General features: G+C 41.8%; 67 protein-coding genes and 1 pseudogene (1 of these 68 only partly in view). 7 read left to right on the forward strand and 61 right to left on the reverse strand.

The genetic code is table 11. The features are described 5' to 3' along the window. The 8 genes from MHI01_RS10620 to MHI01_RS10655 all read right to left on the reverse strand — a co-directional run. Positions 1-631, reverse strand: the 5' portion of a protein-coding gene (locus MHI01_RS10620; protein WP_340983076.1) for a bifunctional glycosyltransferase family 2/GtrA family protein. 383 nt of this gene lie to the left of the window's left edge; the window shows 631 of its 1,014 coding nt (coding positions 1-631); it begins with the start codon at positions 629-631; its stop codon lies off the left edge, out of view. Next, positions 628-1,641: a phosphodiester glycosidase family protein gene (locus tag MHI01_RS10625; RefSeq protein ID WP_340983077.1), complete on the reverse strand. Its 1,014-nt coding sequence runs from the start codon at positions 1,639-1,641 to the stop codon at positions 628-630. The genes MHI01_RS10620 and MHI01_RS10625 overlap by 4 nt, the downstream gene beginning before the upstream one ends. 208 nt (positions 1,642-1,849) lie before the next feature. Continuing rightward, positions 1,850-2,806, reverse strand: coding sequence for a radical SAM protein (locus MHI01_RS10630; RefSeq protein WP_340983078.1), 957 nt, complete (start codon positions 2,804-2,806; stop codon positions 1,850-1,852). A 339-nt stretch (positions 2,807-3,145) separates the two neighbouring features. Beyond that, positions 3,146-3,715, reverse strand: coding sequence for a GNAT family N-acetyltransferase (locus MHI01_RS10635; RefSeq protein ID WP_315371939.1), 570 nt, complete (start codon positions 3,713-3,715; stop codon positions 3,146-3,148). An 81-nt stretch (positions 3,716-3,796) separates the two neighbouring features. After that, positions 3,797-4,453: a pyridoxine/pyridoxamine 5'-phosphate oxidase gene (locus tag MHI01_RS10640; RefSeq protein WP_340983079.1), complete on the reverse strand. Its 657-nt coding sequence runs from the start codon at positions 4,451-4,453 to the stop codon at positions 3,797-3,799. Positions 4,454-4,582: 129 nt separating this feature from the next. Beyond that, entirely contained in the window at positions 4,583-5,104 is a 522-nt protein-coding gene (locus MHI01_RS10645) for a hypothetical protein (RefSeq protein ID WP_127544748.1), read from the reverse strand. A gap of 80 nt (positions 5,105-5,184) precedes the next feature. Next, the gene (locus tag MHI01_RS10650) at positions 5,185-5,691 is read right to left on the reverse strand and encodes a DUF2569 domain-containing protein (RefSeq protein ID WP_036610454.1); all 507 of its coding nucleotides are present in this window, start codon (positions 5,689-5,691) and stop codon (positions 5,185-5,187) included. Between the two features lie 282 nt (positions 5,692-5,973). Next, positions 5,974-6,267: an RNA polymerase alpha subunit C-terminal domain-containing protein gene (locus MHI01_RS10655; protein ID WP_340983080.1), complete on the reverse strand. Its 294-nt coding sequence runs from the start codon at positions 6,265-6,267 to the stop codon at positions 5,974-5,976. Positions 6,268-6,344: 77 nt separating this feature from the next. On the opposite strand from MHI01_RS10655, the gene MHI01_RS10660 reads away from it, so the two are divergent. Continuing rightward, the gene (locus MHI01_RS10660) at positions 6,345-7,166 is read left to right on the forward strand and encodes a DUF2785 domain-containing protein (protein ID WP_340983081.1); all 822 of its coding nucleotides are present in this window, start codon (positions 6,345-6,347) and stop codon (positions 7,164-7,166) included. A 152-nt stretch (positions 7,167-7,318) separates the two neighbouring features. On the opposite strand, the pseudogene MHI01_RS10665 reads toward MHI01_RS10660, so the two are convergent. The 8 genes and pseudogenes from MHI01_RS10665 to MHI01_RS10700 all read right to left on the reverse strand — a co-directional run. Continuing rightward, positions 7,319-7,550 (reverse strand): annotated as a pseudogene (locus MHI01_RS10665) (hypothetical protein); the annotation flags it as partial. A gap of 7 nt (positions 7,551-7,557) precedes the next feature. After that, positions 7,558-8,565 carry a phosphotransferase gene (locus MHI01_RS10670; protein WP_340983082.1) on the reverse strand — a complete coding sequence of 336 codons (1,008 nt, stop codon included), beginning with the start codon at positions 8,563-8,565 and terminating at the stop codon, positions 7,558-7,560. Positions 8,566-8,607: 42 nt separating this feature from the next. Further along, positions 8,608-9,201, reverse strand: a complete 594-nt coding sequence (locus MHI01_RS10675) for a DUF4304 domain-containing protein (RefSeq protein WP_340983083.1) — start codon at positions 9,199-9,201, stop codon at positions 8,608-8,610. Between the two features lie 86 nt (positions 9,202-9,287). Next, positions 9,288-9,824, reverse strand: a complete 537-nt coding sequence (locus tag MHI01_RS10680) for an NUDIX hydrolase (protein ID WP_282318886.1) — start codon at positions 9,822-9,824, stop codon at positions 9,288-9,290. 164 nt (positions 9,825-9,988) lie between these two features. Next, entirely contained in the window at positions 9,989-10,666 is a 678-nt protein-coding gene (locus MHI01_RS10685; protein ID WP_282318887.1) for an ABC transporter ATP-binding protein, read from the reverse strand. After that, positions 10,663-11,793 carry an ABC transporter permease gene (locus tag MHI01_RS10690; protein ID WP_340983084.1) on the reverse strand — a complete coding sequence of 377 codons (1,131 nt, stop codon included), beginning with the start codon at positions 11,791-11,793 and terminating at the stop codon, positions 10,663-10,665. The genes MHI01_RS10685 and MHI01_RS10690 overlap by 4 nt, the downstream gene beginning before the upstream one ends. Before the next feature lie 67 nt (positions 11,794-11,860). Beyond that, the gene (locus MHI01_RS10695; RefSeq protein ID WP_315372199.1) at positions 11,861-13,237 is read right to left on the reverse strand and encodes a sensor histidine kinase; all 1,377 of its coding nucleotides are present in this window, start codon (positions 13,235-13,237) and stop codon (positions 11,861-11,863) included. Next, positions 13,234-13,911 carry a response regulator transcription factor gene (locus tag MHI01_RS10700; RefSeq protein WP_076252748.1) on the reverse strand — a complete coding sequence of 226 codons (678 nt, stop codon included), beginning with the start codon at positions 13,909-13,911 and terminating at the stop codon, positions 13,234-13,236. Before MHI01_RS10700 ends, MHI01_RS10695 begins: the two co-directional genes overlap by 4 nt. Before the next feature lie 290 nt (positions 13,912-14,201). Here MHI01_RS10700 and MHI01_RS10705 point away from each other — a divergent pair, with 290 nt between their 5' ends. After that, the gene (locus tag MHI01_RS10705; RefSeq protein WP_340983085.1) at positions 14,202-15,185 is read left to right on the forward strand and encodes a cation diffusion facilitator family transporter; all 984 of its coding nucleotides are present in this window, start codon (positions 14,202-14,204) and stop codon (positions 15,183-15,185) included. Between the two features lie 134 nt (positions 15,186-15,319). On the opposite strand, the gene MHI01_RS10710 is transcribed toward MHI01_RS10705, so the two are convergent. The 12 genes from MHI01_RS10710 to MHI01_RS10765 form a co-directional block, all read right to left on the reverse strand. After that, positions 15,320-16,177, reverse strand: a complete 858-nt coding sequence (locus tag MHI01_RS10710; protein ID WP_127544787.1) for a hypothetical protein — start codon at positions 16,175-16,177, stop codon at positions 15,320-15,322. A 158-nt stretch (positions 16,178-16,335) separates the two neighbouring features. Beyond that, positions 16,336-17,190, reverse strand: a complete 855-nt coding sequence (locus tag MHI01_RS10715) for an MBL fold metallo-hydrolase (RefSeq protein ID WP_340983086.1) — start codon at positions 17,188-17,190, stop codon at positions 16,336-16,338. A gap of 334 nt (positions 17,191-17,524) precedes the next feature. Beyond that, complete coding sequence (locus MHI01_RS10720; protein ID WP_340983087.1) at positions 17,525-17,665, reverse strand: hypothetical protein; 141 nt, start codon at positions 17,663-17,665, stop codon at positions 17,525-17,527. A 60-nt stretch (positions 17,666-17,725) separates the two neighbouring features. Beyond that, entirely contained in the window at positions 17,726-18,430 is a 705-nt protein-coding gene (locus tag MHI01_RS10725; protein ID WP_340983088.1) for a phosphotransferase, read from the reverse strand. Beyond that, positions 18,420-18,953 carry an HAD-IIIA family hydrolase gene (locus tag MHI01_RS10730; RefSeq protein WP_340984843.1) on the reverse strand — a complete coding sequence of 178 codons (534 nt, stop codon included), beginning with the start codon at positions 18,951-18,953 and terminating at the stop codon, positions 18,420-18,422. Before MHI01_RS10730 ends, MHI01_RS10725 begins: the two co-directional genes overlap by 11 nt. 46 nt (positions 18,954-18,999) lie before the next feature. Beyond that, complete coding sequence (locus tag MHI01_RS10735) at positions 19,000-19,215, reverse strand: hypothetical protein (protein WP_340983089.1); 216 nt, start codon at positions 19,213-19,215, stop codon at positions 19,000-19,002. A 22-nt stretch (positions 19,216-19,237) separates the two neighbouring features. Further along, a complete protein-coding gene (locus MHI01_RS10740) occupies positions 19,238-19,525 on the reverse strand; it encodes a hypothetical protein (RefSeq protein WP_340983090.1) in 288 nt (95 codons plus the stop codon). 12 nt (positions 19,526-19,537) lie between these two features. Next, positions 19,538-19,978 carry an oxidoreductase gene (locus tag MHI01_RS10745; protein WP_340984844.1) on the reverse strand — a complete coding sequence of 147 codons (441 nt, stop codon included), beginning with the start codon at positions 19,976-19,978 and terminating at the stop codon, positions 19,538-19,540. A 31-nt stretch (positions 19,979-20,009) separates the two neighbouring features. After that, positions 20,010-20,873: a DUF4085 family protein gene (locus tag MHI01_RS10750; protein WP_340983091.1), complete on the reverse strand. Its 864-nt coding sequence runs from the start codon at positions 20,871-20,873 to the stop codon at positions 20,010-20,012. A gap of 142 nt (positions 20,874-21,015) precedes the next feature. Next, positions 21,016-21,405 (reverse strand): hypothetical protein, encoded by a 390-nt coding sequence (locus MHI01_RS10755; protein WP_340983092.1) that lies wholly within the window; start codon positions 21,403-21,405, stop codon positions 21,016-21,018. Positions 21,406-21,474: 69 nt separating this feature from the next. Then, positions 21,475-21,942, reverse strand: a complete 468-nt coding sequence (locus tag MHI01_RS10760) for an NUDIX hydrolase (RefSeq protein ID WP_340983093.1) — start codon at positions 21,940-21,942, stop codon at positions 21,475-21,477. Between the two features lie 36 nt (positions 21,943-21,978). Beyond that, positions 21,979-22,365 carry a winged helix-turn-helix transcriptional regulator gene (locus MHI01_RS10765; protein WP_340983094.1) on the reverse strand — a complete coding sequence of 129 codons (387 nt, stop codon included), beginning with the start codon at positions 22,363-22,365 and terminating at the stop codon, positions 21,979-21,981. 246 nt (positions 22,366-22,611) lie between these two features. Between MHI01_RS10765 and MHI01_RS10770 the strand changes: the two genes are divergently transcribed. Continuing rightward, positions 22,612-23,199, forward strand: coding sequence for an NAD(P)H oxidoreductase (locus tag MHI01_RS10770; RefSeq protein WP_340984845.1), 588 nt, complete (start codon positions 22,612-22,614; stop codon positions 23,197-23,199). A gap of 129 nt (positions 23,200-23,328) precedes the next feature. Here MHI01_RS10770 and MHI01_RS10775 read toward each other — a convergent pair whose 3' ends face one another. The 5 genes from MHI01_RS10775 to MHI01_RS10795 form a co-directional block, all read right to left on the reverse strand. Further along, a complete protein-coding gene (locus tag MHI01_RS10775; protein WP_127544812.1) occupies positions 23,329-23,970 on the reverse strand; it encodes a FusB/FusC family EF-G-binding protein in 642 nt (213 codons plus the stop codon). A 296-nt stretch (positions 23,971-24,266) separates the two neighbouring features. Continuing rightward, positions 24,267-25,883: a xylulokinase gene (locus MHI01_RS10780; protein WP_340984846.1), complete on the reverse strand. Its 1,617-nt coding sequence runs from the start codon at positions 25,881-25,883 to the stop codon at positions 24,267-24,269. A 120-nt stretch (positions 25,884-26,003) separates the two neighbouring features. Beyond that, positions 26,004-26,471, reverse strand: a complete 468-nt coding sequence (locus MHI01_RS10785) for a GNAT family N-acetyltransferase (protein WP_100529638.1) — start codon at positions 26,469-26,471, stop codon at positions 26,004-26,006. A gap of 235 nt (positions 26,472-26,706) precedes the next feature. Beyond that, complete coding sequence (locus MHI01_RS10790) at positions 26,707-27,579, reverse strand: carbohydrate ABC transporter permease (RefSeq protein ID WP_127544821.1); 873 nt, start codon at positions 27,577-27,579, stop codon at positions 26,707-26,709. A gap of 16 nt (positions 27,580-27,595) precedes the next feature. Further along, positions 27,596-28,453 carry an ABC transporter permease gene (locus MHI01_RS10795; protein ID WP_174806429.1) on the reverse strand — a complete coding sequence of 286 codons (858 nt, stop codon included), beginning with the start codon at positions 28,451-28,453 and terminating at the stop codon, positions 27,596-27,598. Positions 28,454-28,727: 274 nt separating this feature from the next. On the opposite strand from MHI01_RS10795, the gene MHI01_RS10800 reads away from it, so the two are divergent. The 3 genes from MHI01_RS10800 (at position 28,728) to MHI01_RS10810 (ending at position 34,354) form a co-directional block, all read left to right on the forward strand. Further along, positions 28,728-30,542, forward strand: coding sequence for a sensor histidine kinase (locus MHI01_RS10800; RefSeq protein ID WP_340983095.1), 1,815 nt, complete (start codon positions 28,728-28,730; stop codon positions 30,540-30,542). Between the two features lie 209 nt (positions 30,543-30,751). Beyond that, positions 30,752-32,362 (forward strand): response regulator transcription factor, encoded by a 1,611-nt coding sequence (locus MHI01_RS10805; protein WP_340983096.1) that lies wholly within the window; start codon positions 30,752-30,754, stop codon positions 32,360-32,362. Between the two features lie 309 nt (positions 32,363-32,671). Next, positions 32,672-34,354, forward strand: coding sequence for an ABC transporter substrate-binding protein (locus MHI01_RS10810; protein WP_340983097.1), 1,683 nt, complete (start codon positions 32,672-32,674; stop codon positions 34,352-34,354). A gap of 105 nt (positions 34,355-34,459) precedes the next feature. Here the strand turns inward: MHI01_RS10810 and MHI01_RS10815 are convergent, their stop codons facing one another. The 7 genes from MHI01_RS10815 to MHI01_RS10845 all read right to left on the reverse strand — a co-directional run bounded on the left by MHI01_RS10815 (position 34,460) and on the right by MHI01_RS10845 (position 39,681). Continuing rightward, positions 34,460-35,059: a hypothetical protein gene (locus MHI01_RS10815; protein ID WP_340983098.1), complete on the reverse strand. Its 600-nt coding sequence runs from the start codon at positions 35,057-35,059 to the stop codon at positions 34,460-34,462. A gap of 152 nt (positions 35,060-35,211) precedes the next feature. Further along, positions 35,212-35,739 (reverse strand): hypothetical protein, encoded by a 528-nt coding sequence (locus tag MHI01_RS10820; RefSeq protein ID WP_340983099.1) that lies wholly within the window; start codon positions 35,737-35,739, stop codon positions 35,212-35,214. Positions 35,740-36,171: 432 nt separating this feature from the next. Next, complete coding sequence (locus tag MHI01_RS10825) at positions 36,172-36,501, reverse strand: hypothetical protein (protein WP_340983100.1); 330 nt, start codon at positions 36,499-36,501, stop codon at positions 36,172-36,174. 234 nt (positions 36,502-36,735) lie between these two features. Beyond that, a complete protein-coding gene (locus tag MHI01_RS10830) occupies positions 36,736-37,527 on the reverse strand; it encodes a GNAT family N-acetyltransferase (protein ID WP_340983101.1) in 792 nt (263 codons plus the stop codon). A 321-nt stretch (positions 37,528-37,848) separates the two neighbouring features. Next, positions 37,849-38,316, reverse strand: a complete 468-nt coding sequence (locus tag MHI01_RS10835; RefSeq protein WP_340983102.1) for a hypothetical protein — start codon at positions 38,314-38,316, stop codon at positions 37,849-37,851. A 254-nt stretch (positions 38,317-38,570) separates the two neighbouring features. Then, a complete protein-coding gene (locus MHI01_RS10840) occupies positions 38,571-39,260 on the reverse strand; it encodes a hypothetical protein (protein WP_340983103.1) in 690 nt (229 codons plus the stop codon). 241 nt (positions 39,261-39,501) lie between these two features. Then, complete coding sequence (locus MHI01_RS10845) at positions 39,502-39,681, reverse strand: tyrosine-type recombinase/integrase (protein WP_340983104.1); 180 nt, start codon at positions 39,679-39,681, stop codon at positions 39,502-39,504. A gap of 154 nt (positions 39,682-39,835) precedes the next feature. On the opposite strand from MHI01_RS10845, the gene MHI01_RS10850 reads away from it, so the two are divergent. Further along, positions 39,836-40,231, forward strand: coding sequence for a hypothetical protein (locus tag MHI01_RS10850; RefSeq protein ID WP_340983105.1), 396 nt, complete (start codon positions 39,836-39,838; stop codon positions 40,229-40,231). A 44-nt stretch (positions 40,232-40,275) separates the two neighbouring features. Here MHI01_RS10850 and MHI01_RS10855 read toward each other — a convergent pair whose 3' ends face one another. From MHI01_RS10855 to MHI01_RS10955, 21 genes are all read right to left on the reverse strand, one after another. Further along, positions 40,276-41,901: a serine hydrolase domain-containing protein gene (locus MHI01_RS10855; protein ID WP_340983106.1), complete on the reverse strand. Its 1,626-nt coding sequence runs from the start codon at positions 41,899-41,901 to the stop codon at positions 40,276-40,278. 293 nt (positions 41,902-42,194) lie between these two features. Then, a complete protein-coding gene (locus tag MHI01_RS10860; protein WP_340983107.1) occupies positions 42,195-42,749 on the reverse strand; it encodes a hypothetical protein in 555 nt (184 codons plus the stop codon). Between the two features lie 124 nt (positions 42,750-42,873). Next, on the reverse strand, positions 42,874-43,437 hold the full coding sequence (locus tag MHI01_RS10865; RefSeq protein WP_127544041.1) for a hypothetical protein: 564 nt from the start codon (positions 43,435-43,437) through the stop codon (positions 42,874-42,876). Positions 43,438-43,585: 148 nt separating this feature from the next. Further along, positions 43,586-43,930, reverse strand: a complete 345-nt coding sequence (locus MHI01_RS10870) for a hypothetical protein (protein WP_340983108.1) — start codon at positions 43,928-43,930, stop codon at positions 43,586-43,588. Between the two features lie 225 nt (positions 43,931-44,155). Beyond that, positions 44,156-44,371 carry a hypothetical protein gene (locus MHI01_RS10875; protein WP_340983109.1) on the reverse strand — a complete coding sequence of 72 codons (216 nt, stop codon included), beginning with the start codon at positions 44,369-44,371 and terminating at the stop codon, positions 44,156-44,158. 486 nt (positions 44,372-44,857) lie between these two features. Further along, the gene (locus tag MHI01_RS10880) at positions 44,858-45,247 is read right to left on the reverse strand and encodes a hypothetical protein (protein ID WP_218034845.1); all 390 of its coding nucleotides are present in this window, start codon (positions 45,245-45,247) and stop codon (positions 44,858-44,860) included. A gap of 29 nt (positions 45,248-45,276) precedes the next feature. Further along, positions 45,277-45,420, reverse strand: coding sequence for a hypothetical protein (locus MHI01_RS10885; protein WP_340983110.1), 144 nt, complete (start codon positions 45,418-45,420; stop codon positions 45,277-45,279). A 31-nt stretch (positions 45,421-45,451) separates the two neighbouring features. Next, a complete protein-coding gene (locus MHI01_RS10890) occupies positions 45,452-45,760 on the reverse strand; it encodes a hypothetical protein (RefSeq protein WP_174806422.1) in 309 nt (102 codons plus the stop codon). Positions 45,761-46,390: 630 nt separating this feature from the next. Next, positions 46,391-47,077, reverse strand: a complete 687-nt coding sequence (locus MHI01_RS10895; RefSeq protein WP_282318929.1) for a hypothetical protein — start codon at positions 47,075-47,077, stop codon at positions 46,391-46,393. Positions 47,078-47,803: 726 nt separating this feature from the next. Then, the gene (locus MHI01_RS10900; protein ID WP_340983111.1) at positions 47,804-48,115 is read right to left on the reverse strand and encodes a hypothetical protein; all 312 of its coding nucleotides are present in this window, start codon (positions 48,113-48,115) and stop codon (positions 47,804-47,806) included. 130 nt (positions 48,116-48,245) lie between these two features. Continuing rightward, entirely contained in the window at positions 48,246-50,051 is a 1,806-nt protein-coding gene (locus MHI01_RS10905; protein ID WP_340983112.1) for a serine hydrolase domain-containing protein, read from the reverse strand. 111 nt (positions 50,052-50,162) lie between these two features. After that, entirely contained in the window at positions 50,163-50,537 is a 375-nt protein-coding gene (locus tag MHI01_RS10910; protein WP_282318932.1) for a hypothetical protein, read from the reverse strand. A gap of 104 nt (positions 50,538-50,641) precedes the next feature. Continuing rightward, a complete protein-coding gene (locus MHI01_RS10915; RefSeq protein ID WP_340983113.1) occupies positions 50,642-51,277 on the reverse strand; it encodes an AAA family ATPase in 636 nt (211 codons plus the stop codon). 81 nt (positions 51,278-51,358) lie between these two features. After that, entirely contained in the window at positions 51,359-51,589 is a 231-nt protein-coding gene (locus tag MHI01_RS10920) for a hypothetical protein (RefSeq protein WP_340983114.1), read from the reverse strand. Positions 51,590-51,686: 97 nt separating this feature from the next. After that, a complete protein-coding gene (locus MHI01_RS10925; RefSeq protein WP_340983115.1) occupies positions 51,687-52,136 on the reverse strand; it encodes a hypothetical protein in 450 nt (149 codons plus the stop codon). After that, positions 52,133-52,372 (reverse strand): hypothetical protein, encoded by a 240-nt coding sequence (locus MHI01_RS10930; RefSeq protein ID WP_127544057.1) that lies wholly within the window; start codon positions 52,370-52,372, stop codon positions 52,133-52,135. The genes MHI01_RS10925 and MHI01_RS10930 overlap by 4 nt, the downstream gene beginning before the upstream one ends. Before the next feature lie 110 nt (positions 52,373-52,482). Next, complete coding sequence (locus MHI01_RS10935) at positions 52,483-52,974, reverse strand: GNAT family N-acetyltransferase (RefSeq protein ID WP_340983116.1); 492 nt, start codon at positions 52,972-52,974, stop codon at positions 52,483-52,485. A 144-nt stretch (positions 52,975-53,118) separates the two neighbouring features. After that, complete coding sequence (locus tag MHI01_RS10940) at positions 53,119-53,724, reverse strand: oxidoreductase (RefSeq protein WP_340983117.1); 606 nt, start codon at positions 53,722-53,724, stop codon at positions 53,119-53,121. Positions 53,725-54,055: 331 nt separating this feature from the next. Then, positions 54,056-55,777, reverse strand: a complete 1,722-nt coding sequence (locus MHI01_RS10945) for a helix-turn-helix domain-containing protein (protein ID WP_340983118.1) — start codon at positions 55,775-55,777, stop codon at positions 54,056-54,058. Positions 55,778-55,822: 45 nt separating this feature from the next. Continuing rightward, the gene (locus MHI01_RS10950) at positions 55,823-56,599 is read right to left on the reverse strand and encodes an IucA/IucC family C-terminal-domain containing protein (protein ID WP_127544071.1); all 777 of its coding nucleotides are present in this window, start codon (positions 56,597-56,599) and stop codon (positions 55,823-55,825) included. A 1-nt stretch (position 56,600) separates the two neighbouring features. Next, the gene (locus tag MHI01_RS10955) at positions 56,601-57,641 is read right to left on the reverse strand and encodes an ABC transporter substrate-binding protein (RefSeq protein ID WP_340983119.1); all 1,041 of its coding nucleotides are present in this window, start codon (positions 57,639-57,641) and stop codon (positions 56,601-56,603) included. Between the last annotated feature and the right edge of the window lie 30 nt (positions 57,642-57,671).

A 57,671-nucleotide genomic window follows, 5' to 3' on the forward strand; every position in this document is an offset into this window, starting at 1 on the left:
CCAACGGGCGGAAATGGGAGGACTCATTGTGATCCAGATACACCGTATCAATAAACTCCTCCGTAATCTCATACCCTTCCTTGTGTGCCGTTAATAACATGTTCATCTCATATTCAAACCGATCCCCAGGAATCTGGTTCAGCCAATCCAGCATGGAGTAAGGAAAACCACGTAGACCCGTCTGTGTATCATATACCTGGGTACCTGTTGTGAGGGAAAAGACCGCCCTTGTGACTGTATTGCCAAACCGGCTACGTGCTGGAATTTTACCACTGAAGCGACGGCTGCCGAGTACAATTCCTGGTGTCGTCTGTGCGAGTAGCACTTCGAAGATACGCTTAATATCATGCGGTAGATGCTGTCCGTCACTATCTGCACACACCACACCGCCCTGTGGTCCAAACTCCTTAATATACTGAAAGCCCGTCTTCAACGCCCTGCCCTTACCTAGATTGACGGGATGTGTCAGGACCGTACAGCCATAGGCTTCTGCCGTTTCAAAAATCCCACGGTAACCGGGGCCGCTGCCATCATCCACAATCACAATAGGGCCAAGTTTAAATGTTTGCAGTTGCAGAACGAGATTCAGTAAACGAACATCGGGTTCATATGATGGAATTAATATCGTCATGATCCTTGTCCCTCCGTCAGATAAAGAATGTCACTTACGCCACGTTCCTGGTTACGCCCCAGCGGGTTATTGACAACTCTGCCCATAAAATACATCGTGGATGAACCGCCGCCGTCTAGATTGTAAGCCCCGGTTGCTCCGAGGCCTTTCATGACATCCGCCAGTTCTGCCAGAGTCATGCCACGGCTGTTGTCCTGCCGTCCGTCCACCACCACAAAGACATAATGATTCGGAGCAATCATGCCGATCGCTGTTCTTGGATTTGCGTCTTGAATGGAACGATTACCGAAGTTATTATCGATTTTCACACTGCTAAAATCACTGACAATCTCGCCATCCTGAATCAGAATGGGCCCAAAGGATAGTGTATCGGTTGCACCTTCGGCCAGCAGTTCCGAGGAAGAAATCTCGTTCTCGTTATATGTTTTCATCGTACCATCGTTGAACAGGGCAAGTGCATCCCGCGTGGGGCTGTCCCGATACAACGTTCCATTTCGGATAATGACACCATCATCACGGAATCCGTAGTAGTCACCATTAATGGCAAAGATCGCATTGTTGGCTGCGGCAATCTCTGACGTATTCTCGGTGATGTTCGTTCCAAAACTGTTGTCCGCTAGCGCAGTTCGCAGGCTGCTTGCATCCGTTAGCTGAACATCGGCGACATAATACGTAATCTGATCCGAGCCAGAGCCGGTCTGTACCTTTTCAATATTGACTTTCATATCATCACTCGAATAATTCCAATCATCTGACGTTGCACTCACTTCAGTTGCGGTGGTCGAAGTACTGCTGGAATCATTGTTGGTGCCCGTTGCTACCGTTGCCGTGTTCTCATCCGCTACAACCACCTGTACATGCCGGATCAGGTAACGGTCAGCCAGACTATACAGGATTCCACCTACCGCAAGCACGATGACAAGTGTGATGATGAACCATCTGCGCTTTCTTGGAGAGATCGGTCGTTTATGTGGTTCTTTCCGGGTTGGTTTCTCATCAATCTTCATCATGTGAAGCTCACCTCTTCATCTAAGTTCTTAAGGCCATATTAGGCCGAGTAGCTTAAATGAATCTGAAACCATATCAAAAAAGGTGATCCGTTTTCCCATTGAGGAAACCAGATCACCTTGATTTCAGTCTATATAACCCTAAATGTCACTGTTATCGTGTACATATTCGTTCAACATTCATATCACATATCTTCATCAGGTCTTCCTGTTATGCGTCTGCAAAAAGAGCATCGTACGCGGGACAAGGCCGCTTTTCCAAAAACTCCGTTAACGCCGGCGGCTGCTGGGTATAGATATCCTTCAACGACGTTCCATTGTAGATGTTGCCAATCACCACAGGATGGCATAACTCACAGATGATAATATCCCCGTTGCCGTGCAGGTGCAACTGTTTCGTGCCATCCACACAATTAGAGAAATACACACCAGGTTGTTCGCGCAAATTCAACTGTTCAGCGAACCGATCCATACAGGTGAAATAGAGCGTTGTATCTGGCTTTTTATGTTTAATTAATTCCGTAACAGATCGAACAAGGGACTCTTTGGATACAATCTGGGTCCAGTCGGTATGCGGCATCTTAATACTGTTCTGGATCTCATGGATGCGCACACCCAGATCATACACCTTATCGCTAATGGCCTGCATGTTCGCTTGATTACCTTCAAATAGTAACGTTTCCAGCACCGTCTCCAGACCGGCTTCCGTGCACAGACGGATATTCTGCTCCAACCTTTCATACATGCGAGGATGCACGCGGTAGTACGTAGCATACGACTCCGCATCCGTATAATTGAACGAGATATGAATGTTGGACAAGCCTGCATCACGCAACGCGATGATTCGTTCTTCAGTCAGCAGACTGGCATTACTGTTCAATTGTGTATCGATGCCATGTGCCGTACAGTACGTCACAATCTCCAGGCAATCCTGGTATTTCAGAGTAACTTCTCCCCCTGACAATCGCACTCTCTTGAGACGAGGAAGCTCACTAATAATACGGATGACTTCCTGACTATTGATACACGCTCCATCATCCCGATTGTAGGCGCAGCAGTAGTCACATTTATAATTGCAGTTCGATGTCACTCCCACTTCAAGCCCTTCTAGCTCATATACGCCGGGGGTTTCCAGTTCGAGTGATTTATATCTGTTTTTGGTCGTCAATTCGTTGTACCTCCTGGTTCCTTCATTCAATCCATGTTTTAATAACTTGAAGATTATAGCGGAAAGCATCAGGTTCAAGATATGACATTATGTACGTTGCTTGCTGAAAACAAAAATAAAACCCATATCCTCAACGATCAGGAATGGGCCAAAGCTAGGCATATAATTATTGAATTAGACAATATAAAATACGATACCTTGACCTTTTGATGTAGCAATTCAAGCTATTTCTTACTTCTGCTTTTATTGTGTATCACTGATAAATTTAGGATTATAGGAAAATCTATGGCTCGCCAGCATGATAAATGACACACGACTTTTCAATAACACGTTCTTTATTTAACACGAGTAGAAGTCTTCTTTTACGATAGCATACATCTTCAGATCTTGAAGCTCATTTTTTACCTTCATGTATTTCCTCAGCACACCTTCGAATTGCATGCCTGCCTTCTCCATGACCTTGGCAGAACCTGTGTTTTCCACTAAACATCTGGCCTGGATTCGCTCGAGCCCCACTTCATCAAATCCAAATTGGATGATTCGTTTCACTACCTCGGTCATGTAGCCCTGATTCCAAAATTGATTAGATAACACATATCCCAGTTCAACTCTCCTGTTATCGCTGTCACACCCTAGATAGTTACAACTACCAATCAGCCTCTTAGTGTGTTTATCTTCAATCCCCCATGGGCCTATTAGATCCGTTTCATAGCGACTCATGACAAAATCTAAAAAAGCTTTAGTGTCTTCTTTGCTCTGATGCGCGTCCCAGGTCGTGAACTCCGATACAGCAGGTACAACGCAGTAACTGTACATATCCTCCAGATCATCATAGGTAAGAGGTCGGAGTAACGTCCGTTCGGTTTCCAACATGGGAAATGGTTCGAAGAAACTTTCAATCGTTTTCATAGATTTATCCTCCCTCAGATTGTTAGGAAAAAGAAACACACAGCAGCTCGCTTCATATTGCCTGACTCATCTGTTGTACAATCAAGGCCACAATCTGAGTGACTTCCACTGCCCATCTTGCATCACATATTGGACTCGTACATGCTTGCGTTCCGAATCTCCCTGCCAAAACTCCACCTCTTGTGCATTCACGGCATATAAACGCCAATGAGGTGTAACAACACTGGGGTCACGTCTTATCTTTTCCTTCTGAGCTTCAATGGAACTATCCAGCACTTCCTCGCTATCCAAAACCTCACTCTGATGTCCTGTCATAGCAACTGCTCTTGCTCCAGCTGAACGTTTGCGGAAATCATCAGCACCCGCTTCATCTCCCCGATCCTCCGCAATTCCCCTTATCCGAATCTGTCTTCCAAGGGAAGGCCAGTAGAATGTCAGAGCGACATGAGGATTCTCCTTCAACTGCTGCCCTTTTCGGCTCTCCGAACTGGAGGCAAAATAAAACGTTTCGTCGATTACGTTCTTCAAAATCAACACCCGCGCATCAGGATAACCGTCTTGATCCACGGTGGATATTGTCATAGCATGAGGTTCTTTCACTTCGTTCTCAACCGCCAATCTCAACCACTCCAAAAATAACTTCCCCGGCCGATCCGGTAACTGCCCCATATCCCACGTTGGAAATGGGCCGGATAAAGATTTTAAACGTTGCAACAGTTCGATTGGTTTATCGCTCATGTCATCGCCTCCATCTTCTCTTTAGTATATTCGTTTATTTTTATCCTTCACTCTCCGCTTCCCATGTAAGCAGATCTTTGTCTTCTTCAAAATAAATACTCAAGAGCATCCGTGGTTCACCCATTCCATCTACATATAACTGCACCAGATCACTTTATCCTCATTTTTTCCAAGCTCAGTTACTTTCTTAAAATCCATAATAAGTTCTGCTTCCTTTATTCCAACGTACTCTCCAATATCTGGATTATAATACTGAATGATTTCTACCTGATACGTTCCGTTTTGTAACTCAATTCTATATCTGGCGCAATTATCGTCTGGTACGATACAATCTTCAAATTGAGCTGCCATGGTCAGACAGGTGTAGTCCACCAGATATAACTGATTATCAGTAACCTGGATGTATCCTTTAGCTCTTCTATAGCAGCTTTCAACGTCTATATTATTTTCAAAAGTAAACTCCGTTGTCCATGAATGCTCAACACCTTCATTAGTCATTTGGAGAACTAATATGTTTCCAATCTGCATCTCCTGAACAAAATGGTTTAACAGCATATCCAGCTCCCAGTCTTCACTTACGTACGTCTTGTATTGATCCGCGTTGACTAATGCAATAAAATTGGTGTCTCCGTATTCCATCCTAAACCCCATGTGTCATCTCCTTAATATGTATCAAATAAACCCGACCTCAGATAGCTTCTATCCAAGATCGGGTATTTCCTGCTTACCATTTATCTTACAAATGTATTATGAACTCGCTCGGATTTGATAAAATAAGGAATCCAAATGGCACAAGTGATGACAGATTTAGCAATTTCTCTGATCGAGCTTCCATCTTCCAATTCTTTTGCTAACGGAATCTGGAGCAATAATAGGTAATCAATAATACCTACAATCAGACTGAGACCATAGAAGATTATCATCAGACGGGGTAATATTGCTTTCTTGCTATAAAACACAAAAATTGTATATACACTGAATAATAAAAACAGCGTATTGTACACCATCTCAAAAATAAGTACTGGACCCCATAATGGGTGATAATAGTCTGATTGTTTGGAAGTTAGCATTTCCCAAGTCTCAGTTGTGAATGTGGGTATTATCTGCTGAAATAATTGCACTGCAAGTAGAATTACCGTAACAAATAATCCAATCTGGATGAGAATCAGCCAACCACCCAATCCCGACACACCTAGTGGACGGTAGTCTGTTTTTTGCTCTTCAATATGTGGTTCCACCTCGTAACACTTCCTTATGCAGTTTTGTTTTTCTGAGATGAGTCTTCCTCGTAATAGTAATAATGCCAATCGAATCTACGGGTGCTTCTATCCCTTTACTTCACGTGCGTTGTATGTATTTTCACACTCTCCTTATAGCGATCTCTCCGTCCTCCTCTCATATAGAATTTTACACAACTTCCTTATTGTACTACGAGTGTCAAGGCACAGGTTACTAGTTTTATCAGGTAACGATGAAGGAGATTACTTCCGTTGTGGATTAAATGACAGGAGTGAAGAGGGTCATTTCTTAAATGACAATCCCTCTTCTTCCAATGCGTTTCGCAGTTTAGGCATGGCAGATGGCCCGATTCCGTGAAGTTTCAGGATCTCTTTCTCAGTGTACTCCGCAAGTTGCAGTAGTGTTGTGATGCCTTCATTCTCCAAGGCCCGTCTGGCGGGAGCTGACAATAAGGCTAGAAATCCCTCTGTCGGTTTACGTTCAGCTTCGCACGTCGGACAGGTTGGGCAATCACTTTTTTTATAATACAAATGTCCTTGTTCGCATGTTCTGAGTGTTCCTTTATCGTTTGCCATGTGGGCATCACTCCTTATAAATTGTATAATATAACCAAGGCAACCTGAATGATAGTTTACTCATAGGAGTGTGTAGAATGGAATTAAAAGACAAGTTGTTATTAATAAAAGAGAATGACTACCAAGCACCTTCAGATATATTTCCATTAGTACAAGAAATGATACATAACATCGGTTCTTTGGATGCCCAGCTACGTGATGAATTAATTTACACAACCTTATCGAATTGGATTCCTGCTCATGCTCTGACTGTGTACGAACTAGAGCAAATCTTACCCGTAGTCTTGGATGAAAACCATTTGCATTTTAGACTTGGAGACACGAATTCAGACGCTGTATTCACTCGATCTTTCTCTATGTTGGTTATATCACTCTTTTTATCCAGACATAGAGAATCACCATTTCTCTCAAAAGAACACATTCATCAGATCAAAGAGAACGTATTCTACAATGTACAAAAAGAGCGTGATTACCGTGGATATGACGAAGTAAAAGGCTGGGCTCATGCCATAGCACACGCAGCAGATGTTTTGGATGATTTAGCTCAATGTACCGAACTAGATGAGACGGATCTCTTAACTATCCTCGACCTAGTTTATCAAAAGATAACCGTTACAGACTGCGTATACTCCGATGGGGAAGATGAAAGAATGGTGAAATCCATCATTAGTGTCTTAAATAGAAAGATACTTAGTCAGACTTACATAAAGCAATGGATTGAACGTTTTGGTGATGTCGAGAAAGACCCAGAATTTCTTCCCTCGTTTAGGCAAAAAAATAATATAAAAAACTTTCTAAAAAGTCTATATTTCAGGATTAAATTTCACCAATTGGATGCTGATCTCGGTCCAACTATTGAGCACACATTATATAAAGTAGAACCCGTATATTACTCATGATTATCAGTCCTTCCAAATTAACACCTTTATCTCAGACATATTACTGGAAGGAACGGTAAACATGGGACGTTTGTGCTTAAAAAAAATGGAGAAACCCGGTAGATTGAGCAAGGGGTAGAAGATTGAATTGATAAATGAAGATGATCAGCCTTTCAAGCGGGCACGGCAGATGGCCCGATTCCATGCAACATCAGGATCTCTTTCTCCGTGTACTCCGCAAGTTGCAGTAGTGTCGTAATGCCTTCATTCTCCAAAGCACGTCTGGCGGGCTGACAGAAAGGCTAGAAATCCCTCTGTTGGCTTACGTTCAGCTTCGCACATTGGACAGGTTGGACAATCACTTTTTTTATAATATGAATGTCCTTGTTCGCATGTTTTGAGTGTTCCTTATTTAAGTATTCAACCAGATCTTAAAATCTGAAATCATATTTTCGTATTGTTTTAAAGCATCTAAAGTCCAAATGACTTGTGATGTTCCTACTAACTGTTCATCTACGTCCGTACATTCAATCCACAGTGACCGTTTTAGACTATATTCGAGCCAATCCAACTTTCCAGCAAAACCATTATCCAGAACCACTTCCCAATTGGCTGTTAGACTACCCACTCTCTTCTCATATCCAGCTATAAAAGCCAAGAACTTCCCCTTGTTTAAACTTCCAGAGCTATCTACTGACCAATACACAGCTGTTTCTACCAGATCATGCATTGGATTAATATAACCTGCCGATTCCCAATCTATAATAATAGGTATGTCTTCTCTCCACATCACATTCTTAGGCTCCAGATCTCTGTGACTAATAACATTATCGGATGCTAGAATTGAAGATGAATTCTTAGCCTTCATGCTCCACTCATACAGCTTATCCATATTGGAATCCAAAATCTCAATCCATTCCGAATTCTCATTTTTTCCTTTGTTCAGATAAAACATCCAATCTATTTTTTTAGAATTAGTCACCTGTGAACTATCCAATTCTAGTTGTCTAAAATCCGTTTTGTGGATATCTGCAAGGATCGTTCCCATCAGAAAACTGTTATTGATAGTAACTTCATCTTGTTCCAAACGTTGACCCTCAATCCAATCAAATATTAGATAGAATTGATTATCAATGTTATGCATATAAGCACCCTTTAACCTTTTTGCAGGTTGAGCATGGATATGTTCAGCTACCACGCTTGCTATTTTTTCTGAATCAATATAATTTTGCACAGCAGTAGGTCTTATCATGATCTGGGGATTCAATGCCTTAACTGCATAATTAGCTTGCGTCGTTTCAATGGCGTACATTCGATGAAGAAGACCACCTGAAATCGGCTTGGGCGAACTAATCAAATCACCAAGCTGTAATTCATTACACAGTTTCTCAAAATTTAAATTATATTGAGTATCGTTCATATGTTATCCCCTTTCATTTTGGCTATTTGTCTGGAGCAAAGTTTACAATCCATACTCGGCAAAAACGGCTGCATATTTCTTTTCTAATATCGTCCAGCGCTTTTCGGCTCCGTATTTGGCGTGCAGTTGCTGTAAATAATGCTTGGCTTCTTCCGTATCGCCGGCTTTTAGCAGGAAGCGGAAGGTTACTTCGCTTAAATGTAGCGCTGTCTTATCCATATAATAATGGACTATATCTCTGGCCCCTGTCAGCGAGTGTAGGAATGAAATGCCCTCTTCCAAATGTGACACCAGTTCTTTCGATAAAGCGTCTGGATCGATATCAGGCGTTAAGGTATAGTGGGCCGGAGCGGCAGGGGCTATTTCTCTGATTCGGCAGGTAAAATGAGATGTGAACTCCAATATGTCTCCATTCAATCCAACGGAATGCAACTCCGCAAGTTCGGTGGAATGAACACCACAATTAACATAAAACTGGACTTGACGAATGGTGTTATACTTTGCTCTTTGAATGTTGAACTTGTATGCGAGATTTCCATCCGCTTTGTAGAAATTCAGATTTTTCTTGGAATAGCCGTGTTTGGCAAATACGGGTTTGACTTCTGTATTGATGATCTTCTTAAAAAGTTCCTGCATTAGATATCACTCCCAAGGCAAAGTTTATTTAATACGTTGTTACCTTTTTTTGTTCAAAATCATGCTTGTTCTAATTTATAAAAATACTATTTAGCTTCTTCTCGTAGCATATGAGCCAGTTTGTACATTTCTGCAATGTCATGCCTGTTCTGTTCCTGGAATCTTCGGATCGCCTCATCAATCTCTACTACTTCAACTGCAACCACCTGCTCGCCATCTTCCGGATTCAGCGGATCACCGACAAGTTCAACATCTCCATATCCAATGATTCGTACAAAATGGGGATGCGGGATATGCGGTCGATACGGTTCCAAAGCACTGGATGTGCAATAGAATTGACCAAAGATCTGATAGGACCGCATTTCTGCCCCAAGTTCCTCCATCAGTTCACGTTTTAACCCATCCATATAATGCTCACCTGCTTCAAGCGTCCCCCCAGGCAGCTCCCAGGCTCCATTATCCAGTTGGAAGACAACACATTGATCCCCGACAAACGGAATGATGCTAATATTACTCACCAGCTTTTCATCCACGATGTCGTTCAATCTGAACTCCGCCTCAATAATTCCCCAATGAATCGACGTACTCAGCGCCGGAAATAGTTCCGCACTCAAGCTACTCATCCGCACCCGATCCTCTCTATCTAATTCCACTATTCTTCCAATTATAGTCGAAAACACAGAAAGAAGGCCACCTTCCCACCGGGGAGTACGTGACCCTCTTCTTACGCTCTCTGCCCTTAAGCCTTGAATCAGTGTTCTCTCCAGACTCTCAGACCATTCTCCTTCTAATGCTGTACCAACTTTCCCTTTTCCAAAAAAAGAACCCGGCTACAGAGCGGCAAAATCCGCTCATCATGCGTAACCATCACTGCACTCTTGCCCTGCTCTTTCACGAGCCGTGCAATCATGCCTACAATATCCAGCCCACGTTCCGCATCCAGACTGGCTGTTGGTTCATCTGCGAGCAGGACAGCCGGATCGTTCATCAATGCCCGTGCAATGGCGACCCGCTGACGTTCTCCGCCAGACAGCTTCTCTGCATATGCCTTCCGCCGATGGGTCAACCCCACCGTGTCTAATAGCTCATGAACGCGCTTCTCCGCCTTGTTTTTTTCCGTTCCGGCGAGCTTTGCGACCACCATGAGTTGTTCTTCTACTTTCAGATACGGAATGAGGTTAGCACTTTGAAAAATAAAGCCGAGCTGCTGAAGCCGCATATCGGATATCTCCTGTTTGCCTTTACCCATAATCGAGGCCCCATCCAGTAGAACCTGCCCCTCCGTAGGTTCAAGAAGTGCGCCAGCAATGGACAGGAATGTACTTTTGCCCGAGCCGGAAGGCCCCATTACGGCCACAAGTTCCCCTTCGGCAACCTCAAGGTCCAGTTTGTCCAGAATCGTGCGTTTGCTGCCGCCATCTTCAAAGGTCTGTGTAATTCCCTGCAATACCAATCGGTTTCTCATGCTGCTGTCCTCCCAATCGCATCAAGTGCATCAATTTGGTTAACCTTCCACACCGAGAATAACGAACCCGCCACAGACATGAGTATGAATAATACACAGGTCAGTGCGAGGGTGGACAAGCCTAATTGAAACGGCATCGATGCTGGTAGAATGGACTCGAACAGTCGAACCAACAGTACGCTAATGACCAGACTGCCAACCGACAGAACTAATACTTGTAACGAAACACTACCCGCCAGATAAGCATTCCGCGTTCCAATGGCTTTTAATATCCCGAACTGACTCGTTTTCTGAATCGTGATGACATAGAAGAATACCGCAAGCACAAACGCCGAGATGACATATAGAAAAGCGATCATCATGAGCAACGATCCCTGCTCTTCCTTATATCCAGGAATGGCCGATACGGCATCCGACTTTGTGATGACTTCCATATTAGGCATTGCAGCACTCAGGCGGTCTACCTGATCGCCCCCATCCTTAATCGCAATAGCATTGTATATCGGAGCATTGGCATTGGTGTCTGCTGAACCTTGCGAAGTTCGTGAACCTCCTTGAAGCGTAAGCCATTCCTGTTCATTCAGGAACACCACTGGGGAGTGACTGAAGGACTCATTTTGTACAAATCCACCAACGGTCCACTCCGTTCCCGAAGCTTGATCGACCAGAACGGTACCAATCGTGACACCAGATTCAGACAACTTTTGGTCCACCACAACCTGCCCTTTTGTCTGATCCGTAATCAGAGACCCTTCAGTCACCGTTGGAGCAAGCCAGCCCTCCGGATTAACCATGAACAGCGTGACATCGATCTTTTTTGTGTCGCCGGTTGGACTGACGGTTGTCATTTTCACACCGAGTGGCTCAGCGTTCTCTTGCCCCACCACGGAGCGAGCTTGATTAAGTTGATCCTGATCCACTTGTGACCGGGTGAACCGATGATTCGAATCCTGCTCCAGCACAAAGTGGGTTGCTGCCATATTTTTGACCGAAGCTGCGTTATCATACGCCAGCCCCTGTGCAAGACCTGTAACAAACAGTACCAGAAATGAAACCAGCACCATGATTGTAGCAATTAAGGCATAGCGCCCTTTGGCATACCTCATTTCCCGAATAGCCAAGTACATGTTCTGTGACCTCCCTCTTGATAATCCAAGTATAGGAGGCGAAAATGAACGGCAAATGAATAACAGATTACATCTGCGGAAGTGTCACGATAAAGACCGTACCCTCAGGCGAACTGGAAACCTCGATTGTACCGTCATGAATTCGGATAATTTTCTGCACAATGGCAAGTCCAAGCCCGGTTCGTCCAGAAGAACGTTCCCGCGCACGATCCACCCGATAGAATCGATCGAACAGGAAAGGCAGATGCTCCGCAGCAATTCCGTCTCCTGTATCCCGAATCTGAATCACACACTGGTTATCTGTCTGCTCGGCGTGAATCTCAATGCTTCTTCCCTGTGGTAGATGGTTCACCGCATTGCCCAGTAGATTCATCCAAACTTGCATGAGCAGCACTTCATTACCGACTAGCTGGATGGATTCAGGCACCGAAATCCGAAGCAACAGTTCTTTTTCTTCCAATTGCCATTGCAGCACCTGAACGGCTTGCCGGAATTGATCTCGCAGAGAGAACTTTACTTTGCTCAGATCTTCGTTGCCTTGTTCTAGGGAGGACAGGAGTAGCAGTTGTTTGCTGAGCAAAGAGAGATGACGGCTCTCCTCCTCAATGATTGATGCATAGTGCTCTCTTTCCTGTTCAGGCAGATCCCGATCCGCCACCAATTGGGCAAAACCCTGAATCGAGGTCAACGGTGATTGAATCTCATGCGATACATTCGATACAAACTGCTGCCGCGCCTGATCTACCCTCTCCAATTCACGACTCATGGTCATGAAATGCTGGGCCAATTGCCCAATCTCGTCACGCCGTGCGGTAGGCAATTTCAGATTATATTTTCCTTGCGCAATACGTTTGGTTGCCTCGGACAGACGTTCAATCGGATTGACCAGATAACGGGTACTGATTAGAAAGATCAGGATACTAATACCTATCGTCAATGCTCCAATCAGCGCAAAAAAGATCCGTAGCTCACCGAATTGCAGAATTACATCCGGACGCATAAAGAGGGCGTAATTCGCACTGCCTAGCTGTAGATGAACACCCACGGTATTGCTTAATTGATTATCAAAGAAGCCGGTAATGAACGGTTTGCTTGGAAACTGGGCGACGCCATGGTATACCTCACCATTCAACACCAGTTCTACAACTTGTTTGTCCAAATCTTTCTCTCGAAATTCGCGGCCGTAGAATTGGTCGTTGCCTTTTCCATCCGTCACATAGATTTCGTACCCGAGTGCGGCAGCATTGTTCAGATAATCCTCCATTGTACCGGGTTGCTGTTCCACAAATTGCTTCATTTGCATCGCGATGCCCACCAGCTTCTCATCATTGAAATCCTTGAGCTTTGTATGATAGTAGATGTTGGACAAAAGAAAACCAAGCATGCCGCTGACCATAATCACGGCAATTGTAATGAGGAATACCCGGACGTACAAGGTCCTCAAGGTGCTTTCACCTCCATCTTGTAACCAATACCCCGCACAGTCTGGATGATGAAATCGTCCGTATAATCGGCAAAACGATCACGCAATCGCTTGATATGTACATCAACGGTACGGTCATCTCCTTCGTAGTCTGCTCCCCAAACGAGCCGAATGAGCTCATCCCGCGAGAACAACCTCCCTGGAAACTGGGCAAGCTGTGAGAGTAATTCAAATTCTTTCATCGGTAAAAAGAGAATGGATTGCCCATCGGTAACCTCCACATTGTTACGGTCAATGACGATCCGGTTCATACGGATAATATCGCTGGATGTGCGATGGTACCGACGAAATAACGCCTTTACCCGGTAGACTAATTCTTCCGGTTCAAATGGCTTGGTCACATATTCATCTGTTCCTTTCAAATAACCATCTCTCTTGTCAGATAGCTGATCTCGTGCCGTCAGCAACATAATTGGAATATCGTAGTGCTGCCGAATGTAATCACATAACTCCAGTCCGTCCATGCCGGGCATCATCACATCGAGGATCGCCAGATCGATCGGCGTTTCTTGCATCAGTTTGACCGCCTCCAATCCATCTTGCGCTTCATGGACCCGATACCCTTCCTTGGTCATGACATGCCGCAGGAGTGCTCGAATATTCGCATCATCGTCTGCCAGCAGCAGATGTTTCATCTGGTTGTCCGCCCTTCTATGTAACAAGTACATCTCACTTTGATCCTGCACAGATGGTAGCATAAAAGCAATCTCATTCGCCAGCACACGCATGGAGATAAACTCGACATGTTTATATTTTCTTAAATCTGGTTGACACTACTAAGAGGCAGAACTATAATAAATTCATAACATATGAACAGACGCTCATATATTCATTTGTTAGTGAGTAACCATCGCTAAAGATCATTTATAACCACAGTAGATATCATATTACATAACGGAGCTTCGCTCCAAAGGAGAGGATTTATATGTCTGGACATCATCAAAATCAGAACCAAGGGCACGATCATGGACACGACCACGCTCACACCACCAATAACAAGAAAGTCCTGTTGTTTTCCTTCATTATTATTACCATCTATATGATCGTTGAAGCCATTGGTGGATTCATCACCAACAGTCTCGCGCTTATCTCGGATGCAGGTCATATGTTGTCCGATTCCATTGCGCTCGGGATCGCTTTGCTGGCGTTCACCTTTGGTGAAAAAGCGGTGAATACTGGCAAAACGTACGGATACAGAAGATTTGAAATTTTGGCCGCTACGTTAAACGGAATTACGTTAATCGCCATTGCACTCTACATTTTCTACGAAGCGATTGGGCGTTTCATCAACCCGCCAGAAGTCGCAACCGTAGGCATGTTGATCATCAGCGTCATTGGGTTGCTCATCAATATTCTGGTGGCCTGGATCATGATGCGAGGTAGTGATACGGAAAATAATCTGAATATGCGCGGTGCTTATCTCCATGTCATTAGCGACATGCTGGGATCGGTTGGGGCCATTGCGGCAGCCCTGCTCATGATGTTCTTTGGCTGGGGTTGGGCCGATCCACTTGCAAGTGTAATTGTCGCGGCGTTGGTATTACGAAGTGGTTTCTATGTCACCAAATCATCCCTGCATATTTTGATGGAAGGCACTCCAGCCAATGTCGATGTGAATGAACTGGTGCAGACCATCAAACAAGTCGATGGCGTCAAAGGCGTTCATGATGTGCATGTCTGGTCCATTACCAGTAACTTGAACGCGCTGACCGCTCATATCGTGGTGGATGGAACGATGGATGTCTATGCATCCGAGATCCTGGTTCAGAAGATTGAACATATGCTGGAACATAAAGAAATCAAACATGTGACGCTCCAAGTGGAGTCCGAAAAACATCTGCACGATACCTCGGTATTATGTACCGTCAAAGGCGACGCACCAGATGCCCATGCGCATCATCATCATTAATTAATTCCACGTTACTGATAGTGCAAACGAAAACAGGGCAAAGCTCCGTAAGATGGAGCTCTGCCCTGTTATTTATTTAGTAAGTACTACTTCTCTGCAAACCGGCTGCCTGCCACCAAAATTATATTTTACATTCAATATAACTTGTGTAAATAACGTGCCAGCATTTGTTCCTCCACAGACAATCCAAGCGAAACAAATCGGTTGTGGATCGCTCGAAACACATCACTATTATCGAATCCTTGTGCCTGAACATCTCGTAATAAACTAAACAGTCCTACCTGCTCTGCACTGGAGATATAGGATATAAGCTGTTCATCTTGATCATACGAAATTTCCTTCTCATGCCACGGATGAGGAACTACTCTCTTGGAGTAATCCACCAATGCATCTCCCACTCCAACACCAAGACCATCTAAGGTATCTAAAATAACTTCATTTCTCCTTGTTTGCCGAACTTCCTTACTATAGGAGTATCCGTCATGGATAAGCTGAAATCCAAAACGTTGCACAGCCAAATCTCTCACCTTCTCTTGTTCTCGGTCCCACTTTTTCTTGTCAAAATACTCACTTTCGCTCGTGTTGTCCTCTTGCTCCTTAACGTAGTCCAAATATTGTTGTTTCGATTCAAATTCATTCAACAGAAGTCCCTCATGTCCCGAGAATCCAAAGGCAAAAAAATCTCTAATATTTCTAGCTACAATCCTCGCATAACTTCCAAAAGCCATGGGATCAACCCGAACAATAGGCACTACACTCAAATCAGTAACATTTCCAAAATCAGTCAAGAAGGAGAAATGAATACCACCCATTCCGGTACGTGCAAACATGATTGCGTCAACTGGAGAACTCATATACCCGCCATTATCATGTGGATCAAATTGTAGAAAATAACCTGTTGGTGTCTCCAAATAAGGAACTTCCTGTTTAATCTCTTCCTCCCATGTGATGATTTCTTTCAGCAAATGGGGTATCTCGTAGGAATTTGTCATTAAGCGATCTCTCCTCCCTATAAAAGCAATACATATTCACTATAGTTTACCTCATTAAGTCCGTTAGCTCTTCAAAGATGAGCCGCTATAAAAAAACAGCTGACTATATAGCCAGCTGCCTGCCTAAACCATTACTGGGATAACAATATAAGGACTATCTAATCTTTTTGGACCTGCAAGATTCGATCATTAACCATTGCTTTTAGAAAAAAGAGCTCATCCCCCACCGGAACACGCCGCTGTTCTCTTTCAAACAAACTTATGGCCTCCTCCAAGGATGCAGTTTTCACTGATTTACTGCAAGCGATTAGCTGTTCGAAGAATATTTTCATCTCTTCAGAATCACATATGGACTCGTGCCCTAACAAGAAGTGCTCCGCATCGTATCGCTCGATATCCTGTATCATCGGTAATAACAAATCCTGCTTATAATGAAATAACGAACGAGTCGTTGTAGAATACGGACTGTCTCCAAGGAAAATTGTCTTTTCATCCGGAATATATACAATGGTTGAATCGTCCGTATGCGTACTTCGAATCTGATCCAGCATGCAGACCTTGTTTCCTAGATCGATCTCGAGGTATTGTTCAAAGACGATACCCGATCTACCCAACACAAAAGACTCCCTTTCAGGTATCTCATTCTGTATAACCGCCATACAGTGTGCACTAATCTTTTTGGCCTCTACATACTTACATAGTGTAGCATCATCAAATGAATAATCTCTCCATTCATTCAAGCGCTTATTAGTTAAACGATTAACGATAATCGTCGCACCGAATTCATTCATTCCCAAAAAATGATCCCAATGCGCATGCGTAATAACCACATACTGAATGGGCGGCACATCTAAGCATCGAATTTCCTCGATAAAATCTCTGGCATGTTGAACCGAATTTCCACCATCGATCACCAGACTATGTTTTTCCCCACACACCAAGCCTAGTACCGGTCTTTCTCTATCATTATCGTTGGACATATAATAAATGGAATCGCTTAATTGATTTAACATGTCAATTCTTCTCCTCTATATGATTATTTTCATATCATAGGCAGAGAAAAACCGCATGCTTATTCAAGCTAATACATGGATTTTTCTCCGTTTATGGATTTACCAATGGAATCACCTCTTTCAATCATTTTGTGTTTCTTCATGTGGTTGTGAGCATACAAAGCCACACTTGTCATAGATAAGTTCTTTACTGGCAAGTAAGTCGCCATGAAGCATATCGGAGGTCCATCCATTCGGACTATGCAAACTATTTTTGTTATCCAACTTGTGATATCTCTCCTGTCTTGTATAGTCTGAACTACGGCATTTGCAATAGCTTTAAAGCTTTGCTAGTTCAAAATTCATGACATAGTCGTTTCCATTCATTCCATGCCTTTAAATACTCAGGCAGATCATCCGGATGATGCTTGTTACTCAGCCCAATTCGGCAATACAGATGGACCAGAGCTTCTTCTATCAATCTGGGTTTATCCATATCTACTTGCTCTAAAAGTTCGAACGTAGCAATTAATGTTTCGGTGTTGATATCATCCGGCTAAGAGCTAAAAGCATACAAGAAATCATAGAGGATAGGCCCAACCATTGGAGATGGGTCAATGACGCCGATGAGTTCATTTTGAGCAAACACAAAATTATGAACCCCAGTATCGCCATGCAAAAGAAACTTCTCTTCTTGCTCATGAAACAGGCGGTCCACTATAGATTGAACCAGATTATAATCATCTGTTGTTAAAACACTTCCGATATTCATCTTTGCTTCTTGAATACTAATCTGATTGAATTCTTTCCAGGTCCTCTGTGGGAACTCCATTCTGCCCCATGATTTCGTCTCTGAAGAACGCACATATGTATTGAATAACTCTTTCACCAGACGAGTTAACCAGTCTCTTTTCTGGCCCCGGTTGAAATGGGTCGTACCTTCCATATACGTATAAATGAAATAAGTGTTATCCGGATCCGTCAACAAAACTTCAGGCAGTAACGAAGAATTCTTATACGTATCCAAAAACTGCTGGGCGATGTGAATCTGTTCGGGTTCATCTGATTTCAAAATATAGTGCTTATTCAGACTTGTACTCAACCGATAAACACGTCCAGCTGTGGTACCTGACAAACTTTGAATTTCAGATATTTCTTCGTCGATATGATGCATCTTGAATAAGTCATTGATCTCATTAATCGTTGGATTAATTAACATATGGTTCTCCTCATAATAACTAGGATCTGAATTATCTTCCATGAATGATCCATTGTACGGCATCCCAAATATCTTCTGCGATATAATCAGGTTCGGTCTCCATCCATTTGTCTCTGAATTTGGTTAATGAAGATTCCCCCCAGCCTGTTCGCACCATGATCTTGGTCGCTCCTACGGCATGGGCAGCAAGCATGTCTGTATCTCCTACATCTCCAATAACGATACATTTGGATAAATCCAGACCAAGTTCCTCTGATGCCTGTAATAACATTCCGGGTTTAGGCTTTCTGCAACTGCATTCTTGCTCATGCGGACATATATAGGAGTGATCGAATCCGTACTCGCGAAATTGCTCTTCAAAATCCTCAACACTCGCTTCTCCACGTGAGATTCGATATTGATTCGTAAAAGCCAGTACCATAATTCCTTCTCGTTTTAAATGCATAATTGCTTCTTGAGCATTGGGGTATAACCTGAAATCTCTCGGATGAATAAAATGACCTGTACCACCAATTGTTCCATCTCTGTCTATAAAAACAGCTTGTACGTTCACCTGTGGGTTCATCAAGGTCCGTTCCCTTCTTAGAAAAATTTCAAGTCTTGTCGTTCATCTATACTTTCTCATCAATAATATGCTTACTACCATCTTGCTGCTTATGGTGTTGCAATTTTCTAATCTCAGTTTTCAGATAGTGTACTTCTTTGATTAATACATCCAGCTTTTTCGATGTTTTGGATGAATCTATCGCATGACGTACAATTGCTGCAAAGATAAGAACGACAATTAAACATATAAGTGATACTACTAAAGCTCCATAAAACTCCAAAATGGTGTTCAACTCCTTGCTGTCAAAATAATATGTTATAAAACTCTTCTGAAAACCAAAACCATATCATCCCTAATATAACCATTATGGTGCCTAGTACTTTTAATATTATTTCGATATGTTTAGGGATATCACTATTAGGTGGGTTATCTTCAAACTCGTAATTCGGTTTAATTTCTCGATATCTCATCAGGACAAATATTTTGTATAGAAAATCAGGAAAGAAGTAACATGCAAAGCCCACGACAAATACGGGAGTAGATAAATAACCAAATGTACTGGTGGTCCATTCCATCTCTATTTCCTGCATCCTCCTTTTTCCTTACTGAATTCCTGCCGTACCAAACGTATTTTCGATGGCCTGTTTATAATTTTCCCAACCAAAATAAAACGGGCCTACCTGTAGTTTCTTGTCGTTCAATATGAAATCTCTCCAGATCACAACATCCTCTTCCCTATCAATCTTTACAGAAATAAATCCACACTCCTCATCCCCACACCAGGGACACACTAAAATGGGATATCTATAATACATGGATTCATGTGGTTTCTTAAGTAAAAAATAATCAATAAGAAGCCTTTGATATTCATCGCTTCCCCATCCGAGACAAGGTACCAAATCATGTTTTTTCAGCCTTTGATAGAGCGATGTACCATCAATAATAATGTCAGAGAACTTCGTATTTTTATTCCCATCCTGTTCAGGATCGAACTCATTGTATCTTGAAGCTAATTTGGTTTCTAAGGTGCTAATCTTCACTATATTTCCTCCATGTTCTTCCCCTTAGGCTCTCTCATTCTTCCTCTACGAGGATATCAGCACAGCGAACAATCAATTCAGGCATATGCTCTCCATCAAATAGAACATGAAGCTCATATCCGTTATCGATTCGATACAGCTCTTGATACAGCCAGTAACTGCCTACAATCCCACCGTCTTGCTTGATGATTTCGGGTGCAACCAGCGTAAGTTTATTTATGTTGGTGAAGCCCCCACGGGTGTCAAAACGAATGACCACTTCATCCCCTGTCAGCAGTTCTGTCACTGTACAATCATGAAATTGAATCCGGCTACGAATTTCATCGGGAATATCCTGCGCTAAAATGGCTTCCCTGTATTCATTCGATACACGCTCCATCTCTCTCCTATTTTCTTCACTCTGTTTCTTTAACTGTAGCATTACTTCTCTCGTGCAATAACCCAACGTAAATACACGGATATCCGCAATTTGTTCAACGATTTCCTTTGGCAAATGTTCCGCCTTGTATTGAAAACTCGACTCCATCGATTCTTTGTACTCTTCCTTACATTTCTTCTCATCAAACGGAGGACGTACATCATATTCTGCAATGAGTTTCTCTATATGCGCTCGTTCTTCCGGAGGCATGTGAAATACGATCTGATCCTCTTCAGTCACTTCTTCCTCACCGAAAGCTTTGTCTACGCGAGTGAGCACCTGTCCATTATGCTCCAGCATGTAACGTGGGTCCAAGTTATATAACTCTCGCTCCTGCTTCACATCCGCTTTTTCCTTTCTTTTATACAGCCTTAAAAATAGATTTTCATCTAACTTGTTAGCTCCGTTATGTACTCTTAAACCAAAATGAAGATGTGTCTGCTGACAAAGCTCATACCATTCTTTTGTTAGATATTTCATATGCATCTCTCCTGCTGATTTATAGAATCTACTTTGCTATTGAAGCATAGACCTGATCTCGTTAGAAACTGCTCTATTGTTTGCATCGCTACGCCTCCAAAATCCTCAGCCTCAACGATTCCTTATATTCACAAACACTGTTCTACCCCAAGGTTTGAAAAAATTTATGTTTGATCTCTTTGTTGTTTCGCGCCGCCCATTCATGCACAGCTTCTACGCCTGTGGATTCCTGACCTCGTTGAAAATAAAAACATAGATCCATCGGCACTAACCGTTTACCATAGAGTTTGATGCCAATCCGTCTGTAATTCATATAAATACACTCAATCTGAGATGCATCATATCTCTGAAGTTTCATAGAAATCACATGATCGCTTTCCAGCGTAATACTGGGTTTAGTGAAAAACAAACGCCAGAGCAGAAAAACGATATAACCGAGAATAAAGGTCAATATAACGATCAGGAAGTACTTCATAATACCATTTTCATCATAAATAATATTTCTGAAAAACATAGCTTCAATGACCAACATACATAATAGGCTCAACCATGCTCTTGGATAAATCGTCTTGTATGTGATGAGTTCCACCTCCTAATTATTCTAACCATTAATCCGAAGCCACTCGGAAGGGGCTTTTCTGGCAAAATGCCTTTCAACAAAATCCAAAATGTTATCAATCCCAGGCAATGCCGCATTTTCTTTGGCTTCGTCAAACGTCATCCATTGGTACTCGGTATGTTCATGATTTAACCGGACAACCTGGCTTTCATCTACATATCCTACGAATACGGGAGCGGTATAGATATACTCCCCCATAGGTGAATAATATTGTTCGAATTGATTGGCAGAATACAACCGGACTTCCGTAATACCTGTCTCCTCGTGAACTTCTCTAAGTGCAGCTTCCCATGCCTTCTCGCCCTTTTCTATCCCGCCGCCAACATAACACCACTCGTTATGCAACATACGACCAGCCCGCTTTAGCATCAGTACACGGTATTGATCGAGGCTTTTCTTCAACAGAACTACAGCAATGCCTTCACAACGAATGGGAACTACCTGTTTCATGTGCTCTGTACCATCCACCTTCTTGTGCCCCTCTCTTCAACTTTCCTGAGAATCGAAATCCTCCATAACTTTAAATTTATCCCCGTGGATTTTGTCCAGATGCTCTTCTCCCCAATAACATAAATGATCCAGGGCGGGCTTGAGTCCCCAGCCGTAGTCCGTTAACTCATATTCCACTTTGGGAGGTACCTCTGAATATACCTTGCGCTGTATGATCTCATCCTTTTCAAGTCCTCTGAGCTGTGTTGTCAGCATCTTCTGTGTAATGTCCGGTATCAATCTTCGAAGCTCCGACGTGCGTTTACGTCCTGTCATCAAATGATAAATAATCAAAGGCTTCCACTTCCCACCCATTACTTCCAAGGCCGCTTCCACGCCTACTTTATATTTTTTTGGAGCACTCGTTTCTCCATGTTCTGTCATTCTGAACCCCTCCATAAATAGGCTGTATCCCAAGTGAAAATATAATCTTTTTACTGCTCTTTTTTCTATTATTTGAGCCTATTTCGAGGCATCCATTTAGGGTACTTTAATGTTCCTATAGCACTTCATTCTTCCTATAGAACATCAAAGTGCGTACTTCCAGATGTTTTCATACCTGTTTATAATAGCATCAGCCACTGATTTATGGCTACAAGACTGCAATCCAGAAAGGTAGTGAAAGATAAGATGAACGTACTCGTTGTAGTATCCCACCCAAGAAAAGACTCCTTGACCTTTCAGGTAGCTCAACGTTTTGCACAGGGTCTTACCGATGCTGGTCACGGTTATGAGATATTGGATTTGCATGGGATTGGCTTCGATCCAATTCTCCGAGAGATGGATGAACCAGACTATACCCAAGAAAATCAGGTGTTCTCGCCTGAGGTTGAAACCGAGATTAAGCGGTTGAAGAAACACGATGCTGTGGCTTTTGTGTTTCCTCTCTGGTGGTGGCATCTGCCAGCCATGTTGAAAGGTTATGTAGATCGTGTCATGAACAACGGATTTGCCTATGGCGCTAATAAGCTCCCTCATCAGCAGATATTGTGGATCGCTCTTTCGGGTGTGACGGAAGAACAGGTGCAGAAGCGCAACTATGGTCAATCGATCGCCAACCTGCTCAATGTGGGAATTGCCGATTACTGCGGCGTGTCCCAATCGAGGGTTGAGTTTTTATATGAAACGTTGGAATCCAAGCCTGAGCATTATGAGGTACTGCTGAACCATGCACATCACTTGGGACTGAACTATGCCAACGATATTCCGACTCCATGATCGTATGAGAAAAAAGGTATGACCCGAATATGAATTCTGAAGTTTTGTGGTACGTTCAATAGCGGATTACTATACTTGAACACGGCAAAAAGGTCGCTCCGAAGAGCGACCCTGCCTGTGTGTCTTGCATTATTTTACTGTCGAGAGAAGAAACTTCTCCAGCATAGTAATATCGGTAATGCTATGGTTGCAAGCTGTGTTATCCATGCATACGTACTGGGCAATGGAAGAAAAGTTATCTGGCGAATGAGCCTTGGTCTTCACGTTGAAGAATCCGAGCTCCTGATGACGATGACAGAACATGCAGTACCCTTTTTTGTTCGTGGGTGTAATCCGTCCCTCAATACCGAGGAATCTGCCTTCGTACGGGTACACGATGAACAAACGGCTCGTCGCAATGTCAGTCCATCTCAGATAGGTAGTACGTGCGTAATCGACTAACTCCAGATCCGGCACTTTGAGCTTTTTGGCCTTTGGAAACAGCTTTTGGATCTGCTTTGCCGATACTTGCGGATATGGAATCAGATATGATTCAAGCTGATTCAGATACGTCTGCAATTCATGTGTCGTCTCGTACGTGGATAACTGCTCCAACAGTTGCTTCTGCCCCGGAGTGAGTTCATCGAAGTTGCTCACCGCATTTGTGCCGACCGTATAACGGACGGTTTCCAATACTTTGGGATCCACAACCGAGCGTAGCGTTTTGAGCAGGAAATCAGCTTGTTTTTGAATATAATTATATTGATGATTTTGAATAAATGGTGTTTGCATGGCGTTCAGCCCCTTATTTTTATTGGAAGAACAAATAAGGTGCAAAGCCTGCGGGATGTAACATTATGTTGATATTGATTTCAGGGCAACAATCTCATTTTTGTCGCGCCCTACACAAAGTCCGCCCCTATTCAGGCTTTGCGTAAGGCTTTCTAGCGAACGAGCAATCCGGCATTATCCATATTGCCACGTCATAACCCCCAATACGATAGATATATCGAAATTATAACAGGGCATCATAGTGTAGGCAACGGGCTTCGTTCCAATTTCCTCTGTTCAAGAAATATGATTACATCTCAGGCTTTTTTCCCATTTTCCACGAAATGATCTACCGCTGACTGCTCAATGGCCAGTCCTTCTGTGTAACGCTCCATGAACAAGGCAAATCCATTCACATCCGCGCTATTTGGAGAAATCTCTTGTCCTTCTGCATCAATAAACACCTTAGTAGTAAGGTACTCCGCCAAACCCTCGTGCTGCTGCTTATTAACCATGTAGGAAGCCAAAATAGCCATTCCCCATGCGCCACCTTCACCAGCGGTAGACATGACCGACACGGGAATATTCAGTGCGGTTGCGCACATTTTTTGAGCGACTAGTGGGGTTTTGAACAATCCGCCATGCGCCCAAATGTGCTCAATCGTTACGTGCTCCTTCTGTGTGAGAATATCCAGCCCGAGCCTTAGTGCAGCAAATGCAGCAAACAGATGGACTCTCATAAAGTTTGCCAGATTGAAACGGCTCTCTGGAGAACGTACGAACAACGGACGACCTTTTGCAATTCCTGTAATATTCTCGCCTGAATAGTAGCCATAGCTCAGTAAGCCACCGCCATCAGCGTCAGCTTTCAGTGCTTCATTGAACAACACACTGAATAACTGGTTCATATCGGGTTTCTGTCCCATCGCCTCATAAAACTCACGGAACAAGTCGACCCAGGCATTAATATCGCTGGAGCAGTTATTCGCAAGAACCATAGCCACAGGATTGCCATCAGGTGTAGTCACGATGTCAATCTCAGGGTATACCCTAGATAGGTTTTTTTCTAATACAATCATGGCAAAAATCGATGTACCTACGGAAATGTTACCCGTACGTTTTTGGACACTATTCGTAGCAACCATGCCTGTTCCAGCATCGCCTTCCGGAGGGCAAAGTGGAATATTGGATTCCAAGTTACCTGATGGATCTAACAGTCGGGCACCAGCTTCACTAAGATATCCGGCATGTTCACCTGCAGTGTACACTTTAGGTAAAATATCTTTAAGATTCCACGTGTAGCCTTTGTCGGCAATTATATCGTCAAACTTCTTCAACATATCTTCATGGTATTCCAGTGTGGATTCATCAATTGGGAACATACCTGAGGCATCCCCTATACCAATAGCTTTACTGCCAGTTAACAGCCGATGTATGTAACCCGATAACGTCGTAATATAATTGATGTTCGTAACATGCTCTTCTCCGTTCAAAATCGCTTGATACAAATGTGCGATGCTCCAGCGCTCTGGAATTTTAAACTGGAATTTCTCGGTTAGCTCTGATGCAGCCTTCCCCGTTGTGGCATTACGCCATGTACGAAACGGAACCAATAACTCCCCATTTTGATCAAGTGCAATATAACCCTGCATCATAGCAGAACATCCGATTGAGCCAATTTTTTGTATCGTTACACCATAATTTTTTTCAATCTCTTGCTTTAATTGATGATAAGTTTGTTGCAACCCATGAATCATTTCATCGATATGGTAAGTCCAGTAACCGCCAATCAATTGATTTTCCCACTCATAACTGCTTGAACAGATGGTATTAAAATGGTGATCCATGAGTACAGCTTTGATTCGTGTGGAGCCAAATTCAATGCCTAGCGAAGTTTCTCCCCTGACTATTGCTTGTTTCAAGTTTTGATCCATCATCGTATTCATCCTCTCTCAATTTGGGCTTCGCCCGATTCGGAAATAGGTGATTTGAATAGCCCAAATCAAGGTGTAAATTTCATGAAGAAAGAGCAGGATTGGAGCTGTAACGGACAATTACAAAGTTAATACCGCCTGTACTTCGCCACATGCCAATATTTCACCAGTTTGAATAAAACCAAGAGAGTCATAAATTTTCTTCGCAGCTAGGTTTTCAGGTTTGTAGGTGAGTTCTACAACTTTGGCTTTTCCACGTGGGAAAGTTCTCGCATACTCGATTGCTTTTACTACCATTTCTTTACCATATCCCTTACCTTGGTATCGCTGGTCAATCATCATCTTGAAGATGCCATAACTGCTATAATCAAAATTGCCATCCCCGTCATCATAGTACATCGAAATAAAACCTACCATATTATCTTCCTTATAGACTGCAAAAGTAATAATAATCTGCCCCTCATCTGAGGCAACGTACGCTTCAGCAAGTGCATGTTGGTTCGAGGATATGAATCTTTGTTGGTCTGGAGTGACTTTAAGTTCAATACATTCGATAAAATTATCCCAAGTTATTCTTCTAAATTCCATTTTGAATTCCCTCCTGCATTTATTATCATTACTATTTTCTTCTCTATCTAACTGCACTAGTAAAACTCGCTTTAAAAATAAGATCATATTTCTCATCGTACCATTTTATTCAAATAAAGGTAATACACTACATATATGCAACGTTCTTTATCCATACACAAAAAAGAAGCCACCTCCCTGGCCTTCCCCAGTTCAGTGACTCCATTTTACAATCCTATTCATTTCCTACATTCAACTACTCTTTCACAGCCCCAACCACGATTCCGGTCACAAAAAAACGTTGCAGGAACGGATACACGAGCAGGATTGGCAGTGCACTGATGAAAATCTGTGACGCACGAATCGTGCGCTGAGACAGATTGGCGACAATTTCCGGGTCAACTCTCGACATATCGGCCTGCACGATGATCGTCTGCATGAATGTCGCGAGTGGCAGTTTTTCCGCATCACGGATGTAGATGATTCCGTCAAAGTATGCGTTCCAATGCCCAACCATCATGAACAGGGATACTGTAGCAATGACAGGCACGGACACGGGCAGATAAATTTTGATAAACGTCTGAAGGTGTCCTGCTCCATCGATAAATGCAGCTTCTTCAAGATCTTTGGGCACGGTACGGAAGAAATTGAGCAACAGAATGATATTAAACACTGCAACCAATCCTGGCAGGATCAGGGCCAACAATGAGTTCATCAGGCCAAGCTTCAAGATCAGGATATACCCCGGAATAAGGCCGCCGCTGAATAACATTGTAATGACAAAATACCATAGATAGATGTTACGTGCACGGAACACCCGTGTCTCCTTGGAGAGGGCGTATGCTGCAATTGTGTTCACAATTAGCGCTAGCCCTGTACCAAGCACCGTCCGCTCAACGGACACCCACAAGGAGGAGAGAAAATTGGCGTTAACAAACGTCTTCGCATAGGCCTCCAGTGTAAAACCAATCGGCCAGAGCGTAACTAACCCCGCATTGGCAGGTGCAGATGCGCTGAGCGATACCATAAGTAAGTGATACAAAGGCAGCAAACAGAGCAGCGAAATGATGGTTAAGAACACATTGTTGAATATGCTGAATATGCGGTAGGACATCGTTTTATGATACATCAGTTCGTCCTCCTTTCTAGAAAATTCGGTATCCGGCGAATCGGTAAGCCAGTCGGTAGGAGATCACAATCAGGATCAAACTGATGACGGATTTGAACAGGTTCACCGCGGTAGCGAAACTGAACTGACCACTTAGCAGACCTTCTCTATACACAAACGTATCAATAATATCCCCCTGCTGATATATTAATGGACTATATAAGTTAAAGATCTGGTCAAAGTTGGCGTTGAGCACATTACCCAGTGCCAGCGTTGCGATTACGATCCCAATCGGAATAAGAGCCGGGATGGTAATATAGACCGTTTGTTTCCAGCGTCCCGCCCCATCTACTTCAGCCGCTTCATAAAGTGATGGATTAATGCCGGATAATGCCGCGAGGAAGATAATCGTGTTGAATCCAAACTCTTTCCAGACATCACTTGCAATGACCGTAAATCGGAACCAACTGCCATCCCCGAGGAAGAAGATTGGTTTGATGCCAAAGATCGAGACTAGAAACTGATTTAGAATACCCGTCTGTGCCAGAATGTCGATCAGAATACCAGACAGGGTGACCCAGGACAGAAAGTGAGGAAGATACACAAGCGTTTGAATCGTTCTTTTCAGTGCCATCTTCCGTACCTCGTTGAGCAATAAGGCGAAGACAAACGGAATGATCAGGTTCATGATGATCTTCGTACAGGCAAAGAACAACGTGTTCCACGTAATCTGCAAGAAATAATCATTTTCCCACATGTACCTGAAGTGCTTCAGTCCTACCCATTCGGAATTGAAAAATCCCAGTGCAGGTTTATAATCTTGAAATGCCATCAAAATCCCGGACATCGGAATGTATGAAAATATAAAGACCATAATGGCCGCCGGCAACACCATGAAGTGCAGAATCCATGGCTGTTTGTAGCGTTTTTTTCTCTTTTTATCCAGCTTGTTCCCAACGCTTTCCTGCGGGATCCGCTTACCCTCCAATTTAGCCTCCATAGCGCTTCTCCTGTTCCCAAAAAAAGTTTTTGTGTGTGATCGGGTTCTCTGATATAAATAGTATCAAGCCATACTGAGGTCTGCTATATAACATTGTTAGGCTTGATAGTGTTTTGTTAGGGTATCATCAGAAGAGGTAGTTTACACACGAATTAGAAGGAGACTTTTCATGTATATATGGAAGCGCTTAATGCCTTTTCAAGGTAAAACCAGATCCCCATTCAGTCTTTTTGCCAAAATAAACTTGTTAATTGTGGTCTTGTTCATCCCCATTCTAATCATGTACACCTACTCGAATAACGTCACCTATGATGTCGTCAGCAAAGAACTGCAGATCTCCAACACAAAACAACTTACGTTTCTGTCCAGTCAGATCGACTCCCGCATCAACCAGATGATGGATTTCAGCCTCATTCTCTCCCGAGACCCGAATGTCAGAGCATTCAACGGCCTCAATATGTGGGATGATCGGTATGACCGGATGCAGACCCGTTATGTGATACAAGAGAAGATGACGCTGCAAACCGGCGTTACGGATATATGGCCCACCCGATATGCGGTGCATTCACAGCAGAATGAGGATGTCATCGCCAACTACAATCGAACCACAGGATATGATGAGGAGTATCTGAAAAAAAATATGAGCGGACGATGGACCTATGGGGATCAAGGAGCCGTATCAGAGGATGAACTAAATTCCTTCTATTGGTTCTATACCGATTCCTTGGCACAGCCGGGGATGCTCACGGGAAGCAATCTGGTGATTGAAGCCAGCTTCAGTTATGAGAACATTCAAAATATGCTGGATACGTATAAAGCGGGTGGACAAGGCGATCCTTTCTTGTATCACAAAGGAAATTCACCCATTCTGAATCGCAGCGCGGACAAGCAGTTGTCCGCAGAACTCATTCAGTATCTGGACACGCATTCTCCGGAAGATACTACACAGGATGTCGTAGAGCTGAACGGTAAGAACTATCTGGTTAGCTCCGTGAAGTCCACTTATCTGGATTGGCATCTGGTTGACGTGATTCCACTGTATCAGATTTTGAAACCTATCTCGCTGAGTCAGAATCTGTTCTACACCTGTATGATTTTGCTGCTAGTAGTGGGTATCTCTGCGTCGATCCTGCTGTACCGGAATGTTCAATATCCGATCAAAAAGCTGATCAAAGGTTTACGCCGTGTAGAACAAGGGGACTATTCTGTCCGACTGTATAGCAAAAACCAGAATGAGTTCTCATTCCTGTTCCGCCGATTCAACGATATGTCCCATCAGATTCAGGATCTGATCGAGAATGTTTTCCATGAGAAAATTAGAGCCCGGGAAGCTACGCTGAAACAATTACAAGCGCAGATCAATCCGCATTTCCTATATAATTGTCTAGGTTATATCATCAACATGGCCCAGATGAAGGACGAGCAAGCCGTGGTCTCCATGGCGCATAACCTAAGTGCGTACTATCGCTACACCACCCGTATGGAACGGGAGACGTCGTCGCTACAAGAAGAGATCAAGCTGCTGATCAACTATCTGGATATCCAGAAACTGCGGAATGGTCGCATCGAGTATCACATCGATATCCCAGAGGATATGCTTGCCCAGTCTGTACCACGATTAATGCTTCAACCGATGGTCGAGAATTCCGTGATACACGGCGTGGCCAAGTCCTATTCATCCGGGGAAATCCGAATTACCGGGGAGCGCTTGAATGGTTTTGGCAGAATATACATCGACGACGACGGCCCAGGCTTAAGCCCGGAACAATACGAAGCGCTGAACTTGAAGATGCAGGAACCCTTACAAGAAGAAATGGGCTGCGGCCTTTGGAATACGTACCAACGAATCACGCACCTGTTCGGCAGTCATTCCTACCTCCTATTTGGCCCATCCCCACTTGGCGGATTCCGAACCGAAATCATCTGGGAGATACCAAAAGAGGACACAGATTCCGATAAAGGTAATACCGATAATATACGTTGACTATTTGATTTGAACGAACCATTTACACGTGAACGCAGAGGACAGAAAAAACCTGAAGAAACGAAGTGCTCACCTTTATCCACGGATTTTCACCTTTATAAAAGTGAATCAGAAAATCTGGGGGTAACAGCGATCGGAAGGTTGTTCTGTCATCGGAGTGGCAAGTGTAAATATACCTTTAGTTCAACCACCAAGGGAGACAATACACCATGCAAATGATGATCGTAGACGATGAAGCTCACTGGGTCGATAACCTGTCCATGACCAAGCCCTGGCACACACTGGGGATCGAACATGTGCATAAAGCATACTCGGCACACGAAGCACTTCAAATGATCGACACCCACCCCATCGATATCGTGATCTCGGACATCCAGATGCCTGAAATGACAGGCATTGAACTGATCGAACGCATCCGCATCCGGGACAAAAAAATAAAATGTATTCTGTTATCCGGATATTCCGAATTTGATTACGCCAAAAAAGCCATCCAGTTCGAAGCTGTGGACTATCTGCTGAAGCCGCCAACAGACGATGAATTAATGGGCGCTGTCCAGAAGGCCATTGATCAATTGAACAATGAATGGGAAATGGTCAGTTCACTGACACGAACGCAGTTTACGTTGCGAGAGAATCTCCCCCATTTGCGGGGGCGACTGCTCCTAGGGGCTTTGCAGGGACAACGAATCGCCGCTGCCGAATGGGATCGGAAGCTCGCCAATTACAATCTCCCCTTTCACACCGGGGATGCCGCATTAATGCTGGTTCGTTTGGAAGAAGAATTCGGACACTATGATAGCAATGATCAGACCCTGATCGAATATGCGATCATCAATATGGCGGAAGAGACTATGGGTGAGTTTATGGAAGTGTGGGGCGTCAAGGAGGAGCACGGATATCTGGTGTTTTTGCTTCAGTTGAAAGAACGGAAAGGCGATATTGGGAAAGAAACCATTCTGGAGAAGCTATCGATTCAGCTCCAATCCAAAGTAAAACAGTTTCTGAAAGGCTCCCTCTCCATCGTTATCACCGAGTGGTTCACCTTTCCGGATCAACTTTACGATCGTTTCCGCCAGGCTTCCGCCTATTTCCGGCAGATTGTTGGCGATGAACGCGAATTTGTCATGCGTGTCAGCGATGTCGAGACACCTGCGGCGCAAGGCCCCTTGGACGTGCTGTACACCCCACCCACCTTTATTAGTTTGCTAGAGAGCGGACAATGGGATGCTGCCGAAGAGAAAATACGCGCGGTCTGCGCGGAACTGGATGAGAAATGGTCGGAATCATGGGAGCATTGCATGGAGGCTGGTTTTCTCATTACGGCTTCATTCACCAATATTGCCCATCGGAACAAGCTGACTCTGACCACTTTAATGGGCAATGATGTCGAGGATTTGCAAAGTGGGGAAGTTTTCGCTACCATCAGCAAATTGCGGAAATGGTCGCTCAGTGTGCTGGGCAAACTCAAGGAAGGCACGTCCAACGAGATCAAGGACATCCGTTCCGAGTATGTGAAGAAGATTCAGGATTTTACAGATAAGAACCTGCATCTGGATGTGTCTTTACGTGTACTAGCCGACCATGTTAATCTGCACCCGACCCATTTGTCCAAGATCTATAAGATCGAAACGGGCGAAGGCATCAGTGATTATATCTCGCGTCTGCGTATGGATCGGGCCTGCCACAAGCTGGTCACGACCACCAAAAAAGTGTACGAAATCAGCATAGAGATTGGTTATATGGACCCGGCTTATTTTATCAAAGTGTTCAAACGCCAGTTTGGCGTTACGCCGCAGGAATACAGAGACCAGCACAAATAACATCTTAGAGGTTGTTCAAAAAATCCGCTTTTGATTACGAAGGATGCCTCACGGCATCATCAGCATCGAATATGGAATTCAGCCGAAATGTCCGTTGCTCACGTAGTTTGCCTACGCTCCGCTACTCCATTTCTAGCTTTATCCCATCTTCTCGGTACTGAAAACCGAATTTTTTGAACTTCATTTGAACATTCATTTGAACATTCACTAATAGAGTCCTATGGAAACTAACAAACTCATATAGATGCACTCCCGCACAAATTGGTACAGTTACACTGTAAAGATCATACACCGTAGGGGGATTGAACAATGATCAAATTCAAAAAAACATGGTGGTCACTGATCATGGTTATCGCGCTCATCACGATCACTGCGTGCGGCAGTGGCGAGACAGCCAGTGACAATGGTACCAATAATACACCGGGAACTGTCGGCTCAGCTGAAGCAGAAGCTGCTTTTGCTAAAGGAAAATACGACCCACCCATCGAGTTCAGCTCGGTATTAATGCCGAAGAAATACGTGCAAGGAGATACCAAAGAAAATAACGTACACGATCGCTGGATGCTCGAAACGCTGGGCATGAAGCATAAAGATACCTGGTATCCAGCCAGTGATGATCAGTACAGACAGAAACTTCAACTTGCTGTCGCCTCTGGTGAGAAACTGCCTGATTTCGTAACGGTACCCACCAATGCGGTATTGACGAATCAATTGATCGACTCTGGTCAATTCATCGCCATTGATGAGTTGTTCGACAAGTATGCGAATAAAACGCTCAAGGACCATGCGGCAGCGCATCCCGAGCTCTGGTATCCGTTCACCAAGGATGGAAAGAAATACAATATGCCCATCATGGAGTACACGGATAACGACGATACCCTGCTGTGGCTTAGAGAAGACTGGATGGAGAAGCTGAATCTGGAGGCTCCTAAGACTATCGCAGATCTAGAGAACATCATGGATAAATTCAAAAATGAGAATCCGGATGGCCTATCTCCAAATGAAGTTTTCCCACTCGCAATCTCGCTGAAAAGTAATACGAATACCTGGATGGGCTCGCTCGACTGGTTATTCGGCGCATACGGAACAGTCCAAGAGCAATGGAACAAGGACGCGAACGGTAATCTGGAATACGGCTCTGTTAATCCCGGAGCAAAACAAGCACTTGCCAAGCTCAGTGAATGGATGGAAAAAGGATATATTCATGCCGACTCCGCCCTGTGGGACGAACGTAAAGCAGCCGAAAGCTGGACCAAAGGTGCCGCAGGTATTCTGCCTGGTGCCAACTGGGTTCCAGACTGGCCTGCTCCCGACCTCATCAAGAACTTACCTGACGCCAATTATAAAGCCTATCCCATTCCAGAAGGTCCAGATGGCAAAATCGGAACGAAGTGGCAGAACTCTGGCGTCAACGCGAGCATCATGATCAACAAGGATGCGAAACATCCCGAAGCGATCTTCCTGTACTACAACTATCTGCTCGATAACCTGGCGAACCCCGCTACGGGCAGTGAATACGAACACGGCTTCGCCAAAGGCTACGATTGGGACATCGTAGATGGACAGCCGACCAGTAACAGAGAGAAGATCAAAGACTTCTCCAACGAATTCCCGTTCCTGACTGGTCCGGCCCGTATCCCGGATCTGTATATGAAAACACTCGTGAAACTGGCTAACGGCGAGAAGCCCGAAACACCTTACGAGAAACAAATGGCCGAGTTCCGTAAACCGGAAAACTGGGACGCTGCCAAAGTCGTCATGTCGCAAATCGACATTCGTAAACAAAACTACTTTACTGGCGCTGCAACACCAACCATGGTATCCAAATGGAACCTGCTCCGCCAATCCGAGATGGAAACCTTCAACAAAATCATCTACGGCAAACTGCCGGTTGATGCCTTTGACCAATTCGTCGCCAACTGGAAATCCAATGGCGGAGATCAAATCACGCAAGAAGTGAATGATTGGTTTAAATCGGTAAGTGCGAAGTAAGGATTGAAGAAGTAACAAGGGCCACAATAAAAGAATAAAAAAACAAGCCGAAGCGTGCATTGCCACCGCTTCGGCTTGTTTTCTATATCTAGTTAACCCGGCACTTTAAAATACAGGAACTTCAACAGAATCTGTACCCATAACTCTTTTTCCAGCTTTATCTTCTGACCCGACCTCAATACCAATTTTTAATGAATTAGAGGGGGACTCACCCTTTTTATCTGGACTTAATTCGATCACAATCGTTCCAGTACCTCCGCCATTTGCTATGTAATTTCGTTCTCTCCCAATTTCAATCATTGTGCGCCATGAAGAGTCATCAGAAGAATCCATCCAGGTGGATACATACTCAGCAGGCTTCAACTTCGATTGATGTTCAGGATAACTGCTGGTGATGCTGGAGACACTCCATTGATCAGGGATATAGAATGCAACACCACCCCAGTCAGCGGGGTCAATCTCTATATGTGCTACTATTTTGATATGATCAATATGCTGCTTCTCACTCTCAACGAATATCGATCCTTGTGTCATTGTCTTTAAATTCGTTGATTTGGCATCCAGATCAAAGTTTTTGACGTGAATGATATTGCCATTAACCATTGGCTCATTGGCTTCCTTTTTGTCCGTATTCAAAAAAAGTAGAATAAACACAATCAAAATAAACATAAAAAGCAAGATTAAGTATTTAGATCTTTTTTTCATAATAACCATACCTCGCTTCTACCCTTGTTTGTTTAAGCTTAACACATACTCAAAGCCCTCCTTTCCTTAATTTAGAATTTGGAAAAGTAGAGCATTAAAACTGGAGCGGAAGCGCAAGATTCACGCTTCCGCTCCAGTTTTTAAGTTAAGATCTAGGCAGCTTCCCCTGACTTATGGGTTCGCATTAGTGGATCAAGCCTCTGTATCGGTCTCCTCTGGCATCGACTGACCCAGCAAGGATACTGTGAGCTGAATGCCATCTCGTAGTCCCTGCATATACAACCTCTCATTTTCTTTGCCTTTGCTGACAATATAACGATTCTCCCACTCAGTATATTCAGGTGTTTGCTCGACATCCTTACCTGCACTGGGAATTCCGATTCAGTTGTAACCCATTCTGGCTCATAGTGAGTAATTGCATTTCTAACTTGAATTAATAAATATACATCTTGATAAGGGCTAACTCCCTTTTTAAAAAGATTTTTATCAGCTAATGTAAGAGCGATTTGATATTTCTCTAAAATACTGTATTTAGCTGTCTTTGGTATACCCAGTTCCCACATTGAGTTAATTAATTCTCTCTTCTTCGGTTTCAATCTCTTATTGTTATTATAATTCTCATCTTTTATATTGGAGAGAAATTCATTTATTGTAGCTTCTAAATAACCAACTGTACACAATAGCGCGCCTGTAACATAAGATTCATATTGAATTCGAGTAACTACATCATTACTATTGTTTTTATTTTTCTCCCTTGTAAAGCATTCCTTGCCAAAAATACTGCAGACTGTATCTGGTTAAAAGAAAAATTCGTTTTTAGCGTAATTTCATAGTTATCAGTCATTTTAATCTCCTTAGTTTAAATGTACTTAGGCAATTTCTGCTAACGTTTCGTATATTCACGACGCTCGACGAAGTCGTGTGTCCACAGCAATTACTTCTCGAAGCCGCTTCTGGGACCGAGGGTGCAGCCCGAAGTGTGAATATGGTGTTATCTGATTTTTCTACCTTCTTCGAATAACTTTTACATTTCATTCCTAATGATTACTTGAGTCGGTTTTTCTAGTGTAGATTGATGCTTCGAAAGACCACAAAGTGAGGTCTTTGTACTTCTATACTATCACTTGATTTTTACTCTTGATCTTGAGTAAGAACAAAACCCACCATAGTAACAAAAATAAATTACCCAAAATTATATACATAGACCAAATTTCCCCTTGTTGTAATTGGCTAATTAAATGTTCATATTCATTTATTCCTTCTGCCCTTCCAATACTATTTATCAGCCCAATAATTGGAATCGTTACAGTGAAAACAATGGCTACCATGGATAAACTTCTTATTTTCTTTCGTATAACAATTAATACTGCAGTTACTAATGTTGTTAATAAAAACAAGTAATATAGTGACCAAAACCAATTAGGAAGGGTTTCCCAATACATTTTTTTCAACTCCTCATAATAAGTTGGATTAACCTAAGATCAAGTAACTCTCATTTGGATTTGAATGGTTTTCAATATTGAAGATGTTTCAGATAACGTTCCTGTATTCATGAACCCCAAAGGGGTTGTCTGCCGAAAGACCTCTCCGAAATCCATCTAGCAGACCAAGGCACCGAAAGGAGTCACAGCATGAATACTATGTTAGGCGATGCCAGCCTAAATTCCCCCTCACAATTAATTCCTTGTCCATGTTGCCCGGGTATATCCAATTCTCATACCCACTCTTTCCATATTCCGATGGCTTTGCGAGCCAAATGAGCACTGACTAACAACGAGATTACAATTATTGTAGGTATCATTAATTCGTCTAAGTAATAAATTTGTTTGAAATCCTTTATTTCGATATTCAGGTAGTGTTGTCGCAAATGTTAATGAAGCAACATTGTTCTCTATATACATTACAGCTACTGCAACTGGATAGCCCTGATCCAACCCCAAATAATAGTGCCATCCAGGACGGGAAAACAGTACTCGGTTATTCGTAGCTACGTGTTCTTTCCCATCAAGAGATAATCCTGTACCTAAACAATGAATTTCTGCATATGTATCAAACTCATCTTCGAGTAGTTCACGAATTTCCAGTTTATGATGATCAAACGAATTTAGATTTCCAGGTTCACAAAAAAGCGTTGTATGAAATCCTGATTGATAAAAGCCTTTATTATGGAGTTTTTTCATAACTTCTTGATTTATATTACCCGGGATGACTTGAATCTCAAAATTCCTTTCCCGCTCATTATAAAAGTCTAAGATATCTTCAATGACATCTTCAGAAATCCTTCCCTTTACATTATTAAAAAGACCCCATGGCATGGTTTTACTATAAAACGCCGTGCTCTCCCCGAATCGTTTTATTTCAATTCCCTCAGGGTTTCCTTCTCGTTCTCTGATTGCAGTCATTCGATCAACCATATAATTAATTTCAGATTTTTCTAAAATATCCGCTAGTTCCAAATTCAATATCATTCAATTTATCCCCTTCCTTGATCCTCATACAATTACTCCTGGGTGGTTTCGCCTAACATTCCTGTATTCACGAACCTTCACTGCCTTAAACGACCGTAGGGAGTGGCCGCGACGCGGTTAGGTAGTGCAAGGTTGTCCGGCTGAATTGGCTTCCCTGCTACTGAATCAACTTCTTCGAAACCTCATCTTCCTGCTTCGGCCCGGACCAAGTAGCCGGAGGCGACGTAGGGTGAATATGATGTTATGTGTTGTTGCGCACTTCTTCGTATTGCTATCAAACCTTATTTCAAATTCATATTCACTTGACCCTTTTTCTATCCTTTATTTTGTTAATCCCAATTTAATTTCCATTTTTTCGAGTGATTTTAATAATTCTTCAAGATCATTTTCACTTAGGGGAAGCTCTAATAAGGTATCCTCCATACATTTGAAATAATCTTTTTCGATCTCTGTTGCCTCTATAGGAAATGCACAGATACCGATTCTATCAAGTAAAACGTGATAATTATTATATTTTGCATCTCTATCAAAAGCCTGTAATGATATAAAATACAGAATATCCCCTTTAGTTGCTTCTACCCATTTCCAATTAGTCAAATCGAAACTTTTTTCTAGTTTTCCGTTATTTGTATAACTTGAAGATCCTTTACCTTCTTTACTTCCAGTTTTGACTGTATAGCCATTTTGGGTTAGTAAAAATTTAATTCTCTTTCGTTCCTTTTCACGAAATGATACATATTCTTTTTTTGCTTCGAGAAAATCATTTATATGATTATAGTTATCAAACATGGACTATACCTCCCAATATATTTCCACCTAACAGTTGATGGCATATTAATTATATTAAATTGTATATTTGCTTTTATTTCGTATCTTTTGTTGAATTCATCTTTTATGTACTCTTAGGGCAATTGCACATAGCGTTCTTGTATTCACGACCCGACGGATGGCGGGTGTGCGGCGGATGCCGGACCCCGGACGTATGTCCGTAGCGTGAATATTATGTTATAGGATGTCAATTTCTTCTTTGAAATACGCTCAAATTAGTTACCTACATATTTTTTGAATATTTCTTCCATCTTACTCGATTGATTTTCCAAAATGTTTATAAGATCTTTTAATATAATATTCATTTCATCTTGTACTTTTTTTCTAAACTCGATGGTTTCTACAGGAGTTCTTGAATTTGTTCCAAATTCATCATCAGCAATTTTACGTGAAATTAAAGGATGATTAACTGATTCCAGAAGAATCTTATCTTTTCTACTTCTGATTTCTTTCATTTTCTCATAAAGAGTAGCTTCTATTTTAATTCCTTTTTCTGTTGATTCATTAATTAAAAGCGACATTGAATCAAAATACGTTGATGGATTTTCAAATGGCTGCTTACCTTTAATAAAATGTTCATTATGGCTAAAAAGATCATGTTTTTTTTCAAGTTCCAGTATAGTTTCCCTAAGCAAATTAATTTTTCCCGGGAATTCATCTATGTATTTTTGCTTTACTTGGTTACTAATTGTTTGTTTAACCCCTAAATAAGTAAATAGGCCACCGATAAGACCACCAAAAATCCCTCCAGCATAACTTGCAAAAAAACCTATCCAGGATTCAGTAGTACCATATGTAATAGATGTAGTCCTTCCCATCAATGTTATATTGATCAAGAAAGGAAATGCCATTAAAAAAATTAAACCTAAAAAAATCAAACCTGAATTAATCAACTTTTTGTTCATACAAGTATCCGCCTTTATATTATTTTGCTTTTCAATTTTATTAATTTGATTTCCGATAACACCTAATCTATGTACTTCGTAAATACCACACTTCCTGCCTGATATCTGAACTACGTATATGATAACCTATACGGTGATTTTTGCGAAGAAAAATTTGGTGAAAAAGGGAGAATTATAGGGGTGCTCAACTCCCGTATCCATATGATCCGATTGGCTTTGAATACGATGAATATTTTTCCTACTAACATGCGTATAGCGCTGGGATTGTTCGTGCACACGTATAACCGAGTAGCACCTGGATGTACCGTAGATCTTTCCCGTTTTCCAGCAAATGAGTGGCGAAGGAGTGTCTCAGCGCATAAATACTCACCTTTTTTGCAATCCCTGCACGCTGTTTAGCTTCTTCGAAAACCTGCTGCAACGATTCTTTGATCGATTGGTTTTTTACTTACTAGCATTTCATTGAATTAATCTACTTACAGATAACGGAAAATGCTGATAGAATATACACGGATGATAAAATTGTTTTCACACAGTGATATTGTTAGTAGTACACACTTAAGGATGGGGTATATTTGAATAACAAGAAGTTAATATTTAGCGTCTTTACACTTTGTATTCTAATCATATTGGGTTTTCTCAGGTGGGATAATCTTGAATCCAGCGCAGACTTGCATTATAAGTATGATCGATGGGCAGGTCAGAAATGGGTAGAGTTCTATCCGCCGCTAGCTGCTTCTTCCAACAGCATGGAGTTTCCACTTATATATATAGATGAAATCCATCCGAATGATATAAATAAATATTTAGGAAAACAAGCTCTCTCTGGAGAGTTAGTGAACAAGTGGATTGAACGTACAAAGTTAACAGATGGATATGTAGGTCTATTATTATTGAATATTCTAATGGTCATTTACAGTTTCTTCAAAAGCCAAAGAGCGTATAAACACAAAGACAGCAGTCCCAGATGAGGAACTGCTGTCTTTCACTCCAATCCATCTTCATAAGTGCCCTCCTAAAAGTACAAATCCCATCCCACAATAAAAGTAGCAAATAGGAAAGCCGATACTCCGGTCATGATATATACGACCTTTCGCTTTTTGCTGTAACTTATCTTCCACAGTTTGTAGATTAGCAAGACAAGATATGCTAAAGCTAGAATCACATAAATCAGGTTAAAGATGAGATGAATTCGTAACGAAGAATAAGAGGCGTTTAAACTCAATGCTCGCATGGCTAGTACTGTAGTATTCAGTAGGAATGCCAGACCTGCAATATTAATGGCAACATGATATTTATCAAACCCTGTCCCGGGTCTTTCCCATTTTTTCAATCTGTAAAAACATAATCGGATAAAATAGCCAATCACAGCTCTTAAATTGAATACGATGGCTATTGCAAGAGCTATTAAAGAGGCAATGATCCAGATCATCGTTGAGCTTGATACACGTACATAATCATTGTAAGTAAAGGATACCTTCTCAACGACACCATCTTTCTCAACAACATTGGTGAAGTTACTAAGATCAAATGTGGAATACTTTTTCAGCAAGAGAATCGAATAGAGCTTCGTAAATCCAGAACCGGAACGTCGTGTAGTGAGATAATATCCATCATTTCCAGAGGTTACAGAGCTAGTGCTGTAATTATCCCCAAACAATTTCTGGACAAGACCGAAACAATATACCTCTTCTTCGAACTGGTTGGTCATCACCACTAACCCAAAATTAGATTTCGGGTCAAAGATCAATTTATTCGAAAACCCCAATGTATTTCCACCGTGTTCCAGTGCAGGTGTCCAGTACTCTACCTCAATGAATCCATGTGCGATTCGAGGGATAGAAGTTCCATCATAATACAGACTGGTTGACAGCATTTCGTTTAAGGTTTCTTTGTTCTTGAATAATAAATTACCACGATTGATTGGCATCAGGGCTGCTAGGAATTTTGCTGCATCTTCTGCGGTGCCCATGGCACCTCCTGCAGGATATATGTTCATGTATACTTTGGTTTTGGGGATGAGTTCGGCATTAGCAGTATAGCCTTGAATCTGATCCCTTCTCAGCACGAGGTCTGGACGATCTTGATGTGACGGATGAATCGTAGTTTCTTTCATATCCAGTGGTTTAAATATATGTTCATTCACATATTCGTAAAAAGGTTGTCCACTCTGCACTTCTACGATGTAGGCAGCCATAGCAACACCATAGTTTGAATAAGCAAATACACTCCTCGGTTCATAGATCTGTCTTGGCTCAAATTTTTGCAATGTTTCTCCCAGATCCATAACTTGATTCTCGGATAGATACCATAACTCAAGCATCCTATCCTCCCAACCCGCTTGATGATTCATAAGATCTAATAGCGTAATGGGGGCATCATACTCCAGCTTCTTTAGAAACCCTTTCGGTAGATATTCCTGAATATTAGTATGTAGATCAAGCTTTCCCTGCTCGACAAGCTGCATTACACTCGTCCAGACCAACAGTTTAGTGACGGAACCCCATTCAAAAACAGTAGAGCTGTCCGCCTTTCTCTGTTGCTCAATATCTGCATAGCCATAGGCCTTACTATAAATCGTTTCCCCGTTCTTGATAGCCACAATTGAAACGGCAGCGGTGTTTTTCTCATGCGTAGCCACATAAGAATCGATCGTCTCCTCTAGCGAGGACAACGGGATTCTGGAAGGCGTAGTCTCCACATTCTCTATCTCCGCGTAGACAGGTACCCCGCATGCCATAATGAAAAACACGAATAACAGAACACAGGCGACCACTTTGTTAGCATAGCGATGCCTTCGATCTATTTGCATTAGCTAATCTCCTTTAACATTAAAAATAACTGTGATCTCATTACGATATAAAGGTATTAGGGTAGCGCAACCTTATAGTCCTTCATTTGCTCCCGCCTTTACGAATGCGTTTTCAAGAACATCTAACCAAACCAGAAAATCATTCTTACATCTTCCGCGCTCCCTAATTTCAATAACTTTGGAATGGTTACATTGATAAATTCAGAGCATGTATTTTTTATATTTCTGTACTCCATAAATTGATCACAATAATAACTTTGATCCCAATTGAACTGAATGATCTCCTCCAGTAAAAGCCAACTGTGGTCATAAAAATCTTCTTTATCCTCAAGTACAATTTCACTTAAGTCTGGCGAGGTATCTACCGGAATTCCTCGTGGCGAAGATATGAAAGGCAGATTTTGATCATTCCTGGTGTTTGATAAAACACTAAACAAATCATAATTCCGCCCCCCACTATAAAATTCATGAGGATCACTTGGTTTCAATTTAGAGATCTTTTTTTCTGGAAACAAGTAATAATCAGGATTAATCATCCACTTATCCATACTGATCCAGCGAGCAGTACTATTCAATTCTTCCTCACTCTTTGTTATTTCTCTTACAGCACCATTAATCCATTCATATTCTCTCCTGTAATGCCTTACCTCTACAAAGAAACAAATGTCTGTACCCATGTAACCTCCTGATTTGTTTGTTGTGCAATCTATTCTACAATGTTCTCTTCAGGCCTTTGGGATATCTGAGAGCCTAGCTTCTTATGCAATGATTTTACCTATCCATTTTGGCGTGACCGCTGAATTACTTCTTAGAATAATCATACACGTTATATCCATCGTACTTCACATAGAATCCCTCACTTATTAATTTCTGTTCTTCCGTTTCAATTCCGAATGAGAACGATGCTTCTGGACCAATACCTGTCTGTCCTACGGAGAGCTGATTCATGTTTTTATCATATAACCGTACTTCCTCTGGTGAATAAGTAAACGTTCCACCCGCATTAAACAGACCATTATATATGAACTCCCCAGATGGATCATCCATATTAAACGTGGTCCTAAAACTAAAATAAATATCATCATCTCTGTTCTGCACATCTAATATCAAATTGCTGCTATGAGTCTCTAATACTTTGATATCTCTTTTAAGAGGTTCACCTGCACTGAATGGAATCCATTCAGATTTCACAAAAATTTGAATCGGCATTTCTGGAGTTCTCAGCGTCAGTGCATATCCATCTTGATTTAGAACCTTGTTTGTTATACCCTCATTCGTATAGTTTAACGTGTAGTATTTATAGATGAATAAGAAGATTAAGATAAAACTGACGGATAACAAGACCACTATATTTCTCTTCCTCATATTCACTCTCCCCCTCATTTTCCTAATACAAATCGATCTGTTCCTCCACAGAAAGCAACTGAATTCAAGAATCTTTGGACTATCCACACATCCTAGTCAGTATCTTAGTTACATCTATGATGACGATGTCACCTTCGAGAATCTTTCATTAGTATTCACCGTTATATTCAACGAAACTGGTTTGTTTAAACCGTGTAATATGATAAGGAGTATACATATTCTGAGTAGCTGGACTGATTTTTTCAATTAAACTTATTGCTGCATCTATATGCCCATCTGATGAAAATACGTCCTCATCTAGGAATCCACTTAAGAGTGCTGCATCATCTTTATTTTTCAAGCAAAGATATCCATACCCAGGATCAACTATTACTAGATTTATTATGTCAGCTTCTGCTTGTTCTTTAGATCGATCAAAAAACCTGATTATAGTGTCATTGTCTTTGAGATAGATCTCAGTATCACAAGAAAAATTCTTATAATTAAACTTCATGCTGTTTGCTCTCCCACTTTTATACGTCTGTTTTTATTCTAATTGTAACTCTTTCTTGTAACCTGTTATGTTCACGAGTCTGTAATCCTTAAGTGACCAACGAGGATGATTCGGCAGACTGAGATTTGCAGGGTTGTCCGTTAACCCCACTGATATAGATCTAAGATAAATACTTCATTACCTAGCGAAAAATAAATCTGTTCCCAATCAAACTCATCTTTCCATTCAATCTCTGCCATCTACTTCGCTTAGTCCTACATATTTAATATCTTTGTGATTTTTTAAATTACTATTACTATTATGAAGTTCTATTGCTCGTTCTATTGGCGAATCAATTTTTATAAACTGATATTCGTGCCCATAACATCCTCCGAAGTGAGTAATTAAATTACTTACCCCTTCTAAATATCCATTAATCTTGTTGAATAGTTCATGATTCATACAGTCACATCCAATATCTTAGTAAATTGATTTTGTCTGTTCCACAATTAAATTCCTCATTTAATCCATAAATTCTTTATATCTTCTACTATAGTTTTTGAAATATGTTTGGATGAATCCTGCGGATACAACCATACTGTTACGATAAGAGTTAAACATATCGTTAATCCTAGAATAACTCGCCCAACAACTCTAAATCTGGTGTATCTAAGCAAATAATAAACTAAACTGGATAAGATCAGAATAATCATACCATTCACCAAAAAGGTCATGGGCAAGCTTATAATCCTGCCTAACCCGGTGTTAGGATATTTTAATAAAAGTAAAATCTCTAATATTACAAATGGAACTGACAGTAGAACAATATAAAAAAAATGACTTTTGAATTTTCTCTCCACCACTGAACTCACCTACTCTAACTCTTTTAATACAATTGCACATAGCGTTCTTGTGTTTACGAGCCCGAGAACCCTAACTGACCAGTAATTATTCTTTCTTCCATTGATGTGATTCGTGTAGTTTACCAGTTTCATAAAAATACTTTAGCACTTCAAGCATGGGTATTAATTCTATACAAATGTTATCGCAATAATTTCCTAACTGACCACCAATAACTAGAGAAATTTCACTATTTCCCTGCTTATCGTTCATAAGCGTATATATATGTTCATCCATTGTAATAGACACTACAAAATATTCCGGTCCGCCTCCAACTAATGCTGAACCTGTGTCAGATACCTCAAAAAAAACTAATGTAAATTTATCTCCATCGAGCTTTCTCAAAAAACGTAAACTGTCTGCCCATGTAGGGTTCATAACTATCTCTTCATTAAATGTGGTCCCATTCCGTTCATCAATGCTAATAGAGTTTATCATTTTTTTCTTTTTATCCTCTTTAGATCATTTTATTTGTTTAGATCCTCAAACTTAAATGCTTCACTATAGATTTTACGCAGCTCAGTTGAGTTGTCATGCCACTGAATGAGCATACCATTGATGATCTGCACCAACACATCCCGACACCTATGCCATCCTGCGGCGGTATTCACTGCCCATGAATCTCACACCCTCGTTCATTCATCACATATATCCATCTTCAGGTTCACCAACATCAAAACCCAAAACTTTTGTCGCTTCCAACTTAAATGTTTCTATCCAAGACATCCATACATCGCTATTCATCTGTGCATAAAATGATAATCCACTAGGCTCAACGGATGCTTCGATGAAAGCATCATCCTCTTCAGTTCCAAACCAATATGGAATTCCACTTTTATAACCAATCCACCCTGGCATAGTCTCATATACTTTAAAAACTTTATCCCACACTTCATCAGGCAGATCATACCTTATATTTAAGTTACAATTATGTGAGTTTATGTTGTTCAATTACATTCTCTCCTTCTACCTTAGACGTATATCAAAATTTATCCTCTATTTTTATGTACAGTACTACAACTCTTCCACCACTTGCTCAAAGTTGTATCTCTTGGTCCTTATAGACTTTTTTCGTTATCATTTTTGTATATTTTAATCTCGTGATTTCAATCAGGTCATTTGGCTGGATCATATTCAGAATAGGACTATCTTTGATTAAAAATTTGCTATTACCTCGTACCAATCCTTTGACTATAATGATATTTTTATTCTTCTTCACATCTACAATTTGTCCGATCGTTATGATTTGCTCTTGTTTCTTGAGATCAAGGGATGTTAAAAAGCCGAATATACAAAGTATAATGCAGACAAACATATATCCTACAGTTGTCCATGCAGGAGGATGATATACTAAGTATCTGGTGGTTAGTTGAATCCCAATTATAAAAATAAATAAAAATATGAGTAGCAATTGCTTTTTTAATTTCCCTATAACTTTTTCGTTCATAGTTTCTCCTTATTAGATTATGTGGTAGGTATTGATCAAACGTTCCTTGTATTCAAGACCCTAGCGACTGCTAGTATTCAGGACGAACGTACGGAACGTAATCATGCGATAGACTATATTTAATCCGAGCGAGCTTACCAAATATCTTCTCCCTTTAAGATTTCTTTCGTAGGCTGGTCTACAGCTAACCAAGTAGAAATATCCTCTTCTATTTTTCTCTTCCAAGCTATTAAAAAATGTACTTGGCATATCTGGTGGGAATTAATCTCTGTCATAGATACTTCAATGCCTTGATCAGAATGTAAGACAAAACTCCACTTCTCAAAAGCAGAGTTCAAAGCAAGAGATTTAGGAGTCCTATCACCTTGTTTTCTTTTTCCCATTATCAGTGGTTCTTCTTGGGTTCCTATGTGTAAGCGGTACTGTTCATTCTCATATTCGACAGCTTCAAGATTTTCTCCCGTGTCAGATCCGTAATCTTCCCAGCTGTATCCCTCTTTCCACAAAGCAGAAAAGCTACAAGCGCTTATCTGATGATATGCATTGGGTTTGATTCTAAATACGGCTCCCCAGCATTCGTCTACTTCCTGAGGTGAAGAAAGATTGTGGTTCAGATTACAGAGCACTAACTCGCAATCAAACGAGTCGTAGTAATATTGGTAGAGCAATCCGCCATGTTTGAGCTGAGAACAGTGAGTAGGAAGATAACATTCGCTGGAGACAACAAGAGAGAGTTCAATTGTTCCAAGAGGCGTATATATTGAAGGTTTTATAAGATCAGTCCCTTGAATTAAGGCTTCTTTTCCACGAAAAAGCTTCATTATGTCCCTCCTTATAGTCTTTCACTTAACGGTTAGCATACTCCAAGTTTTTTAATACTTTTCATCAGTTCCACAAAAGAGTTTTATAAAGTGTTCGTGTCTCTACAAACCCTCACTACCTTAAAGCGTGCAGCGACTTGCCGCAATGCGGTCAGGTCGTGCAGGGTTACCTGTGACTGTTTCCTTCGAAGAGCCGTCCTCTAAGCTTTTTATCACATTATCTAATTAAAGATTGATTCTTTTATACCCATTTGAGTTCCATGATTTAGTTTAACCGTGTATTCAACTTCTTGATTATCTTTGTACGCTTTGAATTGATAGTTGAAGTACATGCTTATTACCAATCCAACCATTAGTATGATTATTGCTATATTTTTTTCATTGAATCCCCTCCTACTAGTGCCTGAACTACGTATATGATAACCCATATTGTTACAAATGCGAAAGGTAATTGGCGAATAAGGGAGATTTATTAGTTTTCTCAAACCCTTATCCAATCGATCCAATGGGCTCTGAATACGCTGAATATATGCAGGGTTGTACAGGACGCGAGTATGCAGTCGAACCTTTCGTTATAGTAATAAAACAAAAAGGCCCTTCTTCATCCCATAGGGAATCCGACGACCTTCCGATGCTTTGGAACATTTATGATGTTGTAAAAGTAGCGATGAGCATAGCAAGTTCAATAGCAAACCTCTACTCCATGTAACTTCACCAAAGCATACACTACTGATCAATTTGTCCTGATGGATAACAGTAGACGATTGAACCAGCTGGTATTTTGTTTGGGGAGATCCCTTTTCCCAAACATAAACCGATAATCTTCTTGCCAGCAATAGAATGGTTAATTTGAGTAGAAACAACTTCAAATACTTGCTCTTTCCCATCCGTTTTTTTGATGATAATCTGGTCACCGATCATCTCTTGGATTGTTGAAGGAAGTAGTTCATCCAACTCTTCATTGGCCCCCATAACGATGGTTCCGAATTCCGGTGTATCGAAGACTAAGCCAACGCCAAACAGCATTTTAGCTTCCATTCTGTGACCACCTTATCTCTGATCTATGAATAGCTCGCCTTTGACATCTCTTACCCTGAGATTGGCATTACGAAGTCTAACCATGGCATCTATCAATAATGCTTAAGTTCCCCATTTAGCCTCTGCCCTTCTAAACATACAAATTCCATCCCACAATAAAAGCAACCAAGATGAACGCCGAGATGCCAGTCATGATGTACATCACCTTTTGCTTTTTGCTATAACTGTTCTTACGCAGTTTGTACATAAGCAAGCCAAGATACGCCACTGCTAGAACAACATATAGTAGGTTAAACATTATATTGATGCGCAACGAAGAATACGCAGGATAATTTGGAAACCTCAACTTCGTCTGTAGGATGAAAAGATTAAGAAGGAGTACCACACCAGCAAAGTTAATTGCAAGATGATATTTATTAAAATTGGTGGTAGGATTTCCTCGTTTATATAGCTTGTTAATAAGCATCCGGATTAAATAGCCGATCAAAGCAATTAAACTGAAAATGATGGCTAGCGCAACAGGAATAAGAGATATCTTAAGTAAGTTCACCTTTACATTCGATACAGGCAAATAATCAATGTAAGGAGTAAAGGAAATTTTCTCAACAACACCATTATGCTCGACAACGTTATAAGAACTACTTAATTCAGCTTTTGTGAATTTCTTTATATCAAGGGCAGTAAATAAATTAGTAAATTTAGAGGCTGCGCGTCGTGCGGATTGAAAATATCCTCCCCCATCGGAAGTAATAATATTAGAATTGACGTTATCGCCAAAAATTTCTTTGATAAGTCCATAATAATAAATTTCCTCAAAAGACTGGTTTGTCATGACGACCATCCCAAATTTAGATGCGGGATCAAAGACAAGTTTGCTGGAGAATCCTTTCAAATTCCCCTCGTGCATCAGTGTAGGCACCCAGTATTCCATCTCAACGAACCCATGCGCAAATCGCGGAGTAGAAGTACCTTCATAATATAGACTTGTTGACAACATTTCGTTTAACGTATCCCTGTTCTTAAATAATACATTGCTATCATCCACAGGCATCAACGCTGCAAGGAATTTGCCTAAATCTTCTGCTGTCCCAATCGCTGCCCCAGCAGGATAAAATGTTAAGTATACTCTATTCTCAGGGATCAGTTTCAAATCTTTTGTATACCCTTCAATCTCATTTCTTCTATGTACTAGGTCTGGATGATCTTGCCCCGTTGGATGAATTGAAGTGTCATTCATATGAAGCGGTTCGAAAATATGTTGATCGACATATTCATAAAAAGGTTGGCCACTTATCTTTTCCACGATGTAACCGGCTAGACCAACGCCATAGTTTGAATAACCCACGATGCTATTCGGTTTATAGATCTGTTTCGGCTCATTTTTACGCAGCGTTTCTCCTAATTCTAACGTTTCATCCTCGGAGTAATAAAACACCTCGGCCGCTGTTTGATCTTCCCAACCCGCATTATGATGCATCAGGTTCATTAGGGTAATCGGATCATCGTACCTCAGCTTTTTGAAAAATCCCTCTGGCAGATATTCTCTGATATCCGTCTCCAAATCAAGCTTTCCTTGTTCGACAAGCTGCATCACACTCGTATAGACCAACAGTTTAGAGATCGAAGCCCATTCAAAAACAGTAGAGGTATCCGCCTTTCGCTGATTCTCAATATCTGCGTAACCATATGCCTTATTCACAATGGTTTCACCGTCTTTGATAGCCACAACCGAAACGGCAGCGGTATACTTCTCATAGGAGGCAACATAAGCATCAATCGTTTCCTCTAACTTGGATAACGGAATCCTGGATGGTGTAGTCTCAACCTGTTTCTCCTCAGCGTGGGCAGGTACTGCTATTGCCATAATGATAAATATGAATGACAGAACACAAGCGATTACTTTGTTAGCCGTGTGATGTCCACGATTCATCTGCATTAGCTTCTCTCCTTTTATATTAAATATTAATTGATTCTCTTGTTTTCACGTATGCGTTTTCAAAAGAGTCCATATGACTCCAAATTTTTTTCAAATGCAATTACAATCCATCTAGGAGAGAGGCCGAAGAATCTCACCTTTCCAATTAACAATGTTTATTTCTTTATCTTTCAAGAGACACCAATCAATGATTTCACCTATCCATTTTGGCGTGATGATCTCATCGCTCCATTGCGGTGTTAATACTCTTCTGTATCCTATATATTCTGTTGTCCAGCCTTCAAATTCTTCTCCGATGATGACTATAAATGGGGGCTTGTTCTTAATACTGTGTTGTCCCACTTCATAAGTGACGATTAACTTCTTATCCTCAGAAACGATATGTAACTTGATTATTCCTTCATCGTCAATATCCGGTTCAACATACCAATAAAATAATCGATTAGAGCGAATGATTTTACGTTTATATTTTTTTCTTACGCCCATAACCCACCTCATATATTTCTTTTTCTTTGATCGCAGTATTTGGTCAGTTATCCAAGACACAGCTAGAATAGCTTTGAGATCTGATATCAAAAGCCACACTAAGATTAAGGAGTAGTACTCTTGTAAAAATCAATTACTCTATCAAAGATTTCGATCTCTCGTTTTTTTATGTCCGGTAATGTCTCGCTATGCTTTACAATATGATGTATATTATCTGCTACAGTCTCTGCTTTATGAATCCCTACATATCCTGGTACCAGTTCATTAAGATAATGGAAGTATCTCATTTGAGGTTCAATCATGCGCAGATGTTTATCAAAATTTCTTCTGGATCTTGTCTGATCCATCTCCTTTCGCTTGCGCAACTCATCTTCTTCAGCCCAGAACAGTACATAAGCATCCGGTAATGATATTTCATTCTTCAATAACTTCTCTGTAAAAAAGTTCGCTGTTTCATCTAAAGATAGGTGCTCATAACCATATATCCAGCTGTACCAAATCTTAAATACATCGCCATCCAAAATCACATACTCATGTTGTTGATTCTTCTCATATGCTATATGCCATCTATCGATTTGTCTCTCCAGCAACCACATCATAAGTTCCTTACCGTCAAGTTGAGGAGATTCAAAAAGAAGCCCTGTTTCTGGAACAATAAATGCATCATATTGTGTAGCGAACTGCTGACAAGTGGTACTTTTACCTACAGAACTGGCACCTTCGAGACAAATTATCGTCATTCAATTACCTCCAAATATTACTCACAAAATGATTAATCAACCTTCACTGGCTCTTAAGCGATCATGTTGAATTTCATTAGACTATGTACTGTAGATTTCTTTGATCTTCAGCCAAGTTTCATACCAGAATGTTTTTCTTTTAAGAGGTTTTATTACCTTAATCTCGACTTCTTTTCGTTTCAAATAAACCGTGCCACCCTCTTTAATGAGTCTATCGCCAAATGAAAATACAATATTCTTGCAGTCTTTGTGATACTGGTTCTCTCTTGTTTCTGACCACTCCGCTTTTTCAATAGAATGTCGTTTTCTCATTATTTAAGATCCTCCTTTAAGAAAAACACCACTATTTTCAGCAAAAAGGATACCTGTCACACATCATAAACACTTTGTTATCCGATATTGATGAGCCTTAAGGTTCGTTTATTCCTATGACTTGTTCAAATGCTATATTAAATTCTTTAACATTAATGTTTAACTTGATTATTCCTTCTTTATCAAGCCCTTTTGTATCTAATTTAAAAGTACCTGTCAGTGCTTCCGAAGTATTACCATCAACTTTCTTATTTATGTCCAATCTAATGTCTCTACCGATTAATCGCTCCTGAATCTCATTACTTATAATTGGTTCAACTGTTTTTAGGATTATTGATTTATTGGTTCTATTCCATAGATTGAAATGATATGTTACGACTGTTATACCTTCATCTCCTTCGCTCCCTCCCAGTCCAATTGATATCGAGTTTATGTTCAACCCATTCTCAACAGTTTCATCCGTCTTCACACTGTTTGAACTACAACCAGTTAGGGCTAGTAATATTAAAAGAAATAACAAAATTATTGAACGCTTTTGATTCTTCAATTCGGAAACTCCTTTAATTTTTTCTCTTCATCTTGAAGATCCCTATTTGCAAGTTCAAGTGCAATCGCTAGTCTAATCTGTGAATATTTACTAAGTCCTTTTAAATAGACATTGTCTAGCTGTTTGCTTTCAAATATAGGTTCGTTTTGATTTATTAATTTCTGGAATGTACCAGCATCACGACGCCCCCCTTTAGATAGCCTTATCTTAGGGAATGGATGTAACTGCTTATCCATTTCACAGAAATATTACGGGCAGATCAAGGGGCGCAAGCCCCTACGCGGGAATATGATATTATACGAAACCACTTCTAATTTAATTTTAACTTGTATATTCTGAAATTTTGTCAAGTGGCCCTCTTGCTATCGCATAAGACTACAGAGGTCTCAATTTGTCTTTCTGGAACATTCCAATAGGTATTTAATAGCTTTTTCTTCTCATCAGGTGATACCAGTTTAAAACCATTCTTTAAGTAAAATTTCTTAGCCCATTCAGCTGAGTCCCATGTCCCTATTAAGATCGGTTTATTTGTTAAAGCCACCATATGAGATAAAAGCTTCGTACCTATTCCGCTATTCCTTTGGTTTGTTCGTACATATGCGTGTCTAATTAAACATACATCACCCTTATCTTGAATTCCCATAACTCCTAATAATAGATTTTTTTCTTCAAACCCCCAAAATACTACACCATCGTTCATTTCGCACTTTAGCTCTTCCAATGTCATATAAGGCTCATGATACCTGTCGTCAGGAATTACTCCTTTGTATGCCTTTGCTGCATCATTAATAATCTGATACATTACATCCATATCCATGCTTTTACACAATCTAATCACGTAATTGGCCTCCTTATGGTTTGATGTCGTTTCGTAGATGCTAACCCACCACCCGCTTAAAAGCACCCGAAAGGGTGCGGCTACATGAGCACAGTTAGTTGGTGCGGGGTTATCCGCCTATATCCATAGTCTCTCACGAACTCATTATAGATTGTATTTCGTTTTCATTCTTTCATATAACTTATAATCCGTATTTCGATTTACAATCTCTCCAATTAACTCTTTCCATTTGTTTTCAATCCACTTAGGACTTTGTTCTTTCAGAATATCCTCGTTAAAATGACTATCGATATACTCCAAATCTTGTTTAAGCAATCCTATATCCTTAATCAGTTGATTTCTCGATTCTTTTTCTAGCGATATCTTATTCGATAAAATTTCGCCTATGATTTCTACTCTTATATGCGTATACATATCTCTAAACACATTATAGATTAAATAAGTTGATGATAATTGATCTTCCCTGAAGTCGGATTTCAGGAACACGAATGATTCTTCGCCAACTTTCAAAGATACCGCCACATTTCCTAAGGCATATATGACTGTTTCCTTGGAAGAGCCGTCCTCTAAGCTTTTTACCACATTATCTAAATTGTAGATGGATTCTTTTATACCCATTTGAGTTCCATGATTCAGTTTAACCGTGTATTCAACTTCTTGATTATCTTTGTACGCTTTGAATTGATAGTTGAAGTACATGCTTATTACCAATCCAACCATTAGTATGATTATTGCTATATTTTTTTTCATTGAATCCCCTCCTACTAGTGCCTGAACTACGTATATGATAACCCATATTGTTACATTTGCGAAAGGAAATTGGCGAATAAGGGAGATTTATTAGTTTTCTCAAACCCTTATCCAATCGATCCAATGGGCTTTGAATACGCTGAATATATGCAGGGTTGTACAGGACGCGAGTATGCAGTCGAACCTTTCGTTATAGTAATAAAACAAAAAGGTCCTTCTTCATCCCATAGGGAATCCGACGACCTTCCGATGCATTTGGAACATATCAACTTTAAAAAAGGTAGATCGTACCACCTTTCGCTGCAAGCGGGCTAGCGCCAGCAACTACCTATCAAGCCAACAACGCCTGTTCAATCTGATCCACTATCCCATTAATACCTGTTGGCCCATAACAACCAATCCATGTTGCGGCATCGACCGAGTGTATGTGCTGGCGTTCATCCATATCGAGCATCCCCCAGACACGTTGCTCTGTCGCAGATATCCCATCCTGCATAAACTCATTACTCAGCAAAAAGTAGTGGCTAGCTTGTACTGCCGGTAATCTCTCAACAGAGATATGATAGGCCGTGTCGGTGGTATCTGCCACAAATAACGGAACGGGCAAACCCAGATCCCGGTACAACACAGCGCCTGTGCGATGAGCAGCAGAATGGACGCGCACGAGGGAATCGAGTGGACGAATCAATGCCACACTTTTTCCTGCCAGTACAGAGGACAATTCCTCGGATAGCAAAGCTGTTCGGCGATGATAATCCGCGATAATCTGCTTGGCCTCTGCTCGCTTGCCTGTCAGTTCACCGAATAGACTCAGGATGGTCTGCCAGTTTTCATTACGCTTGAACATGAGCACTGGAGCGATCTGGCTTAACCATTCATGATGCTGATCATGCACCTCGGTGCAAATAATCAGATCCGGCGCAAGTCGCTCTACCGCCTGGAGATCGGGGTATTCATACGTACCAAGTAATGCTGTATGCTGGAGTCCTGACCGGAGTGATTGAGGGAACGTTAACACGGTACTTCCTAGTCCGACACTTCCCACCGGAGACAAGCCCAGTGCAAGCAAATGATCAGCATATTGCACATCGAGGACAGCGATACGCTGTGGTATTTCGGTGACGGTGTACTCCCCGCGCATATGGCAGATGACCGGGCCTTCGGCTGATTCATAGGAAGAAGCTGTGCGATTTTGCAGCAAAGCATTCGCATAGTCTGCATCTCTTCTCGAAGCGGCGGCATGCCGGTAATGTAGCGGTGGGACGCCATTATATTTTTTAAATGCCCTACTGAAATAATACATGTCGCGGTAGCCCATTTTTTCAGCAATTTCCCCAATGGACGCATCCGTATGACGCAGCATGCGTGAGGCACTTTCCATACGTAGCTGAATGACGTATTCCATCGGTCCAAGCTGCTTCACTTGTTTGAATCGTCGCTGCAGCTGTCTTACACTACAGCCCGCCAGGGCTGCCAGCTCTTTTAGCTCCAAGTTTTGACGATAGTGCGATGTGATATAAGAAGCGACTACATCCACCATGTCGGACTCCGCTCCCCCTTGACCACGTTCATACTCCATGATCAGCTCGTAGATCATTCCTTGGAGCAAAGCGTTGGCATAGAAACGTTCCAGTCCTTCACCGCGGCGCCATTTGGCAACGATTTTTTCGGCGTTTTCGATCCATTCCGCATGGGTTGCCGAGTTTTGAACAAATGACCTGCGCAGCGGATGTTTTCGGTACGAAGGCATAGCAATAGAGGCTCCCTCCATGGAAGAAGCCTTGTATTTGATCACAATATAATGAATGTCCTCTGATCTGGCCGTCAGCGTAAAGGATGATCCCTTCACCACATGACAGGCAAAAGAAGCTCCAATGTGGCAACCCTCGCCATCCATTGCAAGCTCCCCTTCCCCTCCATATGCCAGCAGCAGCACATTTGAAGTTAAATCCGTTTCGTGTAAAACGCTGCCTGTCTGCAAAGTACCGCTATCCCCGTCAAGCATCTTGATCGCCGTATCACTCCATAGACTTGTCTGTTCTTGCAGCGGCATTTTTCTCATCTCCTGACAATAGCAAAGGTAAATTTGTTGCTGTTGTCATTTTAGTTGAGATTCTTTCTCATTGTCAATTTTCGGACATTTGAGACAATATTCGCCTGACATCTGGTAATAGAAACAACAGGTAATTCGCTCGCTTTTGGCAACATGCACATTGTCCTTACAATCGGTGAAGCGGGTTAACGGATTCTTCCTCTCACCAAACACTTCCCCGGATGCCACCTGCGTCAGATATGAAAAGTCCTCACGAATGATCTTACTTTCCTGCTCAGTCTCGGCTTCATCAGGAGCGAATAGTCGGCCGATACGTACCATGATATTCTCCCAGAGAATACTCATCGAAAGTGGTGCAATTGTAGCAAGCGTCTTTAACAGGGGTGTAAGCTGTACCGCAAACATCTCCTCGACCACCTTTTCCCGCCACACTGCCCTGTCTCCCGTTAGTCCTTCAGCCTGAAGTCCATTCACCGCTAGAAAAGGAAATCGTGTGCCTCCCTCATGATCTGAGAGCGCCGGATGATAGAGAAAGCTGTTCTCCAGCTGAAACGAAACATGCTGATGATGAAAAGTCATCGCGGTCACCAGCGGAGCCGTCCACAGATAACCAATCCGTTTGGCTAACATCGAAGCGGCAACCTTCATGTCAGGGGCATCGATGTACTCCTGAAACCAACCGATATACTCTCGGCATGCCACTTCGTCATGCAACTCACTTAGAGCAATGGTACGGACACTATGTTCAGGTGGCTCACCGAGCAAGATCGAATAATCCTCCACTGTCTCTTTCCATAAGTCTGTCGAGAGATATGGGTTCATATTAATTCGATCCGAGCAGGGCTTCCGATGCCTGATCTACAATAAGATTAATCGCAAGAGGTCCGTAATATGCAATCCACAATGTTGAGTTAACGTCATACGTGCGGTTATTTTTCACAGCATCAAGGGACTTCCACACTGGATTAGTCAACATAGCCTCGGCTTCTGCCGCAAACAGCTCATCCGACAGGACAAAATAACGATCTGCCCCGATCTCAGGCACTTTTTCCATCGAGATTTCTACGGAACCATCTTCATTAATCTCCTGTACCAGAGCAGGCATTTTCAGCCCCAAGTCATTGTACATGATACCGCCGATGCGATGCTCAATACCGTGAACACGAATTCCTTCTTTTCGCGGACGAATGATCGCCACTGTTTCATCACCCAGCTTCTCTGACAATTTTGTCTTCAGCCCGGCAATTTTGTCTTCATACGCTGTGCGCACTTTCTCTGCCTCGTCCTGCTTGTCTGTAACTTGGGCAACCGTAGCTAACGTATCACGCCAGTCTTCGTAGAAATCGAGTACGAGGGTAGGTGCAATTTTGCTTACACTTTCATACTGTTTCTCCTGGAAGTCGGTCATGATGATCAGATCCGGGTCGAGTGCAACAATCGCTTCCAGGTTAGGCTCGTCCCGTGTACCCAGAACCTGTACGCCGCTCGGTTGATCGCCTAAGTATTCTGGGAAATCAGTGTTGCCTCCAGCGATAACACTACCTGCTGGCTTCTCGCCAACCGCTAACATCTGATCCAGAAACTTAACATCAACCACAGCGATTCTCTGTGGTTTTTCGTTTAGCGTCAGCTCACCCTTCATGTGTGTGATCGTTACTGGAAAAGCTCCATCTGTCTGTGTTTCTGCATTCGCAGGTGTCTCCGCTGGCGTTGCCGCAGATTGTTTACCGCTATCTGTACCTGTTCCGGCACCGCAAGCCGTCAGGACAAGAATAAGGGCCAACATCAAGCCCATGAATAATCGTGATTTGTGAGCAGCATATGCCTTGCTTCCGGCAGCCTGCCCCTTTGTTCCTTGATTCATGATGAATCCCCCTTATGTATAATACTGATA

Source organism: Paenibacillus sp. FSL M7-0656, from assembly GCF_038003225.1.
Taxonomy (GTDB): domain Bacteria; phylum Bacillota; class Bacilli; order Paenibacillales; family Paenibacillaceae; genus Paenibacillus; species Paenibacillus amylolyticus.

Bases quoted from the DNA above. Each gene is read 5' to 3' on its own strand.
- MHI01_RS10625 (WP_340983077.1), bottom strand. From the start codon at position 1,641: ATGATGAAGATTGATGAGAAACCAACCCGGAAAGAACCACATAAACGA.
- MHI01_RS10635 (WP_315371939.1), bottom strand. From the start codon at position 3,715: ATGAAAACGATTGAAAGTTTCTTCGAACCATTTCCCATGTTGGAAACC.
- MHI01_RS10640 (WP_340983079.1), bottom strand. From the start codon at position 4,453: ATGAGCGATAAACCAATCGAACTGTTGCAACGTTTAAAATCTTTATCC.
- MHI01_RS10645 (WP_127544748.1), bottom strand. From the start codon at position 5,104: ATGGGGTTTAGGATGGAATACGGAGACACCAATTTTATTGCATTAGTC.
- MHI01_RS10655 (WP_340983080.1), bottom strand. From the start codon at position 6,267: ATGGCAAACGATAAAGGAACACTCAGAACATGCGAACAAGGACATTTG.
- MHI01_RS10660 (WP_340983081.1), top strand. From the start codon at position 6,345: ATGGAATTAAAAGACAAGTTGTTATTAATAAAAGAGAATGACTACCAA.
- MHI01_RS10670 (WP_340983082.1), bottom strand. From the start codon at position 8,565: ATGAACGATACTCAATATAATTTAAATTTTGAGAAACTGTGTAATGAA.
- MHI01_RS10675 (WP_340983083.1), bottom strand. From the start codon at position 9,201: ATGCAGGAACTTTTTAAGAAGATCATCAATACAGAAGTCAAACCCGTA.
- MHI01_RS10680 (WP_282318886.1), bottom strand. From the start codon at position 9,824: ATGAGTAGCTTGAGTGCGGAACTATTTCCGGCGCTGAGTACGTCGATT.
- MHI01_RS10685 (WP_282318887.1), bottom strand. From the start codon at position 10,666: ATGAGAAACCGATTGGTATTGCAGGGAATTACACAGACCTTTGAAGAT.
- MHI01_RS10690 (WP_340983084.1), bottom strand. From the start codon at position 11,793: ATGTACTTGGCTATTCGGGAAATGAGGTATGCCAAAGGGCGCTATGCC.
- MHI01_RS10700 (WP_076252748.1), bottom strand. From the start codon at position 13,911: ATGAAACATCTGCTGCTGGCAGACGATGATGCGAATATTCGAGCACTC.
- MHI01_RS10705 (WP_340983085.1), top strand. From the start codon at position 14,202: ATGTCTGGACATCATCAAAATCAGAACCAAGGGCACGATCATGGACAC.
- MHI01_RS10710 (WP_127544787.1), bottom strand. From the start codon at position 16,177: ATGACAAATTCCTACGAGATACCCCATTTGCTGAAAGAAATCATCACA.
- MHI01_RS10715 (WP_340983086.1), bottom strand. From the start codon at position 17,190: ATGTTAAATCAATTAAGCGATTCCATTTATTATATGTCCAACGATAAT.
- MHI01_RS10720 (WP_340983087.1), bottom strand. From the start codon at position 17,665: ATGGATAAACCCAGATTGATAGAAGAAGCTCTGGTCCATCTGTATTGC.
- MHI01_RS10725 (WP_340983088.1), bottom strand. From the start codon at position 18,430: ATGGAAGATAATTCAGATCCTAGTTATTATGAGGAGAACCATATGTTA.
- MHI01_RS10730 (WP_340984843.1), bottom strand. From the start codon at position 18,953: ATGAACCCACAGGTGAACGTACAAGCTGTTTTTATAGACAGAGATGGA.
- MHI01_RS10740 (WP_340983090.1), bottom strand. From the start codon at position 19,525: ATGCAGGAAATAGAGATGGAATGGACCACCAGTACATTTGGTTATTTA.
- MHI01_RS10750 (WP_340983091.1), bottom strand. From the start codon at position 20,873: ATGAAATATCTAACAAAAGAATGGTATGAGCTTTGTCAGCAGACACAT.
- MHI01_RS10755 (WP_340983092.1), bottom strand. From the start codon at position 21,405: ATGTTGGTCATTGAAGCTATGTTTTTCAGAAATATTATTTATGATGAA.
- MHI01_RS10760 (WP_340983093.1), bottom strand. From the start codon at position 21,942: ATGAAACAGGTAGTTCCCATTCGTTGTGAAGGCATTGCTGTAGTTCTG.
- MHI01_RS10765 (WP_340983094.1), bottom strand. From the start codon at position 22,365: ATGACAGAACATGGAGAAACGAGTGCTCCAAAAAAATATAAAGTAGGC.
- MHI01_RS10770 (WP_340984845.1), top strand. From the start codon at position 22,612: ATGAACGTACTCGTTGTAGTATCCCACCCAAGAAAAGACTCCTTGACC.
- MHI01_RS10775 (WP_127544812.1), bottom strand. From the start codon at position 23,970: ATGCAAACACCATTTATTCAAAATCATCAATATAATTATATTCAAAAA.
- MHI01_RS10780 (WP_340984846.1), bottom strand. From the start codon at position 25,883: ATGGATCAAAACTTGAAACAAGCAATAGTCAGGGGAGAAACTTCGCTA.
- MHI01_RS10785 (WP_100529638.1), bottom strand. From the start codon at position 26,471: ATGGAATTTAGAAGAATAACTTGGGATAATTTTATCGAATGTATTGAA.
- MHI01_RS10790 (WP_127544821.1), bottom strand. From the start codon at position 27,579: ATGTATCATAAAACGATGTCCTACCGCATATTCAGCATATTCAACAAT.
- MHI01_RS10795 (WP_174806429.1), bottom strand. From the start codon at position 28,453: ATGGTGTTGCCGGCGGCCATTATGGTCTTTATATTTTCATACATTCCG.
- MHI01_RS10800 (WP_340983095.1), top strand. From the start codon at position 28,728: ATGTATATATGGAAGCGCTTAATGCCTTTTCAAGGTAAAACCAGATCC.
- MHI01_RS10805 (WP_340983096.1), top strand. From the start codon at position 30,752: ATGCAAATGATGATCGTAGACGATGAAGCTCACTGGGTCGATAACCTG.
- MHI01_RS10810 (WP_340983097.1), top strand. From the start codon at position 32,672: ATGATCAAATTCAAAAAAACATGGTGGTCACTGATCATGGTTATCGCG.
- MHI01_RS10815 (WP_340983098.1), bottom strand. From the start codon at position 35,059: ATGAAAAAAAGATCTAAATACTTAATCTTGCTTTTTATGTTTATTTTG.
- MHI01_RS10825 (WP_340983100.1), bottom strand. From the start codon at position 36,501: ATGTATTGGGAAACCCTTCCTAATTGGTTTTGGTCACTATATTACTTG.
- MHI01_RS10830 (WP_340983101.1), bottom strand. From the start codon at position 37,527: ATGATATTGAATTTGGAACTAGCGGATATTTTAGAAAAATCTGAAATT.
- MHI01_RS10835 (WP_340983102.1), bottom strand. From the start codon at position 38,316: ATGTTTGATAACTATAATCATATAAATGATTTTCTCGAAGCAAAAAAA.
- MHI01_RS10840 (WP_340983103.1), bottom strand. From the start codon at position 39,260: ATGAACAAAAAGTTGATTAATTCAGGTTTGATTTTTTTAGGTTTAATT.
- MHI01_RS10860 (WP_340983107.1), bottom strand. From the start codon at position 42,749: ATGGGTACAGACATTTGTTTCTTTGTAGAGGTAAGGCATTACAGGAGA.
- MHI01_RS10865 (WP_127544041.1), bottom strand. From the start codon at position 43,437: ATGAGGAAGAGAAATATAGTGGTCTTGTTATCCGTCAGTTTTATCTTA.
- MHI01_RS10870 (WP_340983108.1), bottom strand. From the start codon at position 43,930: ATGAAGTTTAATTATAAGAATTTTTCTTGTGATACTGAGATCTATCTC.
- MHI01_RS10875 (WP_340983109.1), bottom strand. From the start codon at position 44,371: ATGAATCATGAACTATTCAACAAGATTAATGGATATTTAGAAGGGGTA.
- MHI01_RS10880 (WP_218034845.1), bottom strand. From the start codon at position 45,247: ATGATAAACTCTATTAGCATTGATGAACGGAATGGGACCACATTTAAT.
- MHI01_RS10895 (WP_282318929.1), bottom strand. From the start codon at position 47,077: ATGAAGCTTTTTCGTGGAAAAGAAGCCTTAATTCAAGGGACTGATCTT.
- MHI01_RS10900 (WP_340983111.1), bottom strand. From the start codon at position 48,115: ATGGAAGCTAAAATGCTGTTTGGCGTTGGCTTAGTCTTCGATACACCG.
- MHI01_RS10905 (WP_340983112.1), bottom strand. From the start codon at position 50,051: ATGCAGATGAATCGTGGACATCACACGGCTAACAAAGTAATCGCTTGT.
- MHI01_RS10910 (WP_282318932.1), bottom strand. From the start codon at position 50,537: ATGGGCGTAAGAAAAAAATATAAACGTAAAATCATTCGCTCTAATCGA.
- MHI01_RS10915 (WP_340983113.1), bottom strand. From the start codon at position 51,277: ATGACGATAATTTGTCTCGAAGGTGCCAGTTCTGTAGGTAAAAGTACC.
- MHI01_RS10920 (WP_340983114.1), bottom strand. From the start codon at position 51,589: ATGAGAAAACGACATTCTATTGAAAAAGCGGAGTGGTCAGAAACAAGA.
- MHI01_RS10930 (WP_127544057.1), bottom strand. From the start codon at position 52,372: ATGGATAAGCAGTTACATCCATTCCCTAAGATAAGGCTATCTAAAGGG.
- MHI01_RS10940 (WP_340983117.1), bottom strand. From the start codon at position 53,724: ATGAAAAAAAATATAGCAATAATCATACTAATGGTTGGATTGGTAATA.
- MHI01_RS10945 (WP_340983118.1), bottom strand. From the start codon at position 55,777: ATGCCGCTGCAAGAACAGACAAGTCTATGGAGTGATACGGCGATCAAG.
- MHI01_RS10950 (WP_127544071.1), bottom strand. From the start codon at position 56,599: ATGAACCCATATCTCTCGACAGACTTATGGAAAGAGACAGTGGAGGAT.
- MHI01_RS10955 (WP_340983119.1), bottom strand. From the start codon at position 57,641: ATGAATCAAGGAACAAAGGGGCAGGCTGCCGGAAGCAAGGCATATGCT.